Raw genomic sequence first — 54561 nt, 5'->3', positions numbered from 1 at the left:
GGGCGTTTCGCTGTGCGCCCGGGCGGACACGCACGACAAGGACGAAGGTCTGTCGCATCCATGCCGTAGGCCTCCTGAGACGGGCGGGCGGCGCTGCTGTGCTGGGGGCGTCGACGACTTCGCCGTCAAGCTGCGCATCGTCCGCTTCCTGCGCACCCCGGAGTACGACCAGCTCTTCTCCGGCGACCCCACCTGGGTCACCGAGTCGATCGGCGGCATCGGCGAGGACGGCCGCCCGCTGGTGACCCGCACCAGCTTCCGTTACCTCCAGACACCGCCGCCCCCCGTCGGCAGGCAGATGCAGTTCTTCGGCGCCCGCGTCAACCTGGCCAAGGCCCTGCTGTACGCGATCACGGCGGCCGTGACGAGCTCACCGGCGAACAGGTCGGTCCCGCCTGCCCGCCGCTGACCGGCGAGTACCTGGACCACGAGCAGGGCAAGCGCACCATGTGCCGGCGCGCAGCCTCAACACCCGGTGGTGAGGTGGCGATCGCCCACCGCGCGTTCACGCCTCCTGGCGGGGCTTGGGGGAGGGGTGCAGGATGCGGTCGAGGCGGGCGGCGGCGTAGCCGAGCGTGGAAAGCGCCAGGACGATCAGTAGGTCGCCCGGGGCCAGCGGTTCGGTGCCGAGAAGCTCGCGCAGCGGCGGCAGGTAGAGCCCGGCCAGTTGCAGGACGAGTGCGCCGGCCACGGCGAGCAGCAGCATCGGGTTGGCCAGGGTACGCGGCCGGGTTCGGGTGCCGAGTGCCACGCCGAGTTGGGTGGCGCCGAGGGCGAAGAAGGCCATGCTCTGCCAGGGCCGTCCGGTCAGCGACGCCCAGACCGCGACGCCCAGGGTGACGGCCGTGAGGATGACGGCGATGCGGAGGACCCGCTGCCACAGTCCCGCGCCCATGATGCTCTGGCCGGGTGGCCGCGGCGGTTGCGACATCGTTCCCGGTACGGTCGGCTCGCCGCCCAGTGCCACGCCGGGCAGGCCGTGGGTGAGCAGGTTGATCCACAGGATCTGGGCGGGCAGCAGGGGGAGCGGAAGCCCGACGAACGGGCCCAGGACCATCACGGCGATCTCGGCCGCGCCGCCTGACAGGCCGTAGACGAGGAACCGGCGGATGTTGGCGTAGACCCGGCGGCCCTCCTCGACGGCTGCGACGACGGTGTCCAGGTTGTCGTCGGCGAGCACGAGGTCGGCGGCCTGACGGGCGACCTCTGTGCCGCGCCTGCCCATGGCCACGCCGATGTCGGAGCGGCGCAGCGCGGGGCCGTCGTTGACGCCGTCGCCGGTCATGGCGAGGACTTCGCCCTGGTCGCGCAGGCTCTGGATGATGTCGAGCTTCTGCTCGGGGGTGGCTCGCGCGTACACGGCGGCCGGGGCGGCGTCGAACGCGCCGGGCTCGCGGCAGTCGACGACCCGGTCTCCGGCGTCGATGATGCCGAGGTCGGCGGCGACGGCGCGGGCGGTGCCCGGATGGTCGCCGGTGATGAGGACGGGCCTGATACCGGCCTTCTTGCAGTCGGCCACGGCCGCGGCGGCGGCCTCACGTGGCGGGTCCAGGATCGCGATCAGGCCGAGCAGCGACAACCCGCCCTCCCGTACGGGGTCGGGCACGGCATCGAGGTCGGCGTTCGCGACCGCCAGGACGCGGTAACCGTCCCGGGCGTACCGGTCGGCGCGTTGGGCGGCACGGGTCAGGAGGGCCGGGTCGTCGGTGAGCACGTCCGGGTGGAGCAGTGCCTCCGGAGCACCCTTGCAGATCACGCGGACGCCTCCGCCGGGCAGGAGATGCACGGTGCTCATTCGCTTGCGGTCGCTGTCGAAGGGCAGCTCCGCGACTCTGGGGAAGTCCGCGTGGAGGTCCGTACGGTCGAGGCCGAGCTTGCCTGCGGCGGCGAGCAAGGCCGCCTCGGTCGGGTCGCCGAGCTCCGTCCACTCCTCGTCCGGAGCCCGGGGCGGGCACAGCCGGGCGTCGTTGCAGAGCAGCGCGGCGGTCAGCAGCGCGTCCAGCTCGTGCGGATCCTGGGCGCCGATGATCTCGCCGTCGGGAGCGTAGCCCGAACCGGTGGCCGTGGCCTCGCCCGCCGGGGTCCACAGGTGGCGGGCGACCATGCGGCCCTCGGTGAGGGTGCCCGTCTTGTCGGTGGCGAGCACGGTGACCGAGCCCAGCGTCTCGACGGCGGGCAGGTTGCGTACGAGGGCGTCGCGGGCGGCCATCCGGCGAGCGCCGAGGGCCAGGCTCAACGTCACGACCGCGGGCAGCGACTCGGGCACGGCGGCCACCACCAGGCTGATCGCGGTCACGACCATGAGTTCGACCGGCTGGCCGCGTACCAGGCCCAGCGCCAGCACCAGCGCGGACAGCAGCACCGCGACACCGGCCAGCAGCCGTCCGACCCCGACCAGGCGGCGCTGCAGCGGCGTGAGCCCGGCGCCCTTGACCATGAGGGAGGCGATGCGGCCGCTCGCGCTCGCCGCGCCGGTCGCGGTCACGGCCGCCCGGCCCCTGCCGCGCACCACGACGGTGCCGGAGGAGATCGGCGCGCCGGAACCCTTGTCCACGGGCACCGACTCGCCCGTCAGCGCCGATTCGTCGACCAGCAGCGCGGCCGACTCCACCACCTCGGCGTCGGCCGGGACGATGTCCCCTTCGGCGAGGATCAGCAGATCCCCGGCCACGACGTCGCCCGCCGGGATCTGCCGCTGGTGGCCGTCGCGTACGACACGGGTCTCGGGAGTGGCGAGCTCGCTCAGGGCCGTGATGGCACGGTCGGCGCGCACCTCCTGCGCCACGCCGACCGCCGTGTTGACCACGATCACCAGCGCGATCACGGCGGCGTCCGTCCAGTCGCCGGTGGTGATCGTCAGTACCGCCGCGACGAGCAGGACGATCATGAGCGGGTCGCGGAGCTGCGCGGCCACCCGCCGCCACAAGGGGGTCGGTGGCTTGCGCGGGAGCAGGTTGGGCCCGTCGCGTTCCAGGCGCAGGGCCGCCTCCGCCGACGACAGGCCGGAAGGCGAGGGCGTCACGTCGGTGTCCTTCCTGCCTTCTCGATGTTCGTCCGTCATGTCTAGTGTCGGCGCACGTCGGGGGCGTAAACCCGGTGTTCACGGCGGTCAGCGGGATGGCAGGTGCGTCAGCCGGTCCAGGTACTCCTCCGTCGAGATCTCCCCGCGCGCGTAACGTTCGGCGAGCAGGTCGCGGGCCCGGTCGACACGGACGGGGACCAGGCGCGCGGGGGACGCGGCGCGGATGACGAGCCAGCAGGCCGACGCGAGAAGGGCGACCCACAGGAGCAGCACCACGCCTCCGCCCAGCCAGCCGACGCCGCCTCCCATGTGGGGCATCAGGTCCATGTTCATGCGAACCTCCTTGCCTCCAGCGTCCAGCGGCCCGGCCGTACGAGGTCAGGGGCGAAAGTCACACCTGACGGGCCTTTCGGCCATGCGCCCGCACCCATGGCGGCGCGAGCCTGAGAGGGAGACCAGAAGGGAGGAACGGGCGATGAGGCTGACATGGATAGACGCGGCGGCGACGGTGACGACGGGCGTGATCACCGCCGTCTACGTCGCGTTCCTGCAGCAGGCCGACATCCTCGTTCTCGGCAGCGTGCGCGGAGACATCACCGTGATCCTGGTGCTCGGCGCGGTGCCGGCGGTTGCGCCTTGAGCAGGAGCGACCTGTACGACGGGTCGGGGACCACGGTCAAGAAGGTCTTCGTGACGGTCGCGACCACGCTCGGTGTCGCGGCGCTCGCGGCGGCGGTCGCCCTGGTCGGGGACAGCGGGGCCGCGCTGGGCGTGTTCTTCTTCGCTACAGCCGCGTTGTGGCTGATCGCGACGCTGAGGCACGCGTTCACGGTGGCGCCAGAGCCGGTGCCTGACCGCGACACGCATGAAGTGATCAGGTAGGCCCGGACGCGCCTCCTTCCGCCGGCCTCAATCGGCGGAAGGAGGCGTTTGGGCAGCGAGTGCCCGCGCCACCCGCCGTGGTCGTGGTGCCCCGGGCCGCCTACCTCGTGGCGGCGCGCTGAACGTTCTCCAGCCCTCGGGCGAGCGCGAGGCCGGCGGCCGTCAAGGTGCGTACCTGCTCCTCCAGCTCGTCGACCCGCTTCTTCAGCGCCAGGAGTTCCACCTCCAGCGCCGGCGACTCCATGAGCGTCCGTCCACCGATCATGGTGACTCACCTTCTCTTCCGTCCTTCCGGTGAACGCTCATGGTGGGCGTCCGGGCGGGTCCGGCACACCGGCGGAACGTCATGGGATTCCGGGACAAAGGCACACGTCCCGGATGGACCTTCTCCTCTGTGACCGGTCGCTTGGGCGGAGTGTGCTGGCGGTCCAGGAACCCGCGAAGGAGGCAGAGAGATGATCGTCGTTGGAGTCGATGGTTCGGCGTCGGCGTGCGCCGCACTGGAATGGGCGGCCGATGACGCCGTACGGCGTGGGCTGGAGCTGCCTCTCGTCCACGTTCGCGAACCATGGGCGGCCGAGCATCCGCTCACCGCCGCCACCGATCAGCAGACGCTGACAGAACGAGGCGCCGAGCTGCTGAAGGCGGCGGCGCGGCGGGCCCGGGAACGACGGCCGGGCCTGCACGTGACCACCGCGCTGAGCACGGGCGCGGTGGCGGAGCGGCTCAGGCACGAGGCTCTGGACGCCGACGCGCTGGTGCTGGGAAGCCGCGGGCTCGGCACGTTCGCCTCCGCCGTGCTCGGCTCGGTGAGCCACGGCATCCTGCACCACGCCCGCTGCCCGGTGGCCGTCGTACGGGCGGGAGGCGGGTCATGACCGTCGTCCTCGCGCCGCCGCACCTGACCCAGCAGGCCCGCCATGACTGGGACCTGCTGCAGGCCGGGACGCCCGCCCCGCGCCCGTTCGATCCCGCCGAGGCGGATCTGCTGCCCGAGCCCGCCCGGCGCTGGGTCCTGCACGCCATCGAGGCCGGGACGCCGTTGCTGTGCTCGGCGGTGCTGCGCATGCGCGGCGACATCCGGCTCGGCCGCTGGCGGCGCTTCGAGGCCCTGCAGGTGCTGGCGCCGATGGAGGGATTCGTCTGGACGGCCAGAGCCTGGATGGGGGCGCTGCCGGTGAGCGGCTTCGACCGTTACCGGGCGGGTGTGGGGGAGATGCGCTGGCGGCTGCTGGACGCCGTTCCGGTGATGTCGGGCACCGGTCCGGACATCACCAGGAGCGCGGCGGGCCGGTTGGCCTGCGAGTTCGTCATGGCGCCCGCTGCGGCGCTCGACCCGCGCCTGCGATGGAAGCCCCTCGACGACGATCGGGTGATCGCCGTCGTGCCGGTGGGCGGCGAGGACTTCGACGTGACGCTGACCGTCGCCCCCACCGGCATGCTCACCGCCGTCACCGTCGAACGCTGGGGCAATCCGGACAAAGGGCCGTTCCGTAGCCACCTGTTCGGGGTGGTGTGCGGGGACGAGGCCACCTTCGACGGGTTCACCGTCCCGGCCCGGCTGCGGGGCGGCTGGTGGCCGGGGACCGGGCGATGGGCTGACGGCGAGTTCATCCGCTTCAAGGTCGAGGACGCGCTGTTCCGCTAGCGGCCGGGCAGGGCCCTTCGGCCCTCGTCCGTACGACCTCCGGCCCTGCAAGGGACAGAGGCGGACGAGGTCCCATGAGAGGTGACCAAGGAGGACATCATGATCGTTGTGGGAGTCGACGGTTCCGTCACCGCACGGGCCGCCGTCGAGTGGGCCGCGAACGACGCCTTCCGCATGCGGGTGCCGCTGCGGATCGTGCACGCCGTGGACCGTACGCCGTACCAGATCCACAAGTTCCCCACCCCCTGGCTGTCCGACGCGCTGGCCGGCGAGGGGCAGCGGATTCTGCGCGAGGCGGCGGCCCTGGCCCGCGAGCGACAGCCCTCGATCGAGGTGACGACGCAGGACGTCGAGGGACTGCCCGCCGCCGTCCTGCGCGAGCAGGACAAGGAGGCCACCGAGATCGTGGTCGGCTGCCGCGGCCGCGGCGGGTTCGCGGGCGCGCTGCTGGGATCGGTCAGCGTGCACGTCGCCGGTCAGGCCCGCTGCCCCGTCGTCGTGGTACGCGGCGACCACCGTCCGGTACGCGGCGAGGTCGTGGTCGGCGTGGACGACTCGCCCGAGTGCGAACCGGCCCTCGCCTACGCCTTCGAACAGGCCCGGCTGCGCGGAGCCACACTTCGCGTGCTGCACGCCTGGCAGCTTCCTGTGCACGCGTTCGCCCCCGAGGCCGCTTACGACCTGGACGAGGTCCGCGAGGCGCAGCACCGGCTCGTGAGCGACCGGGTGCGGGTCTTCGCCTCGGACTACCCGGAGGTGAAGGTCGTGGAGGAGGCCCCGTCCGCGCACCCGGTGGACGCGCTCACCACGGCCTCCGGCCAGGCCGACCTGCTGGTGGTGGGCTCGCACGGGCGCGGCGGCCTCGGCTCGGCGCTGCTCGGCTCGGTCAGCCGCGGGGTCCTCCACCACGCCCGCTGCCCCGTGGCGGTGGTCCGTGCCGAATTTTGAATCGGGAACGGCCGGCGGGAGTTCGCTCCCGCCGGCCGTTCGCGTTCAGCTTCGGGACAGGACCGCCTTGAGCGCTCCGGTCGACTTCGGGTCACCGAGGGTGTCGTACGCGGCGGCCATGTCGTCCAGGGCGAAGCGGTGGGTGATGAAGCCGGTGGGGTCCACCCGCCCAGAGGCGACCATGTCCAGCGGACGCCGACGTTGGCGACGTGGCCGCCCGGGCGTACGAGCCTGGTGCACGGTTCGAACGTCTCCGGGACGCCGACGGCCTCGATCGTGACGTCGGCGCCGAGCCCGCCGGTCAGCTCGGCGACGGCGGTGGCCGGGTCCTCACCGGCTCCGACGACGTCCGCGCCGACCCGTTCGGCGGCCTCCAGCCGGGCGGGGGCGAAGTCGATCGCGACGATGTGGCTGGGCGTGAAGAGTTGCGCGGTGGTGATCGCGGCCAGCCCGATCGGTCCTGCGCCGACGACCACGACGGTGTCGCCCGGCCGGACACGGCCGTTGAGCACGCCCACCTCGTACGCGGTCGGCAGGATGTCGGCCAGCATGAGCGCCGCCTCGTCGGAGACGCCCTCGGGCAGCAGGTGCGTGGAGGTGTCGGCGAACGGGACGCGCATGAGTGCCTTCATCACGCCTCCTCGTCGGTTCCTCCCTCGACGCTCGCCGGTGCCGACCTGGCAGAGCCAGGGACGAAGATCCCATGGCCGAGGGTGTCCGGCCTTACTGGTGGCCTGGAGGACGCGTCGTCAGCCGGCGTCGTCAGTCGTGTTTCTCGGCGCGCAGGCGGGCGGAGAGGGCGGCGGCCTGGGTGCGGCGTTGCATGTCGAGCTTGGACAGCAGGTTGGAGACGTAGTTCTTGACCGTCTTCTCGGCCAGGAACATGCGTTCGCCGATCTGGCGGTTGGTGAGGCCCTCGCCGATCAGGTCGAGGATGTGGCGTTCCTGTTCGGTCAGGGCCGCGAGCGGGTCCTTCCTCGCGGCCTGGTCGCGCAGGCGTTGGAGCATGGCGGCGGTGGTCTGCGGGTCGAGGAGGGACTGGCCTGAGGCGACCGTGCGGACCGCGCCGACCAGGTCGGAGCCGTGGATCTGCTTGAGCACGTAGCCCGACGCGCCGGCCATGACCGCGTCGAACAGGGCGTCGTCGTCGGCGAACGAGGTCAGCATCAGGCAGGCCAGCCCAGGCAGCCGGGAACGCACCTCGCGGCACACGTCGACGCCGTTGCCGTCGGGCAGGCGTACGTCGAGGACGGCCACGTCGGGCCGGAGCGCGGGGATGCGGGCGATGGCGGACTCGGCTGTTCCCGCCTCGCCGATGACCTCGATGTCGTCCTCGGAGCCCAGCAGGGCGGCCACCCCGCGCCGCACGACCTCATGGTCGTCAAGAAGGAACACACGAATCATGTCCCCAACGCTATCCGGGCCGCTCGCGATCCCGAAGAGGCCCAAAGGCCCTCTTCGAGAAGGCCGTTCGACCGTGGAGACGGAAACCCCTCCCGGCATGTCCTTGGTGAGACACAGGGAGGAAGCATGATTCTCGTCGGAGTGGACGGCTCGCAGGCCGGGCTGGCGGCCGTCGCCTGGGCCGCGCGTGAGGCGGCCTTGCGTGATGTGCCCCTGTTGGTGGCGCACGCCATGCCGCGGTGGGCGTACGAGACCGGGTGCGGCCCGTACGCCGAGGTCGGCGCGTGGCTGCGCGAGGGCGGCAGGAGCGTGCTGGAGGCGGCCGAGGAACGGGCGGGGCGGGAACAGCCGAAGATCGCCGTGGACACGACGTTCCTGCCCGACGATCCCCGTACTGCGCTCATCGCCGCCGCGGACGCGGCCGAGCTGCTGGTCGTCGGCAACCACGGGGTCGGCGGCTTCCGGGGGATGCTCCTGGGGTCGGTCGCGTACGGCGTGGCGGGGCACGCGCCCTGCGACGTCGTGGTGGTCCGGGAGCCGCCCTTGCCGCAGCCGGAGGAGATCGTGGCCGGTGTCGACGGTTCGCCCGCTTCGTACGGGGTGCTGGAGTTCGCCTTCAAGGAGGCGCGGCTGCGAGCGGCGCGGTTGCGCGTCGTCCACGCCAGGCTCACGCATCCTGGGCCGTCCGGACCCGAGGAGACGCCCCGGCACACCGGACCCGTCGCCGAACGCTATCCGGACGTCGCCCTCGTCGAGGAATCGGTGCACGGCCACCCCGTCGACGTGCTCCTCCAGGCGGCGAGCCGCGCCGCCCTGCTGGTGGCCGGCTCGCACGGACACCGCGCGTTCGCCGGAATGGTCCTCGGCTCGGTCACCCACGAACTGCTCCACCGGGCACCCTGCCCGCTGGCCGTGGTCAGGAGCGTCCGGTGAACGCTGACGCGCCCCCGCACGACCACCTGAGCGACTACCTGTCGCGGATCTGCGACGTCGTCCTGCTGACCGCCGAAGAGGAAGTCGAACTCGCCAGACGCATGGAGGCGGGGACGTACGCCGCCCACCTGATCGAGCAGGGCGCCGCGGCGCCGGAACTGGAGATGGTCGCCGCGTTCGATCCGGCGTCCCGTCCACGGCCGTGGACGGACCTCGCCGTGCTCGCGGCGTGGACGCTGGCCGGAACCGCGGTTCTCGGCCTGAGAGGGAGGATCAGGAGAAGGGACTTTGGTCCCTGGTCCCGGCGGCGTTCGCTCACCAGGCTGTGACGATGACGTGCGACACGGCGGGGGCCATGGACGATCGGGTTCTCAAGGAGCTGACCACGGCCGAGGCCCTCCGGCGGCTGGCTGGTGCGCCGCTCGGCCGTGTCGTGTTCACCCGGCATGCTCTCCCGGCCATCCGGCCCGTGAACCACGTGGTGGCCGACGGTCAGATCATCATCCGGTCCAGCACGGGGACCATCCTGAGCGCGGCGCTGGCGGCGCGCCAGGCCGTGGTGGCCTACGAAGCCGACGAACTGGACCCAGAGGAGCGCCTCGGCTGGAGCGTGGTCGTCACCGGCGTCGCCCGCCTCGTCGAGGACGCCGAGGAGAAGGCCTGTTTCCAGGCCGTTCTTCAGCCTTGGGTGGCGGGGAGGATGGACCAGGTGATCCGCATCCGACCGGAGATCGTCACCGGATTCGAACTGGTGGTCGCCGCCATCGCGGGGACGCGCTCAGGGGCGGTCCCAGGGTAGGGGCAGTCCCAGGACGTCGTCCTGTTTCCCGTCGAGAGCCTCCCGCAACCCGACGACCCCGTCGGTCCGCTCGGCGGCGTGGACGGCGGCCGCCGCTTCGCTTCGCCTGTCCAGGTGTCCGGACAGCGTGACGATGCCGTCGTGGACCTCGACCATGATCCCGCTGCGGTAGTCCCACCTGGATCGCGGCTGGATCCCGTCTACGACGCGGCGTCTGATCTCGTCGTCGTCGCGCAGGTACATCCTCAGCAGGTCGCGCCTGCTGACGATGCCCTCCAGGCGGCCTTCGGCGTCGGTCACGACCAGCCGTTTGACGCCGTTCTCGTCCATGATCCGGGCGGCCCTGACCGTGGAGGCGGTCGCGGGGACGGTCACGGCGGGACTCGTCATCAGGTCGGCGGCGGTGTGTCCGCCGGACTTCTTGCCGCCTTCCTCACCCTGCCCGGTGACGCGTCGGCGCAGCCGCGCGCGCAGTGGTGGGTGGTAGCTCTCGCCGCAGTACTGCTCGCGGAACTCCTCCTTACGCATGAGGTCCCCTTCGGAGACCACGCCGATGACGCGATCGTCCTCGTCCAGCACCGGGACGGCGCTGATCCCGTTCGTCACGAGCACGTCGGCGACGTCCTTGAACGGGGTGCCGGCTCCGACCGCCGTGACCTGGGCGGTCATGACGTCTCTCACGATGGTTCGCATGGTGGTCCTCCTGTCAGTTCTCCCTTCCATGTCATCGCCTCGCCCGGCGGCGGCGTAGGGGCGGAAGGCCCTGGCCAGGTGGACTTTGGGAAGCGGCCCGAGCAGCGGGGTTTGCGGCGTTCCGCCAGGATGCGACACTGATCGACATGGAGAGCGAGCACCGTCCGTTGATGCCGCAGATGCGCCTCGATGAGCTGCTGGCCGAGCTGCAGGTGCGGCTGAACGCCGTGCTGGCCACGCGGGATCGGGTGCACGCGCTGCTGGAAGCCGTGGTGTCGGTCGGCAGCGACCTCGACCTGGAGACGGTGCTGCGCCGGATCGTGGAGACCGCCACCAAGCTCGTCGACGCCAGTTACGGCGCGCTCGGCGTGGTGGGTGAGGAGCAGACACTCCTGCAGTTCATCCCGGTGGGGCTGACCGAGGAGGAGATCGCCAGGATCGAGCACTGGCCGCACGGTCTGGGCCTGCTCGGACTGCTGATCAAGGACGCCCGGCCGCTGCGGCTGGGCCGGATCTCCGACCATCCCGAGTCGTACGGCTTCCCGCCCGGCCACCCGCCGATGGGTACCTTCCTCGGCGTCCCGGTACGCGTACGTGACGAGGTGTTCGGCAACCTCTACCTGACCGAGAAGCGCGGCGGCGGCGAGTTCGACGAGGAGGACGAGGCCATCGTCATCGCCCTCGCCACCGCGGCCGGCGTCGCCGTCGAGAACGCCCGCCTGTACGAGGAGTCGCGGCGGCGCGAGACGTGGCTGCACGCCTCCTCGGAGGTGACCACGAGCCTGCTGTCCGGCGCGGACCCGCGCCAAGTGCTGGCGGTGGTGGCCGCCCGCGCCCGCCAGATGAGCGACGCCGACCTGGTCCAGGTGTTGCTGCCGGACCCGTCGAAGGAGTCGCTGATCGCGGAGGCGGTGGACGGCGAGGGCGGCGAAGAGCTTCTGGAGACCGTCTTCGGGGTGTCGGCCACGCTGGCGGGTGAGGTGTTCACGCGGGGCGAGCCGCTGTCGGAGGCGGACCTGCAGAGCGCCCCGTACCCCGATTCGCCGTTGCGGCGGCTGGGGTACGGGCCGGGGCTGATGGTGCCGCTGGGCGGGGCGCCGGCGGTGCGCGGGGTGTTGGTGCTGGCCAGGCGGAGCGGGCGGTTGCCGTTCAGCGGGGCGGACGGGCAGATGTTGCACGCGTTCGCCGGCCAGGCGGCGATCGCGCTGGAGCTGGCCGAGACCCGCCGCGACGCCGAGCGGCTGGGCCTGCTGGAGGACCGCGACCGCATCGCCAAGGACCTGCACGACGTGGTGATCCAGCGGCTGTTCGCCACGGCGATGACGCTGATGAGCACGGTACGCCTGGTCGAACGCCCGGAGGCGGGCAAACGCCTGCAGCACGCCATCGACGAGCTGGACGAGACGATCCGGCAGATCCGCTCGTCCATCTTCGCGCTGCAGGGCCCGCTGGACGACGTCGCGCCCGGCCTGCGGAGCCGGATCGTCGACCTGGTGGAGGGCGCGGGCGGCCATCTTGGGTTCATGCCGGGCCTGCGGATGGAGGGCCAGATCGACACGCTGGTCGCCGAGCCCGTCGCCGAGCACCTGACGGCGGTGCTGCGGGAGGCCCTGTCGAACGTGGTGCGTCATTCGCGCGCCACGCGCGCCGAGGTGTCGGTCGAGGTGGCCTCCGGCGGCCTCACCCTCGTGGTCTCCGACGACGGCGTCGGCCTGGACGCGCCCACCCGGCGCAGCGGCCTGCGCAACATCGAGGAACGCGCGGCCGGCCTCGGCGGCACCTCCGAGCTGACGAGCCCTGAGGGCGGAGGCACCCGCCTACGCTGGCACGTCCCCCTGTGAGGAGGGAACCGTCCGGCCTCCGAGGTCGGGACCAAGGTCCCTAGGAGGCGGCGCCGTCGCGGGAAACCATCGTCATCATGACGACGATCGAGCACATCGACGCCTATTGGCGTGCGGCGAACTACCTGTCCGTCGGGCAGATCTACCTGCTGGACAACCCGCTGCTCACCGAGCCGCTGCGGCCCGAGCACGTCAAGCCGCGCCTGCTCGGCCACTGGGGCACCACGCCGGGCCTCAACTTCTGCTTCGCCCACCTCAACCGGATCATCGCCGAACGCGGCCAGGACATGATCTACATCGCGGGCCCCGGACACGGCGGCCCCGCGGCGGTGGCCCACGCCTGGCTGGAGGGCTCGTACTCGGAGAAGTACCCCGAGGTCTCGCAGGACGCCGACGGCATGCGGCGGCTGTTCCGCCAGTTCTCCTTCCCCGGCGGCATCCCCAGCCACGTCGCGCCCGAGACCCCCGGCTCGATCCACGAGGGCGGCGAGCTCGGCTACTCCCTCGCGCACGCGTTCGGTGCCGCGTTCGACAACCCGCGTCTCGTGGTGGCCTGCGTCGTCGGCGACGGCGAGGCCGAGACCGGCCCCCTTGCCGCGAGCTGGCACTCCAACAAGCTGCTCGACCCCTACCGCGACGGCGTCGTCCTGCCGATCCTGCACCTGAACGGCTACAAGATCGCCAACCCGACCGTGCTCGCCCGCATCCCCGAGCAGGAGCTGCTCAAGCTCATGGAGGGGTACGGCTACCGCCCGCACGTCGTCGGCCCGGACCACGAGGAGATGGCGCGCACGCTGGACACCGTCTTCGACCAGATCGCCGCCTACAAGGAGGGCCGCCTGGAACGCCTGCCGATGATCGTCCTGCGGACGCCGAAGGGGTGGACAGGCCCGCGCGAGGTGGACGGCAAGCCGGTCGAGGGCACGTGGCGGGCCCATCAGGTGCCGCTGTCCGGCGTCCGCGACAACCCGGAGCACCTGGCCCAGCTTGAGGCGTGGATGCGCTCGTACCGGCCGGAAGAGCTGTTCGACGCGGACGGCCGCCCGGTGCCCGCCCTGTGGGGCGAGATCCCGGAGGGGCCGCTGCGGATGAGCGCGAGCCCGCACGCCAACGGCGGCGAACTGCTGCGCCCGCTCGCGTTGCCCGACTTCCGCGACTACGCCGTCGAGGTCAAGTCACCCGCGACGCAGTCGACCGAGCCCACGCGCGTCCTGGGCACGTTCCTGCGCGACGTGATCACCGCCAACCCGCACACCTTCCGGCTCATGGGGCCCGACGAGACGGCCTCCAACCGGCTGCAGGCCGTCTTCGAGACGACCACGCGTGCCTGGAACGCCGAGATCGAGCCGACCGACGAGAACCTGGCGGCGGGCGGCAGGGTCATGGAGGTGCTGAGCGAGCACCTGTGCCAGGGCTGGCTGGAGGGCTACCTGCTGACCGGCCGCCACGGGCTGTTCAACTGCTACGAGGCGTTCATCCACATCATCGACGCCATGTTCAACCAGCACGCCAAATGGCTGGAGTCGTCCAAGAAGATCCCGTGGCGGCGGCCCGTCGCCTCGCTCAACTACCTGCTCTCCTCGCACGTCTGGCGCCAGGACCACAACGGCTTCAGCCACCAGGACCCCGGCTTCCTCGACATGGTCGTCAACAAGAAGGCCGAGGTCGTACGCGTCTACCTGCCGCCGGACGCCAACACCCTGCTGTCCGTCGGCGACCACTGCCTCCGCTCGCGCGACTACGTCAACGTGATCGTCGCGGGCAAGCAGCCGGTGCTCGACCTGTTCACCATGGAGGAGGCCGTCGCCCACTGCACCCGCGGCCTCGGCGTCCTGCCCTGGGCCTCCACCGACGAGGGCGCCGACCCGGACGCGGTGCTGGCCTGCGCCGGAGACGTGCCCACCCTGGAGACGCTGGCCGCCGCGGCCATCCTGCGCGAGCACCTGCCCGAGCTGAAGGTACGCGTCATCAACGTCGTGGACCTGATGCGGTTGCAGCCGCCGTCGGAGCACCCGCACGGCATGCCCGACGCCGAGTTCGACACCCTGTTCACCACGGACAAGCCGATCGTCTTCAACTTCCACGGCTACCCCTGGCTCATCCACCGCCTCACCTACCGCCGCCACGGCCACCCCAACCTCCACGTACGCGGCTACAAGGAGGAAGGCACCACGACCACGCCGTTCGACATGGCCATGCTCAACGACATCGACCGCTACCACCTGGTCATGGACGTCATCGACCGCGTCCCGGGGCTCGGCTCCACCCAGGCGCACCTGCGGCAGCGGATGGCCGACGCCCGGCTCGCGGCCCGTGCGTACACACGGGAGCACGGCGAGGACGCCCCCGAGACCCGCGACTGGACCTGGCCGGCCGACCGTCCCCAGCGCTGACCGCGTGATCCTCGTGAACCACCGCAGGACGGGCTCTTCCACCACGTGCTCGCCGACGGCATCGGCGGCCTGGCCGCGCTGGCCTCCCTCGTCGACGGGACGCCCGTCCGGGCGCCGAGGACGTTCCCCGAACCGGCCCCTCCTCTCCGCCGGATCGTCGCCGACGCGTGGCGGGCCCGGCTGCGTACGCTCGCCGGTCTGCCGCACGCCTGGCCGCTCATCGAACGCGCGGCCGCAGAACTGGGAACGCCCCGGCGGCTGCCGCGCTGCTCGCTGAACGCCCCTGCCGGCGCCCGCCAGCGGCTGACGACCGCGACCGCACGGTCAGCGCGTCCAGCCAGGGGAGCGTGGCCGACAGCCGGACATCGGTGGAGATCATCGGGCTCGCGTCCGCGTTCATGACCACCACGGTCCAATCGCCCGCCTCCGGGGTCCACGTCAGGCTGCCCGATCCCGTCGCGGCCCAGAACGGCTGCGCGGCCGGAGGCGTCGCCGGCTCACCGCCCGGATGCCGCGTGCAGGCGGTGCCGTCCGAGGCATGCGCGTGGGCGGGCACCGCCGACAGGGAGCCGGTGGCCGCCGTGCCGACAGCGCCGAACGCGAGCAGCGCGCCCGCGAGGATCGCCACGATCGACGCGGCTCCATGCCGTACGGGCGCGTGACGCGGCACCGGCGGCGGCTCCATGCGCGGCAGCTCGTGACCGCCCTGTTCGAGCCGGAACGGCGGGTAGGCGTCGGTCATGAGCGTCGCGTACGCGGCCACCCTGAGCGCCCACCGGTTCATCCCGAGCACGAGGTCGTACGGACCGAGCGGGTAGTGGCCGGTGAACAGCAGGCTTGAACAGGATCGCGAAATGCGCGATGACGGTGAGGACGCCGAAGGCGATCCACAAGAAGCGCGGCCGCCTGTCGGCCACGAGGACCCTCTTGGAGGCCCTCTCCTGTGTGTTCATCCGGTGTCCGTCGCCTGATTCAGCTACTCGGCGCCAAGGCTCCGGCTGAGCGTCCGGTCCGGGGCGATGGTGATCGTGGCCTGATAGTGGTGGGACGGTTCGTCGATGGGATGGCCGCCGGCCTCGATCCAGGCATGCGCCCCGAACGGTTGGACCCGCACGCCCGCGCACCACGTGGGCCAGCATCCGCGCAACCGGCACAACAGGGCGGCGGCGATGGAGCGGGGCAGACAACCTTCCCCAGCGCACGACAGGCTGACCGCGATCACCGCGTCCCGTGCCGCTTTGGCCTGCTCGGCGGTGGCGGGAGCGGCACGCCGGCGGGCCACCATGAGCACCGCGCGGATGCGGGCCGGCGGCAGCCGGGCGATCACATGTGCGGCGGCCACGGCGGCCAGCGCGGCCGGGCGTCGGCGCCAGGGCAGGCCGGGCCGGTCGGCGGGCACCATGGACACGCTCATCGCGGGCGCTTCCGGTCGGCGGCCCGATCGTCGGTCAGGTCGACGAGCAAGTTCGCGGCGCGCAACTGCGCGACGAGCGCGGCGACGTCAGCGTCGGCGGTGGGCGCCGCGCCCGGACAGGTCCGGACGAGGTCGGCGGCGGCCCCGTCCTGGCTCTGTCCCGCCAGCAGGCTGCGCAGCACGAGGGCGCCGGTGGCGTTGAGCTGGCGGTAGCGGCCGGTGCGCTCGTCCAGGAGCACGGCGACCTCGTCGATCAGGGTGAGAGTGACGCCGGGGCGAAGGTTCACGCGCACGACTCCTCCTGGGCTGGGTAGGTGAGCAGGGTTCGCAGCCAGTTCTCGGCGGCGATGAAGACATCGAGCGAGAGCACACCCGGCCCGCCCTCGGCCGGAGTGTGCACACAGGCCCGGCGCAACGCGACGGGGTCGGCCAGACCCCGCTCCACCAGCAGCGAACCGTCGAGCAGGGCCAGGAGTTGGTCGCGGTGGCGCCGCAGCCCCTGGTAGATGTCGGCGGAGAACTCGCCCTTCGTGGTCCGTTCCAGGCATGCGGCCGGCATGACCGGACCCATCGCGGCCCGGGTGAGCGGTTTGTACACGCCGGGCACCGTCCGCTGGTCCAGCCGCACGGCCAGGCAGGCGGTGACCACGTGGTCGTCCAGGTAAGGGGCGTGCACGGCGGCGCCCACGCGGCCTGTCAGGGTCCGCAGCCCATCGACGGAAGCGGCGATGGAACGTACGGCCGACAGGCTCTGATGCTGGGCCCGCAGAGGGGAGTACGGCTCGGCCGCGCACGCGACCAGCCGCCGGCGGACCGCGTCCGTGGCCGCCTCGGTCGTCCAGTCAGGCATGCGCAGCGGTGGCTCCCAGCCGAAGTCCGGCCGGAAGCTGGACAGCGGCGCCCTGAGCGTCTTCGCCTGGTCCGCCAGCCAGGCGGGATAGGGACGCCGGTCGGCCAGTGCGCGGGCACACGCCGACAGCGGCCACCGGGCCTTGGACCGCTGCTCACGCAGGTGGGGCCAGAGCGCCGCCGGGTGGCGACGGGCCAGGTCGTGCAGGTAGCAGCCGGGCGGCAGGGTGACCTCGTCACCGCCGTGCCCGGTCAGGCGCACGCCCGCGCCCCGCCGGGCCAGCAGCGCCGAAGTCGCCAGCTCGCGGGCCAGAGCGCGCAGCCACCGCGTCGGCTCGTCCAGCCCGGCAACGGCCTCGGCCGCGCCGGCGAACCACATGGGCACATCACCGGGCCCGGCCACCTGGTGCTCGCCTGGTAGGTGCGCCCGCGCCCGAGCCGCCCACACCGGGTCGTCGTGCTCGGGATCATCGATGGCCTGCACATACGTGATCAGCTTCGCCGACCGTTCACCGGCCGCTGCGGCGGCGAGGAAGCTGACCGGCGTCGAATCCAGCCCGCCGGACAGGTCGCTGGCCACCACCGCGCCCTCACCGATCCGGGCGGCCACCGCCTCCTCAAGGGCCGCCCTCACCGCGGCGGCGCCCTCCCGCAGTGGTACCTCCGGCTCCGGTGCCCGCCACCAGGCGCGGAGCCGTACCCCGCCCGCGTCGAGGTGGACCGCCTCGCCGGGCGGCACCATGGAAACCCCTTCCCACAGCGGCTCGGCCAGCGCCGGCGGAACGATCATCAGCAGCCGCACCGCCAGAGTCCGCGCGTCCACCGCCGCCCGCGTCAGCGCGGCCGGCACCACCGCCTGCCCGGACACGACCACCGTCCCGCCGGCCCGCGCGTAGTACACCCGCCGCGTGCCCGAAGCGGTGCCCTGCACCCGTACCTGCCCGCCCACGACGGCGACGAGATGGTAACTGCCGGGCAGCGCCTCGGCCACCGCATCGGCGTCCGCCAGGCAACTGAGCCGCGCCGCCATCTGCCGCAAGTGGCCGGCGGTGACCGGGCATGTGCCGATCACCGCCAGCCGCGCCTGGCCGGCCTCCGCCCAGACGAGCTCGCCGGGCGAGGCGGCCAGGAGGCACGGGCGGCCGGACGCGTACCTCAGCACCGTCGCGCCACCGCGCTGTGCCTCGGCGAGGGCTTGACCGGCGGCGCTGTCAGGCACCACCGCGAACTCCTCACCGCTCAGTTCACGCACCGAATCGCTCGTCTCAGTAGAGGTGGGTCGAGTCCATCGCGATGGCCCGGCGATGCCGGGCACGAGGGCGTCACCACAGCTTGAAGTAGTAGGCGTGGTCCATGTTGAGCATGCCGTAGCCGCGGGTCAGCTGCCCGAACTCGCCGATGTCGAGCAGCTGCGGGGGCTCGTACGGCAGGTCGCGCTCGTTGTCGATCATGACAGGTCCCTTCGTCGGTGCGGCGGATCGCCGCGTCACCGTCAGTGAAGACCCCTTCTCACGCCGTACGCCAGAGCTTGGGACGCCCTCGGACACGTTCGGACGCGCCGGGACAGGACGAGCCGCCCGGAAGCACACCCATGGGCCGGCTGCGGGACCGGCCCGCACGCAGCAGCCGAACAGAGATCCTGACGTCGGCGACGCGGGCACACCGGCGCCGGAGGAGTGAGGCGCCGCTGGCGTTCGAGGGCTGAGCGCTGGAGAAGTCCCGGGCCGAGGGCGCGGGTCAGCCGAGTTCCGCGGGCAGGTCGCGTGAGTCGATCTTCGCGACGATCAGGGCGGGCGCGTTGGACGCCTTCGCCGTGGCGAGCGCCTCGTCGAGGGCCGCCGCCGTGGTGACGGACTGGGCGCTCTGCACGCCGAGCCCGTTGGCGAACTTGACGAAGTCCCAGCGGTTGAGGACGACGTACGGCTTGGGCCGGGTGGCGGGGTCGCTGAAGTAGTCGGCGTCGAGCAGGAACTGCTCGAAGGCGTAGATGCCGTTGTCGATCACGACCACGACCGGGTTGCGTTCGTAACGGACCATGGTGGACAGCGCCTGGGCGGTCATGTGGAAGCCGCCGTCGCCGCAGATGACCAGCGGGCGGCGGGCCGAGCCGAACGACGCCCCGACCGCCGCGGCGACCGAGTGCCCGATCGAGGCCCACACGGCTCCGCACAGGAAGCCGTCCCGGCCCTTGATGGGCAGGTGGGCGGCCGAGTGGATGCCGAGGAAGGTGTCGGGGATCACCAGCCAGGACGGGTCCAGCGCGGCGCCGATGCGCTCGAACACGCGGCGATAGGTCAGCGGGCTCGCGGCCGTGGGGGTGACCGGGTCGACGCCGGCCGGCACCGGTCGCGGCGCTTCCGTCGCGGCCTCGGCGGCGAGGGCGGTGACCAGGGCGCCGAGCTGCGCGTTCTGCTTGGCGCCGTTCTTGATCTTCACCTTGCCGTCGTAGGCGGTGATGATGCGGTTCGTGCCGGTACGAAGCAGCGTGGCGTAGCTGCTCGGGAACACGCAGCCGAGCATCACGAGCAGGTCGGCCTGCGCGACGGCGTTCACGGCGGGCTGCGAGTGCGGCGGGGCGTAGACGCCGACCCAGCCCGCGCCCTGCTCGGGCAGCACCCCCTTGGCCGGCAACTGGACCGACCAGCGCACACCGAGCTTGGCGATCAGGTCGGCGACCTTGTCGGCGAGCCCGTAGCGCTGGACCTCGATGCCGACCAGGACCAGCGGCTTCGTCGCGGCGCGCACCAGGCCGGCGATCGTGCCGGCGAGTTGCTCCTCGGTGCCGGCCGGCGGCTCGGTGACCGGCAGGGACCCGGACGGGGCCGGGCAGGACGCCGTCCAGATGTCCCTGTTGATCTCGATGTAGACCGGCCGCTTACGCTTGACGGCGGTGGAGATCGCGGCGTCGACCACGCCGGGCACCGCGGCGGCCGTTCCGGCGCGCGCCGCGCTCGCGGTGACCAGCCGGTACGTGCTCAGGTCGTGGTCGGGCTGCCCGGTCGAGTGCGAGAACAGGACGTCGAAGTCCTTGAGGTTGGCGAGGTTCGTCGCGTTGGGGCCGCCGTTGACGACGACGACCGGGCTGCGCTCGACGAAGGCACCGGCGATGGCGTTGACCATGCTGAGCGTGCCGACGCCGTTGGCGACCGCGACCACACCGAGCCCCTTGGCCCGCGCGTAGCCGTCGGCCGCGTAGCCGGCCTCGAGGTCGCTCGCGGTGACGATCGACGTGACGCCGTTGCGGCCGGCCGCGTCGAACAGGCCCGCGCCGTAGGCGGCGGGCACGCCGAACAGCGTGTCGACGCGCTGCTGGGTCAGCCTCTTGAGCACGTAGTCGGCGACGGTGAAAGCCACGATGGCGCTCCAGTGCAGGCCCGCCGGGGCGGGGGATCGGTCAGTCGGAGACAGAGAGCCTGGGGTCGACCAGCCGCCTGTTGCCGGGGTGGTCGATGTGGTTCATGGGCATCGGCACGGGCGCCGCTCGGCCGAATGCGGCGGCGATGATGTTCACCAGCTCCTTGCACTCGGCCGGGTTGAGGTCCTCGTCCTCCTTGTCCCAGTCGGGCGTGCCGCCCATGACGACGTGGTCGGAGCGCGGGAACATGTAGCCGTTACGGCTGTAGAGGTATTCGAGGTCCGGCTGCGCCGGCAACATCGCGAGGTAGCCTCTGACGCCGACCATCTTCGTGTCGTTCCACAGCTTCTTCGCGCCCATCCCGGTGCAGTTGATGATGATCTTCTGCGGCGCTGTCGCGAAGATGTCGGCCTTGCTGGTGAACCTCTTGTCCACGAACGTGACGTCGCGCGCCCGCAGGTCGCGCTCCAGCCGCGGGAGGAAGATGGGCGGCTCGACCAGCAGCGTCTGATACAGGAATCCCGGCTGGGTGTGGTTCTGGAACGGCAGGCGGCTCAGTCTCTGCCGGGCCGGCAGCAGGCCGGGCAGGAGGTTCAGCACCATGTCCAGGCCCTCGGCCGGTTTGGGGCAGTAGTTGGGCCGCTCGGAGACGCCGAAACCCTTGCCGATGCTGTCCTTGAAGGTCGTGTAGGACGTTTTGATGATCGCCTTCAGGTCCTGCTGGTTCATGGCGGTCTCGACGACGGAGACGGCCCACTGGCCGCCGGCCTTGAACGACGTGGTCTCCACCGGCTTGCGATCCGTGTAGATCGTGACCTTGAGCCCCAGGTCGAGCAGCATCGTGGCGGCGGTCAGACCCATGACGCCCGCGCCGAGCACCGCGACCTCCGTCTGGGGCGAGCCGGCCAGGAACTGGCTGACCATGGCCTTCACCTTGGCCGCGCAACCCCAGCTCAACGAGATGCCGGCGCCGCCGTGGCCGTAGTTGTGCACGATGAACCGGCCGGAGGACTGCTCGGAGTCCAGCCGGAAGGTGCCCTTGCGATACGGCCGTACCCCGGTGACGCACGCCCCGGGCAGGCTCGGATCGTAGGTGAAGTCCGGTGTCGGCAGGTTGGTGAGCTCCCGCACGTCCATCGCGCCAGCCCCTGAGTGATCGTGTCTGCTTGCGATCGGGGGCCTGCCGGCTCTCCTACCCGGCGTCGGAGCCGCCCAGCCCGCCGCATCCAAGGCTTGACCCGGCCCAGAGCAGTTGTTTCTGCGGCTGCGCGAGGGGGAGGAGGGGAGCGTATGAGCATGGGGTGTTCAAGGTGTCACAGGTACTCCAGAACCTCTGCCAGGGCCTTCCTGTCAGGAGTGCCGATCTTCTCGTGGACGGCGTAGAGGGTGTTGGCGACCGTGCGTACGGACAGGACGAGGCGCGCGGCGATCTCGCGGTTGGAAAGGCCCTGGGCGGCGAGGGTGGCGATCTCCTGCTGGCGCGGCGTGAGGCCGGGCAGGGAGAGGCCGACCAGGGCGGGGGTGCGGGCGCCCTGGCAGCGCCGCATGAGCGTCCAGGCGCGGGTCTCGGCGCCGGTGGCCCTGCGCGGCTCACCGGACGTCACGAAACGGGCGGCGGCCTGGGCGGCCGCCTCGGCGGCGTAGAGGAGGAAACCGAGCCGGGCGAACGACTCCGCGACGGCAGCAGGTCGTCCTTCCACAGGGCGACGACGGCGTCGGGCGGCCGTTCGCCGCTGCGTACCGTGACCAAGAGCCGCACCGTCCGCTGCGCGGCGAGGAAGTGCACCAGCGCGGCGGAGACCGGGTCGAGCGCGTGTGCGTCGTCCACCACGAGCACGTCGGCGGCGATCGACTCCGACGCCCATCTCAGCAGGTTGGCCGAGGGCGACGCGGCGGGGAGCAGGTGCGCGAACGCGCCGAGCGGTAGCTCGGCCGCCGCCGTCGTGGCCCTGACCCAGGCGACGTCGCGCTGGTCGCGTACGGCCTCGGCGACCAGCTTGCTCTTGCCGACCGCTACCACCGCGCGGCCCGCCTGCTGGGGGAGCTGGCCGCCATGCGTCCGGAGCAGGGCCCCGACACGTCGTTGCGGACGTTCGTCACGACCGTCCCCCCGCGGCTGATGATCCCGGCGCTCCTGGACGTCAAGGTCTGGCGGCACCCGCTGATCGCCCCGTACGCCGACGAAAGACTCAAAGAGGACATCGCCTTCCTGGTGGGCCGGATCCACACGATCCTGCAAGCCCTGGAACGGCTCCCGCACACCGGCGTCCACGGCGACGCGAGCCCGCAGAACCTCCTCGTGCCGGCCGACGGCTCGGCCGAGTTCGTCGCCGTGGACTGGAGTTGGAACTCGCCGAGCGCCATCGGCTTCGACCTCGGCCAGCTCCTCATCGGACGGGTCCACGACGGCCTGCTGCCGGCCGCGGACCTGCCCGCCGTCCACGAGGCCGTCACCGACGGCTACGGCAGCGTGACGAAGCACGACGGGCTCGCCGGCGCGCTGGTCCTGCGCAGTCTGTGGACGGCGATCCCGGTTCACAGGCTCACCGACGAGCCGGACGACGAACTGCACGCGTACTTCGCCAACCGGGTGGCACTGGCCCGCTACCTGGCCGACCTCGGCCGATCCCTCGACCTCCGACGCTCAACACGCTCTCAACAGAACATCAACACGCTTCGTCGCACGCTTCCTTCACCACCTCGACGACGAGGGGGCATCCACACCATCACGAGGAAGAGGAAGCTCCGATGAACAAGAACCTCGCCGCCCTCACGGTCGCCGGCGCCGCGGTGCTCGTCTCGCTGCTCGGATCGTCGGCCGCGACCGCGTCAACGGCCGGTACTTCGAGTTCCCAGGCCGTAGCGGCCGCGATGCCGGGTGCGACGCGGCCCCCTTACGCGCGCGCCTCGCACAGCGTCGGTCTCACCACGCAGAGGATCACCGCCTACAACGGCTGCGACCAGACGGTCTGGTTCAAGGTCCGCATCGCGGGGCGACGGGACACCGGATGGATCAAGGTCAATCCGGACGGGTTCAAGACCTACGCGTGGGCACGGTGGAAGAAGTTGCAGAGAGTCGACTGGTACTGGAGGGGCTGCGATCACCTTTGAGCTCCACCGCCCGCCGACAGATTCATCCCGGAGCCCGCCGCGATGCCGGCGGGCTCCGCCATGCTCGTGGGCTACGCCCCGGGCGGCTCGGGAGCGGGCCCGGTCAGGAAACGCAGGCCCTCCAGCAGGTCCTCCGAGGACGGCGCGGCGTCCGGGTCCACCAGCCACTGCGACGCCAGGCCGGCCACCAGCGTCTGGACCACCGCCCCCACCCTCTCGGAGTCGGAGCCGAACAGCTCCGCCAGCCCCAGCCTGGCCTGCTCTCCCGCCTTCGCGAACGCCTCGCGCATCTCGGGCATGCGGGCCATGTGCGCGACCAGCTCGAACTGGATCACCCAGAGCGGCCTGGCCGTGGCGAAGGAGTCGATGACCTTGCCCCAGGTCGTTGCGAAGTCTCCCGGCTCGGCCAGCACGCGGCGCAGATCCTCGGCCCACTCCTGCATCGCCACCACCACGGCCTCGTTGAGCAGCGCGTCCTTGGTGCCGTAGTGGTAGCCGATCGCGGCCAGGCTCACGCCGGCCTCGGTGGCGATGTCACGTGCGGTGGTGCGGAAGTAGCCCTTGTCGTAGAGGCAACGCTTCGCGCCTTCCAGAAGATCCTCTCGGTTTCCCATGTCCGTATGTTACACATCCGTATTGCACAGCTGTCTTAGACATGCGTACTATGCGGGGCATGACAAGCATCCTCATCTCCGGCGCGGGCATCGCCGGCACCACCCTCGCCTACTGGCTGCGCCGGCACGGCTTCGCTCCCACCGTCGTCGAGCGCGCCACTGGCGTACGCGAAGGCGGCTACAAGGTCGACATCCGGGGCGCCGCCCTGGACGTCGTCGAGAGGATGGGACTGCTCGACGACATCCGCGCGCTCCGCACCGACGTGCGCACGGGCAGCGTCGTCGACGGCACCGGACGCCAGGTCGCGAGCATGGACGGCGACAGCTTCGGCGGGCGCGTCCACCAGGACGCCGAACTGCACCGCGGCGACCTCGCCCGGCTCCTGCACCAGGCGACCGACGGCGTCGAACACCTCTTCGGCGACTCCATCGCCGCCATCGACGGCACCCGGGTTACCTTCGCCGGCGGCCTCGTACGCCACTTCGACCTGATCGTCGGCGCCGACGGGCTGCACTCCGCCACCCGCGCGCTGGCCTTCGGCCCCGAGGAGCACTTCGTCCACGACATGGGCTACAACGTCGCGGTCTTCAGCGTCCCCAATCACCTCGGTCTCGACCGCGAGGAGCTCACCTACGTCGGCCCCGGCCGCACCGCGCTGGTCTACAGCACCCGGCAGGACACCGGCATGAAAGCCATGTTCCTGTGGCGGTCCGCGGACAAGGCCACCGGCCGCGACGCGCAGCAGCGCGCCCTGGCCGACGCCTACCGCGGATCAGGCTGGGAGGTGCCGCGCCTGCTGGAGGCCATGGCCGGCGCGCCCGACTTCTACTACGACTCCATGAGCCAGGTGCGCATGGACCGCTGGCACGCCGGCCCTGTCGCGCTGATCGGCGACGCCGCCCACTGCGCCTCTCCCGCCTCCGGCCAGGGCACCAGCCTGGCGCTGGTCGGCGCGTACGTGCTGGCCGGCGAGCTCAAGCGGGCCGGCGGCGACCACACGATCGCCTTCCCCGCCTACGAGGCCCGCATGCGCTCCTTCGCTGAGACCAACCAGGCGCTCGGCCCCGCCAACATCAAGCGCATGGTGCTCTCCAGCCGGTCCCAGGTGCGCATGTCGATGCTGATGCTGCGGCTGGCCGGCCTGCTGCCCGGCAAGGACCGCGTCATGGCCAAGGTCGTCGAGCCCATCCACCGCGCCGCCACCGCCATCGACCTGCCCGCCTGGTGACATCCCGCCGCCTGTACGGGCCTGCCGGGAACGACCCTCGGCCCCCGGACGGTCGCTAGGCTACGGCCGTACGATCCGGCAGTGGCCGCCCTGCCGGCGCGCCCCCGATCAGAGGGAGGTCCCGTGGGCGAGACGCAGTTCCTTTGGGGCGTGGTGCTGATCTTCCGGACGGACGTAGCGGGCGGTTACGCATCTCCACATTTCAGTGAGGACGTGCGGGTGGTGCGTGCCGATTCCGAGGACGCCGCCCGCGACGCGGCCATGGCACTGGGCCGGGCAGACGAGATCAGTTACCGCAACACCTCCGGCGAAGAGGTGACGTGGCGGTTCCTCGGGATAACGTCGCTGCAACTGCTTCAGGTCGACGAGCCCGAGGCAGGAGCCACTCTGCTGCATCGATCATTCGACCGCCTGGACCGCTACCGAGACCTCTTCGAAATCGACGACCTGCCGGAAGAACCTCACAGGCCCAGGTAGACGTCCGGCGAGAGCCATGCCGGACGTGGCAGACCGAAGTGCTCCTGGAGCATCAGTTCGGCCTGGGTGAGCGCACCGTAGACCCAGCCCTGTCCGGTCGACCACGCCGATCCGCAGATGTACACGTTGGCGCCGGGGATGGGGCGGCGCATGCGCGGCATGACCTCCCAGCTCTTCGCCCCCGACCTGCCAGAAGTGGTAGGCCGCGCCGTCTTCACCACCCGGGCCAAGGCAGGGCCGGCGGGCGTGGCTCATGACACGGTCCGGTTCCGCGCTTTCGCGGACAGGGCCGAAGGCCGCTTCCGGAGCGCGGGAAGCGGCCTTCGCGTCACCGACGTCCGGGCGTCCGGGGTCAGCTGCAGCTCCACCGAGCCCAGTACGTGTTCCGGTAGTCGTCCGTGACCCAAAGGGCGTGGACGATGTTGTTGTCGCCCAGGTAGATGTCGCCCGGCGCGGCGAGCGGGTCCGGATACGGGAAGATGACCGGCGCCCCGGAGGCTCCCCAGAACCCCGTGTCGTACCCGGTCGTGGTCGTGCGCTCGACCAGGCCGACGGTGTCGCCGGCGGTGTTCGCCGCCACCGGGTAGGCGCCCGCGCGGGTGTGCAGCACCGAGCCGTCGCTGTTCCACACGATGGCGACCCTGCCGCCCGACACGGCTGTGCCGGAGCCCACCGGCCGGCCGCTGTTGTCGCTCTCCGTGATGGTGAAGCTGCTCACTCCGGCCGGCGTCTGCAGGTCGTGCAGGGTGCCGTCCGGGTACAACATCTTCTTGGACGTGAGCAGGATGCGGCCGTCCTCATCGATGCTCACCGGGCGGCCCTGCCCGACGACGCGGTACGTCGAGTAGTTGGACGCCGGCCACACCACCACCGAGTATCCGGAGCCGACGCTGGCCAGGCCGACGACGTCCCCCTTGTCGTTGATCGCGACCTCTTCGGTGTAGGTGGAGCCGGACACCTCGGCCAGCTTCACCTTGGACCCCGAGCCGGGCCGCCAGACGTACGGCTCCGACGGCCCTCCCCACGGGGTGAGGCTGCCGATCACCGTGCCGCTGCTGTTGACGTCCTGCGGGGTGTCGCGTTTCTTGCCGTCCATGGTGGGCCACTTCGCCACGGTCTGGCCGTTGCGCCATAAGAAGCGGCCGTTGTCCTCGCTGGCGCCTACCGCGTACTCGCCGCTGGCGCTCGCGCCCGCGATCGAGGCGTAGTCGTCGCCGTTCTGGTCCGGGAGGTTGCCCAGGTAGGTGCAGGCCGTGGCGGCGGACGCGGGGCTCGCCGGCACCATGAGCCCGGCGGCGGCCAACGCGCTCGCCAGGATTGTGCGCACGTGCATACGCATGGAACTCCTCGCGGGTCGATCACCGGCTTTCAGGACGAGCTGCCGGATCGAGCGCAGCCTCCCAGCCGCCCATCAAGGGAACCTCGAATTGATATGGGGACGCCTCTCAAGCCGCCCGGCGGCCCATGACGAGATCTACGGGGATTCGTACCGGCAGGCACAAAGCTCGGGACCGGTCACCCCTTTCCCGTCGAGGAGGAATTCCGGCCAGGCCGGCACCACCTGCCGGGGGATCAGCGCCGGCAGCCGCGGGAACCGCGGATGCCAGAAACGCCCATCGAGCAACAGCCCTCTGACGCGCGTAACGCCCGGCACGAGGTGATGTGGTCGATGTTGTACTCGGTCTTCTGGGAGCTGATGAAGGCCACCACGTCTATCGGCCCATCGCCTCTTTGACCCACAAGACCACAGAACGCTTGAGCAGATCACGCTCGTCTTCCAGTTCGGCGCGTTCCTTCTCCCGCGCCGCCTTGACGATACGCAGCCCTCCGGCCCGGAACTCCGGATCAAAGCGCCGCCGCGTGACTGCTGCCACGACCGAACCTTTCCCGGTTCGGTCTCCACGCTACGGCGGGATGCACATCGTCGACCACTCCTCCAACTGAGGAGCACTCTCCTCCGCTTCAACGGCCCGTGGCAGGGCCGTTGAGAGGCGCGTCTCTCCTGGATCATGACTGCCGAATCCAAGAGACGGTTCCGCGCTGACGCCGAGGCTGTGCGGCGGTCAGTTCACGATCGCGCGGGTCAGCGATGGTGGCGAGTCGGCGCGATGCGTCGGGTGCGTTCGCCGGGCTTGCTACCCCACGGGGCGCGTCGTGGCCCGATGGAGACGGCGGGCCTGCTCGGCGACCCGGCGGCCCAGGTGCTCGGCCGTGCGCAGGTCGGAGTCGTGCATCAGGTCGGGGCCCTCGTCGATGTTCGAGGCGGCGGCCGCCCCCAGCCAGACGCCCAGCCGGTTGAGCGCGTCCTGGTCGGAGGTGCTGGAGTTCCAGCCGGACAGCAGCCCCAGGCTGACCCAGAGCATGCCGTGCTGGGCCGCCAGCAGCGCCATGTACTGCAGCGTGTGCAGCTTGTCGCCGCTCTTGGACCCCGAGTTCGTGAACCCGGCGGCCAGCTTGCCCGTCCAGGCCTGCTCCGTCCAGCGCTCGACCGAGTCCCTGGCGAAGGTGTGGAACTCGGGGCTGGCCGATCCCATGTACGTCGGCGACCCGAACACGATGGCGTCGGCCGCGTCCAGCAGCGACCACTCCTGCTCGGTGATGCCGTCCACCGAGACCAGCTCCACCTTGACGCCGTCCACGGACGCCGCTCCGGTGCGGACCGACTCGGCCATCCGCGCCGTGTGCCCGTACCCGCTGTGGTAGGCCACCACCAGCGTCGATTCGTTCCTCATCATGATTCCCTTCTTCAGGAGGTACGCCTCCAGCGTGGCCGCCACGCCCCGTCCGCGGACCACCCGTCCGGGTGGGCCCGCCCACCCGGACGAGCGGGCGGAGCGGGTGGGCGGGCTCACTACCATCGAGGCCATGGCTGAGTCGTGGTCGGCCGCCCTGACGGCGGCGCTGAGGGTGATGCACGCGCCGCTCGACGGTGTCCTGCCGGCGTTGTCGGCCGTGCTGTCCGATCTGGTGCCCCATGACGGGCTGGTGCTGTTCACCGGGGACTGCCTGCTGATGTCCCCGCTGCTCACCCACGGGTTGGAGGTGAGCGCCGACGAGGTGAACCGGCTGCTCCCGCTGGTGGCCGTCGACCGTCCCTGGTTCGGCCCGTTCACGCTGGCGGGGGCCGAACGGCAGGTGCTGGCCGTGGCCGTCAAGCCGCAGAGGAGTCCGGGCGGCATCCTCGCCGTCGCGACGACCCGGCCGCCCGCCCCGGAGGCCCGGCAGATCATCGCCGGGCTCGCCGAGCTGACGGTCGTGCAACTGGCCCACCGGGTGGCGCGCACCGAGCCGCACGCCCTGACGGATCCGCCCGTCACGGCCGTGGAGGACCTCGCCGACACCTACGCCACCACGCTGACCTCGCTGCTCGGCGTCCTAAAATCGCGGCGGCTCGACGACGCCGCCGCCCGGCGCGTGGCGATCGAACTGGCCGTGCCCGCGCTGCTCGAGACCAGGGCAGGCGGCGAGCGTGACCTGGGACAGGAGGAGGCGGGCCAGGCGTTCGACGCGCTCGCGGAGAAGCTGTCCCTGCTCACCCGCTACCACGATCTCACCCTCGAACTGGCCGGCCCGGACCGGCGCGACAGGCCGCTGCCCCACGAGGTGGCCAGGGCGGCCAGGGCCGTGGTGCGGGGCGCGGTGCTGGCGATGCTCCAGCAGGGCGGGCTGAGCAGGGTCAGGCTCGCCTGGGAGGTGGAGGATTCGCTGCTGCGGGTGAGCGTGCGCGACGACGGAGCCGGTTCGCTGGCGGCCGACGCCCTGCCGGTGCACCGGCTGCGTGACCGGGTGGCGGCGCTGGGCGGCACGCTCGGCGTGGACGCGGTCCCGGGCTGGGGCACGACCATCACCGCCGACCTGCCGTTCGGCCCGGTACGCCCCCGCCCCCATGGCCCGCTGGGCGCGCTCAATCCCCGCGAGCGCGACGTCCTCGAACACCTGGCGCTCGGCCACCGCAACCGCGCGATCGCCGCCCGGCTGAACATCAGTGAGAACACGGTCAAGTTCCACGTCGCCAACATCCTCGGCAAGCTCGGCGTGAGCTCGCGAGGGGAGGCCGCCGCGCTGGCCCACGGCCTGACGGGCGCGCGCGGGGCCTGACTCCTTCAGCTGTGATGATCGATGTGATGCCGCGGCCCAGCCGGGCCCGTCGGGTGTCTCCACCATCCGACGGGCACACCGAAAAGGATGGTCAGGCAGTGACTGTCGCCATGCCGATCGACTCAGCCGACGCAGGCACGGCGTGAGTCAACGAGCCTGATCAGGCAGGCAGAACCAATTCGGCCGGGTCTCGATCAATTCCCCGGAATCAACGAGAAGGCGGCATGCCGCGAGAATGTCTGCCCGACTGCCGCCTTCTCCGGAAACAGTTTCCCAATGCATGAAAATGCGCCAGGCGTCGAAGGTCTCGCGGCCCTTTTCATCGATATCAACATCGGCTTCCCGGCCTCGGGTGTCCGCCATCCAGCAGCCGATCCCGTGAACAGAATAGCGCGTCCCGTCCTCAAGCGTGCCATCGCGGGGAATGGCCCTGCGCTGCGCCATATGGACCACGTCTTCGACGCTGTCGGCATCAACGATCTGAGCGATGACCCGATCGCGAAGAGAACGCAGTGCGGCCTCGAAAGACCGCACCGCGTCGATCGCTGTCCGTTCAGTCACTAACGAAGCCTATCAAAGCCCACGACAAACCAGGCTTCCAAAACTTCTTCGATATCCCGGTAGCCCTTGAACGGGAGCTCCACCACCCTGTATGGCACGTCGATCCCGGCACGCTTCGCCGCCGCTATGCGATGGTGCCCGTCCACGACGAAAAGTTTGGCGTCGTGCTCCACTACAGAGATCGGGTCGCCTTGCCATCCATCAGTGCGCATGCTCTGCGTCAATGCCCGCACGTTCCGCGAGGATGCATTCCCTTGGATCGAGTGTGTCCTTTCGAATTCCCAAGGAGAGGCGGTTCCGCAGTTGTGAACGAGTACGGGAGCTGTCCCGGCCAGCACGTAGTACGCGTGGGTGTCGGCGACGGTCAGGTCATAGACGGCCGGGTGATTTCGCTGCACCGTGGTGCCGACGACCCGGGCCGTCGCGCCGCTGGGAGTGCGCAGACGATCGGCACCCGTCAGATGATCGGCGCGGACCCACTGGCGGTCCTTGGCGTCCCAGAACAGGTGGTGTTCGGTGGCCAGGATGACGCCGGTGTCATCGCCCTTCCTACCGTCGGTGTCGACCGTGATCTGGACGACGTTGAGGTAACCGGCACCTGAGAAGGCCGCAACGACCAGCTTCGGCGCGGACTTTCCGGTGATCGGGTCAGTGGAGAGGACCTTGTCGCCCGCCTTGATCTTCTCGATCACCTTGTACGTGCCGTCGGCGAGTTCGACCTTGGTGCCGGCGACGAAACTGTTGGGCTTGGGACAACCCCTGGGACCTGCCGAGGCCGCCTTGGGCTTGCCTCCCGAGACCTTGCTTCCGGCTTTGCGGGCTGCCGAGGCGCCCGCGGATTTGCCGCCTCCGGCCGCTGCGCCGCCGCCGCGGCCCAGGGCGTTCCTGGTTCTGCTGGCTGCCTTGCTCGCGGCTCCGGCGACGACCCTTCCGGTCGCCGTGGTGGCGAGCTTGCCGAGTGCCGCGCCCACGCCCCTGCCGACGGCACCGCCCGCCGCGCCGGTGATGGCGCCGACCGCGGCGGATTTCAACGCTCCCCCGGCGCTCCATTCGTCGCGCGGTGTCGAGACCAGGTAGCCCGCCAGGTTGCCCGCCGCTCCTCCCGCGGCGGCACAGCCGATGCTGCCGGCGCCCAACGTGGCCGCTTCGCAGCCGGCGGTGACGACGATGGCGACGGTGACGTTGACGATGGTGGCTTTGTGCTCGTGCCAGATCTTCTTCGCCTTGCAGCCGAAGCTCCACCGGCCGCAGTGCGGGGGGTTGCTCGGCGGGGGAGGTGACGAGTAGCCGCCACCTCCTCCGCCGCCACCGCCGCCACCGCCACCGCCGCCACCGCCCCGAGAGGGCGGGTTGCACGGGTTGGAGGCGATGATCCCGCACTGGGTGCCGCCGTCGTACATCAGGCCGGTGGGGTCGGAGCCGGTGACCGGGTTGTTGTCGGCGTAGGCGTAGCCGTTCCAGCTCTGCGGGTCCGAGGCGTCGAAGACGGGGTCGACGGAGATGAAGCGGCCCGTTTCTGCGTCGTACTCGCGGGCGCCGAGGTGGGTCAGGGCGGTGGCCTCGTCGATGACGCCGCCCACGAAGCCCTTCTGGCCGGGCCAGGACGGCGGTGCGACGCCACGTTGCTGCCCGAACGGGGTGAAGCGGCGGCGGGTCGTCGCCTGTGTGGAGGTGTCCTCGACGGAGGTGTCCGCGGTGCCGTGGTGGTCGGCGCCGAGCCAGGTCACGCCCTTGCCGGTACGAGCGGCGATGGTCTGCCCGGCGAAGTCGTAGTAGCGGGTCGCGCTCTTGGCACCGGTCTTGGGGTCGAGCCGGATCTCCATGCCGGCGACGTACAGGGTGGTGGAGGTGGGGTCGCGGCGGATGAGCCGTTCGCCGCTCGCGTCGTAGACGAAGGTGCTGACGCCGCTGGGGTCGGTCGATTTCGCGAGGTGGCCTTCGACGTCCCATTCCAGCAGGCGGCCTGAGCCGCGTTCGGTGGTGTTGCCGGACTTGTCGTAGGTGTAGGTGTCGATCTGGCCGTCGCGCGGGCCGCCGTCGTACGCGACGGAGCTCAGCGTGTGCGGTTGCGGTTTGCCGGGTCCGGCGTAGGTGTAGGTCTTGGTGACGTCCCCGGTCGCCTGGTGGTCGATCTCCTTGGTGCGGTTGCCGACGCTGTCGTAGGCGAAGGACTGCCAGTAGGGCGCGGGTCCTCCGATGATGCTCTGCGAGGGCGCGGTGGCGCAGTCGTCGGTGGAGGTCCAGGCGTCGGTGAGGCGTTGCAGCCAGTCCTGACGGAAGCACTGCACGTCGGGCGTCTGGCCGGAGGGCGTGTCGGCGATCTTGGTGATGTTGCCGGACGGGTCGTAGGTGTAGTTGGTGTCGGCCACCGAGATGGGGGCGGTCTCCCGCTCGAACACCGAACGGGTGAGCCGGTTGGTGCCCTCCTCGTAGAAGTTGGTCTCCTTGACCCGCTTCAGGCCGGTGCTCATCGTCATGTCGAGGACCTGGCCGAGCTTGCCGTAGGTCGTCGAGGTGACGTAGTTGGTCAGGCCCCGCATCGTGGTCGGGTTGCCGAGCTGGTCGTAGTCGTACAGGATCGTCTCGCCGAGCAGGCCGCCCGCGGCGGGCAGCACGGTGCGGTGGACGGTGCCGTCGGGGTTGTAGTCGGTCGTGGTCTTGTACGTGCCGGCCAACCCGCCCTCGGCGGCGGGGATGACGACCTGGGCGCCGGTGGGCCGGTAGGCATTGTCGAAGCCGGTGACGGCGCTGGTGTAGGCGTCCGTGGCACCGGTGGCCGCGTTCTTGACGTACCGGGTGGAGCCGGTGGGCTGGCCCTTGACCACGGTGCCGTCGGGCAGCTTGTCGAACGTCCACTCCGCGAGCTTGGTGCCCGCGGCGGAGGTGCCGGCGTATTCGGCGGTCCTGCGGCCGAGGGCGTCGTAGGTGAGGAACAGGCTGGAGCCGCGGGCGTCGGTGACCGTCGTGAGCAGGTCGCTCTTGTCGTCGTAGGTGAGCTTGGCGGTGCCCTTGTCAGGGTCGTCGACCTGGATCATCCGGCCGCGCAGGTCGTAGTGGTAGGTCCAGGTGTTGCCGGCGGTGTCGGTGATGGTGGCGAGCTGCCCGGCGCGGGTGTAGGTGTACGTGGTGGCGTCGTAGTCGCCGGTCGGGGCGTCGCCCTTGTACTGGCGGACCTCGACGGTCTCGCCCTGCCCGTTGACGATCGTGGTGGTCGGGGTGCTGCCCGGGGGCGGGTCTACGCTGATCCGATCGCCGCCGTACGTGGTGGTGGTGCGCCACTGCTCGGTGCCGCGCTTGCGGAAGATCTGCGCGGTCGGCCACTCCATGCCGTTGTAGACGGTGACGCTCTGGCCGGGCACGTCGTCGTCGCTGCCCGGGACCCACAGGGTGTTCCCGGGGCCGCCTTCGGTGTAGTAGTCGGCGTTGGTCTTGTGGACCAGGCCACGGGTGTCGTAGAGCGTGTCGTTGATCAACCGGCCGCCGCCCGGCGCGGGCTCCTGCTTCTGCCTGGGGCGCAGGAGCCCGTCGTAAAGGGCGTACCCGGTGGTGTAGGTGGCGCCGTCGGCGCGCAGCGTCGCGGTGGAGACGGTGGTGGGGCCGTCGGTGCGGATCTGGTAGCCGAACTTCATGTTCGGGGTCGAGGCGTAACCGGTCTTGGCGTGGCCGGGCAGCCAGACGCCGGTCAGCCGGCCGAGCGGGTCGTAGGCCAGGTCGGCGCGCTTGCCGTTGGCGTCGGTGGTCGCTGTGGCCAGGCCCCAGGCGGGCTCGATCTCGGTGGTGGTGACGTGGCCGAGGGCGTTGGTCTCCTGCTTGGCGGTGACCAGGCCGGTGGCCGGGGTGTAGGACGTCCTGGTGGTGGTCCCGTTGGGATCGGTGACCACCAGGGGGCGGCCGTAGACGTCGAAGGTGGTCGAGCCTGCGGTGACGTACTGGGGGCCGCCGTTCCAGGAGCCGAGCTTCTCGGTCTTGGTGACGTCGCCCTTGGACGGTGCCGCGCCGAATGCCTTGCCGTCGTAGTACTTGCGGACGTCGGAGGTCACGTCGGCGGGGCGGTCGGGGGTGGCGGTGCAGGCCTTGGTGACGGTCTCGACGCGGACCGCGTAGGAGAGCATCCAGCGGGTGGTGTCGCGGGCGTAGGTGGTGCGGACGCAGCTGTCGTCGTCGGCGGTGGCCTGGTCGCCGAGGTCGTTGACCTGGGTGGGCAGGCCGTCGCCGTTGTAGTCGGTGTCGGTCGAGTTGTACCGCCAGCCACCCGACGCCAGCGCGGTGCGGGTGCGCTCCTTGTCCTCGCGCACCATGCTCGCCTTGGTGGTCCCCCACGAACGCACCCGCTTGGCGGTCTGCTTCGTCCAGTAGCCGGTGATCGTGCCCGTCAGGGCGGGCCCGGAGGGGCCGTCGTAGTGGATCTCCTCGCGGACGCGGCCCTGCAGCGGCTCGGCGTCGGCCACGGCTGTTCCCGTGGAGTCGGTGACCTTGACGTCGCGGGTGCCGCCGCCGGACAGCTCGTCGCCGTCCATGCCGCGGAAGTAGGTGAACTCGGCCTTCGAACGCTGCTCGCCGGGGGCGCCGCGCAGCACCCGCACCTTGCCGTAGCCGCGCCACTGCGACCAGGTCTTGTACTTGTCCTTCGTCAGCCCGTCGTCGTCATCATGGTGCCAGGCGCCGCCGCCCACGTACTCGTACGTCTCCAGCACGTCGGGGGCGCCGCCGGTGCGGTCGATCTGCTGGACCTGGGTGACGACGTACTTGTGGAACCAGTCGGGCTTGGGCGAGGTGGCGCCCTCAGGGGACCAGTACTGGGGATAGCAGCGGCGGGTGTTGGAGTCCGGCTCGGGGGTGTGACCGGCGACGCAGTCCTCGTCGGAGTAGGTGACGGACAGGGCGCCGCCGGTCTCGTTGTCGATCGCCGAGATCCGCCACTTGGTCAGCGGCGGGCGTCCTTCGAGCGCGTCGACCCGGTTGGGCCGCTGCACGCCGGCGAACTTCACCGGCGGCAGGGACGCCGTTCCGCCGACCTTGCCGGTGTGCTGGATCCCGGCCAGCCACAGCGCCGCCGCCGTGCCGTCGCCGGGCGCGCGCATCTGCTGGTCGAGGGTCCAGGTGTCGACGTTCTTGTACGCGCTCCCGGACAGCACCTGCGTGGTGACGGATGCCAGCCGCTTGCGCGTCCAGAACGTGGGCGAGTACCGGTCGAGACACGTGTCGCCGGAGTCGCAGTTCTGGTCGAAGGGGACGTCCGGCCAGTACTTGGCGTTGCTCTTGGTGAACTTGCTCTCGGCGCAGTCGAAGCTCGACGTCGGGATGCACCGCTCCTTGGCGTCGAAGACGACCCGGGCCGGGGCCGAGGAGGAGAAGATCGCGTCCGAGCGCTGCCCGTAGTCGACGCGCTTGAGGTAGCCGCTCCGGTCGTAGACGGTGGGGGTGCCGTTCGGCACGCCGTCGGTCAGGGTGGTGACATCACGGCGGTAGTAGTTGGTCTCGCGGCCGTACCAGAAGGTGCTGACGGTGCCGTGCGGGTCGACGACGTAGTCGAGGTTCCACCGCCACGCCTGCTTGCACCAGGAGTCGGAGAAGGAGCTCTTGTGGCAGGGCTCGCCGGAGCCGTTGCCGAACACCGGGACGGTCCACGTGGACTGTGTCTCGGCCTTGCCGCTCGTCCAGCCCGGCAGGTGGTTGCGGCCGAAGTAGTACTGGGTGCCGTCGGGGGTGGTGACGCGCCAGTATTCGCCGTCGTTGTCGCCGTTGTCGGCGCCGGACAGTCTCTCGATCTTGGAGCCGTCGTCGTCCTTCGGCTGCCAGGTGCCGGACTCGTCGTCCAGGATCAGCTCGGTGGCCTGTCCGTTCAGTGACAGGGTGGCGTTGTAGGTGCCCCAGCACTGGTCGTTGCGCTTGGGGGTCACGCCGTCGTCGGCGCACGCCTTGTAGCGGCGCTCGATGAAACCGGGCCAGTAGTCGAAGCCCTCGCCGATCCAGGACGCCTGGTTGTTGGTGGCGACCGTACGGCCGTCGACGCTGCCCGAGGAGTAGGCGAAGCCGATGTTCGGGGTCGGGCCGCCCGGCGTCGGGGGCAGGCGCAGCGGATAGGACCAGGAGAACGCGCCGCTCTGGTTGCTCACGTTCCACGTCGCCGACGGCGACAGCGACGTTGCCTCGTACGTGCCCGCGGAGCCGGACGGCGCGGCCTCGGCGGCCAGCGTCATCGTCTCGGCGGTGGAGAAGGCGACGTCGGCGGACAGGCGGCCGGTTCTGACGTCGTTGCGTGTCGGCAGCGGCTTCCTGGTCTGGCATCGGGGCAGGTCGGGAGTGGTGGCGGCGCACGCCGGCAACTGGACCAGGCGCAGGCGGGAGGCCCAGTCGCCGCCGTAGGCGTACCGGAAGCCGGAATAGTCGATCTCGACCGGCAGCTGGGCCGGGCCGGCGGACGGGGTTCGCGGGGTGAGCTGGATGCCGAGCCCGGCGATGCGGGATCGGCCGGCGGCGGCCGCGTCCAGCGTGCGCACCTGGACTGTGGTGGCGCCGACCGGGGTCGTCGTTTTCTCGCCGGTCGCGGAAGGAGCGGACATCGCCGGGCCGAGCCAGATCGGCAGCCCGCCGGCCCGCACCTTGCCACTGCCCGCCGCCCTGCCCGCCGCCCTGCCCGCCGCCCTGCCCGCTGCGGTGCCCGCCGCGGTGCCCTCTGCCTCGCCGCTGCGCGCCGGCGTCCTGCCGCCGCCGGCAGCGGCGGGCACCGGGAGAGCCACCGCCGTCGTGCCCGGCGCCGGCCACGACACCGGCGGCGCGTCCTTGAGATCGTAGGCCGCTCCCGGATCGGTCAAAGGCGCACGGGCCTTGACGGCGTGCCCGGAAACCGGACGTTGCTCCTGTACTCGCTGCCAGGCCGGATCGTCGCCCGTGGCCTGGGCGGCGATCGGCGCGGCCAGGGTGGCCGGCAGCGCGACGGCCAGGATGGCGGCGATCTGGCTCCAGCCTCGTCTTGAACCGGGCACGGCTCTCCTCCGAAGGTTCGTGAGCATGACGGGTCAGCCGCCGATGGGGAGGTTCATGGCGAGGTTGATGACCTGGCGGTCGGTCAGGGTGCCGGTGTAGCCGCGGACGTCGTCGACGTCGCCGCCGAAGTAGTCCACGGCGGCGCCGTTGTACTTGGCGCGGCCGATCTGCAGCGCGCCCGCCGACCAGCCGCCGGTGACGGGGCGTTGGTCGTTGAGCTGGCCGTTGACGTAGAGGCGGATCTGTTTGGCCTGTTCGTCGTACACGCCGGTCAGGTGGGTCCAGGTGTTGAGCACCGAGCAGTCGACGGGCTCGGCCGAGGTGGCGTGCGTCAGAGTGCCGCTGGAGGCGCTGGGGCTCGTCGAGAACGACCAGTGCGGCACCGCGACGCCGTTCTCGGCGATGAGCCGGTAGCCGAGGTAGAAGGAGCTGTAGGTGGCTCCGTCCTGGGCGAGGACGGTCATCGCGCGGCTCGGCAGCGCGCAGGTGTCGTCGCCGGCCAGCCGCACCCAGGCCGCGACGGCGTAGCTGTGGTCGGTGCGCAGCGGCGCCGACGGCGTGGCGGCGTAGCCGGTGGTGCCGTTCAGGCTGAGGGCGCCGCCGCCGTCGAAGCCGTCGCCGATCCAGGTGGCGCCGCCGGCGAGGGTCGCCGGCCAGCGGCTGTCGGTCGTGTTGACCGCGGTGGTGCCGGTGGTCTCATCCAGCTTCCACCAGCCGCGCTGGATCGGCGGCTGCTTGGCCATGGCGGCGATCTCGTTGCCGAGGGAAGGATCGTTGACGGTGCGCGGGTCGTCCGACAGCTCCCGCTTCCAGATCTTCACGTCGTCGATGTCGCCGGCGAAGTTCTCGATGTATCTGCCGCGCGACAGCACCCGGCCGAGTTGCAGCGGGCCGGTCGCGTCCCAGGGCTTGTACGGGAAGGCGCCCGTCGTCGTCTGCGGGATGCCGTTGACGTACAGGCGCAGCTGCCGCTCCGGCGCGTCCCACACGCCCGTCAGGTGCGTCCAGATCCCCGTCGTGGGCTCGGTGTCGCTGAGCGCGCGGACGATGGTCTTGTCGTCGACGTCGGCGTCGAACTTGCTGAAGACCCAGCGTTTGGAGCCGGAGGAGTAGTAGAGCTGGAAGCCCGCGCCGCGCACGGCGTTCTGGCTGACCACCGTGGAGTTCTTGCTCTTGTCGTTCAGCAGCACCCAGGCCGAGACGCTCATGCTCCGGTCGGTGTGCACCACCGGGCCGTCCGTGCTGGCGTAGCCGGTGCCGCCGTCCAGGCGCAGGCCTCCGGCCACCCGCGCACCGACCCAGTTCGTGCCGCCGGCCAGCGTCGCGGGGTGCGTCGTCGCGCCGGAGTCGGCGGCCGTGGAGCCCGCGGTCTCGTCCAGCCGCCAGTGCCCCTCGGGGCCGAACCCGGCGTTGACGTAGAAGGTGTAGACGGCGGCGTTCTTGCCGACGTTGCCCGCCCGGTCGACCGGGAAGACGAACAGGGCGTTCAGCCAGTCGTGGCGGGGCGCGAGCCGCACGTTGACGGAGGTCTGCCCGGCGGGGATCGCGATCTGGGTGGCGGGGGTGGCCAGCGCCGGGTCGTCGAGCGCCCATCGGAAGGCCGTCACGTCGGTCTCACCGTCGCCGGGCGCCAGCGTGAAACCGCCCGCCCAGCCCACGCTGCCCTGCCAGGCGTCCGGCGTGTCGGCCGGGTAGTCGAGCGACGTCACTTTCGGCAGCGTGGTGGGATCGACGGTGTCCACGGTGAACTCACACCACTTGCTCCAGGCGCTGGAGTCGGTGCCGTCGTAGGCCTTGACCTTGTAGCTGTAGCTGTGACCGGTGACCAGACCGGACAGCTTGACCGAGTGGTCGGTGGCCGAGGTGGTGTACTTGTAGGCGGTCTTGCCGCCGCCTGGCATGGTCGAGGTGATGTCGTCCCACACGCCGGTCGCGGTGTTGTAGTGATGCAGCACGAACTCGGCCCGTACGCCGTCGTTGGCTTTGTCAGGGTCGTAGATCTTGGCCTTGAGCTGCAGCGGGCTGCCCGCGTCGCCGGCGTTGACGGCCGGGCGGGCCGCTCCGGTGACGCAGGGCGTGGCCGGGGAGGTGCCGATCCCCGCGGGCGCGGCCGGCGGGGTGTTGTAGTCGATGACCAGCTTGGGAGCGGCGCTGAACCCCTTCCATCCCCACGTGCCGCTGCTGGTGTCGTTGGAGTCCTTCAGCCCGAACGTCGTGTTCGACCAGCCGGCCTTGGCCGCCTTGACGATCGCGCTGGTCGCGTTGAACTCGATGCCCTTGTCCGGGCAGGACGAGCTGTAACCGGCGTCGGAGGCCACGCTGTCCAGATGCTCGCTCCAGGACGGCTGATGACTCCAGTTCGTCGAGCTGGAGATGCCGCCGGTACGCCAGAGCTGCACGGCCTGCGGGCTGGAGGTGCAGCCCCAGGACTTGACCTGCGTGATGCGGAACGTGGCCTTGAGGATGTGCTTGCCGTTGACGTTGTCGGAGTCCATCCGGAAGAACGATCGCTTCAGGCCGCTGCCGTAGTTGCCCGCCTCCGGCATGTGGCTGGAGTTCCAGTACTCCTGGGAGGGGTATGCCTTGTCCACGTACGTCCAGGCCAGCTTGGAGCCCGACCACTGCGGATCGATGTACACCGGGAAGGTGGTGTCGGGAGCGGTCAGCAGCTTCTTGTCCGGCATGAGCGCGATGCGGTCCTGCGCCACGTCGACGCCCATGACCGCCTGTCTGCCCTCGCGACGCGGCCCCGCCACCAGCGACGACGGCGCGGCCGCCGTCCCGGAGGAGTCCCACATGCGCGGCGGCGGCGCGTGGAAGATCTCCGATCCCGCCGGCGTCACGGCGCTCAGGCCGCCGGTCGCCGTCCTGCGTACCGTCAGCCCGGTCGCGCGCATGCCGAAGTCGAGCTTGTCCAGCGCGGGGTTGGCGGCGGCGTCCCGGTTCTTGACCACGAGCACCTCGGAGAAGCCGAGCACCGACGCGGTCACCTTCAGGTCGACGCCCGGAAGGACCTCGCCGTACGTCGCCGTGTCGCCGTCCAGCGTCGGCTTCGGCAGGCTTCCCGGCCACGTCATCGCCACCGAACGGCCGCCCTCGCCGATGGTGGCCAAAGCGGCCGTCCCGCCACCGGAGAAGGTGAGATCCAGCGGGGTCGCCGTGGTGTGGACGGTTCCGTCCGCCGCGAGGACCAGTGTCGTGTCGACGTCGGCCCAGCCGCCTCCCCGCCGTACCCGCTCCGGCAGTGCCGAGGTCTGTGAGGTGAAGGAGCCGTCGGGGTTGGCGAACACCTGACGGTTCTCCGTACGCAGCGACAGCACCTCCACCCGCTGCTCGCTGCTGCGTGCCTGGTCCAGGGCCTCCGCCTCGGTCCGTGGCGGCGTGTCCGCCGCCGCGGCCAGCGCGGCGGGCGCGGCGGGCAGGACGCCACCGGCGGCCAGGCCGCAGGACCATAACGACATGACCACGGCGAGGAGCGCGCGGGGGCTGCGACGCATGAAGTCTCCTGAGGGTCTGCGTCCGGTGATGATCTCGGCTCGCACCATCTAAGGAAATTTCGGATTTGAGAGCGTCAACCTGAGACCTGAGGATCGCTGAAACGTCCGCCGTACGGCCATGCCGCAAAGGTCAACCGGCTGCGGTACGGCGCCCGCTCGTCTACCGCCCAGGTTGTAGCGGCTGTCAGCCAGGCAATTGATGTGGAACCAGGTCGACGGCGGCTACCATGCGCTGATGCGCGCAAAGGTGGTGTCGTCCCTCAGACGGCTCGCCATCGCGAACCCCTTCCTCACCGATCTGATATTCAGCGTCATCGTGGCCGGCACCACTGTGGCGTTCGGGTTCAACCTGTCCGGGGACGCGGCCGAGCCGGGCTACGCGCGGCGCCCGCTGGACGGCGTCGGCGTCGGGTTGACGCTGGTGACCAACCTCGCGCTGGCGTGGCGACGGCGCACGCCTCTCACGGTGCTGGGGATCTGCTGCGCCATGGCGATCGTCCTGCACGCGGCCGGTTACGATTCCCGGCTGAACGAGGCGCCATCGCTGCTGGCGCTCTACACCGTGGCCAGCCGGACGCGCCCGCTCGTGTCGATCCCGTGCACGCTGCCCGTGGCCGTCTCCTGGTGGCACGCGGCGTTCCTCGCCCCGCCCGCGTTCACGGCGATGAACATCGCGCAGGCGAGCCTCCTCGTCGCCGTCGCCTGGACGTTCGGCAACAGCACCAGGATGCTGATCGAACGCAACAGGCGGCTCGGCTACCTCACCGAACGACTCCATCACGAGCAGGACGAGAAGGCGCGCCGCGCCGTCACCGAGGAACGGGTGCACATCGCCCGCGAGCTGCACGACGTGGTCGCCCACCACATGTCGGTCATCGTCATCCAGGCCGGGCTCGCCCGCTACGTCTTCGCCTCCGACCCCGCGACCGCGCGCGGCGCGCTCACCACCATCGCCGACACCAGCAGCGAGGTCATGGGCGAGATGAGACGGCTGCTGTCCGTCCTGCGCATCGAGCCCGACGACGAGGCCGACGGCTACGACCCGGCACCCGGCCTGCAACGGCTCGGACCTCTGGTCGAACGGATGCGCTCGGCCGGTGTGCCGGTCCAGGTCTCGATCACCGGCGACGTGCGCCCGCTGCCGTCCGGCATCGACCTGTGCGCGTACCGGGTCGTTCAGGAGTGCCTCACCAACGTGCTCAAACACGCGGGCCCCGCAACGGCGCGGGTCTCCCTGACGTACGGCGCCGAGCTGGAGTTACGCGTCACCGACGACGGGGGCGGGACGGCCGTCCCCGCCGAGGAGGGCGGTCACGGCTTGATCGGCATGCGCGAACGCGTCAAGCTCTACAAGGGAACGATCACAGCCGGAGCAAGACCGTCAGGCGGATTCGAGGTCGTGGTCACCCTGCCCCTGTCCTCCACGGAACCGGACACATGATCAAGGTAATGGTCGTCGACGATCAGATTCTCGTCCGTGCCGGACTGACGGCGCTGCTGCGTGCCGTGCCCGAACTCGACGTCGTCGGCGAGGCGGCCGGCGGCGAGGAAGCCATCTCCCTCGCGGCGGCCACCCACCCCGACGTGATCCTCATGGACATCAGGATGCCGGGCATGAACGGCGTCACGGCGACCGAGCGCATCCTGTCCGCGGACGGCGATCACCGGCCTCGGGTGCTCATCCTGACCACGTTCGACCTCGACAAGTACGTCTACAACGCCCTGCGCGTCGGCGCCTCGGGCTTCCTGCTCAAGGACACCCCGCCCGAACGGCTCATCGCCGCCATCCAGACCATCGCCTCCGGCGACATGCTCTTCTCGCCCAGCGTCACCCGCCGCCTCATCGAGGCCTACACCCATCGGACCGTCCCGGCCGCCGCCCCGCGCTCTCCCGCGCTGGACCTGCTCACCGCCCGCGAGAGCGAGGTGCTGCAACTGGTCGGGCACGCGCTGTCCAACGCCGAGATCGCCGCCCTCCTGAGCGTCAGCGAGGCCACCGTCAAGACGCACCTCAACCGCGCCATGGCCAAGCTCGGCCTCGGCAGCCGCGCCCAGGCCGTGGCCCTGGCCTACGAGTCCGGCCTCGTCGTCCCCGGCCAGGAGACGCCCTCCCCGAGGTGACTGAAGAACGGACTACGAGTGACGCTGATCCGAGGACCGTCCGAACGTGGACACCGCGGTCAGGAGGAGCTGACCAGGTCGTGCGCGGCCTCGGCGAAGGCGCGGGCCCGAGCGGTGGCGCCGTCGGCCCGCCACAGCAGGCCCCATCGCAGTGGCGGGGCGTCGCTGATGGGGACGTAGGCGACGTCGGGGCGTGCGTAGTAGCGCCTGGCCTGGGCGCCGACGGGGAAGGCGCCGTGGCCGGCGCCGATGAGGGTGAGCATCTCGTTGAACGTCGAGGCCGAGGGGCCGGGGTCGATCGGCCGTCCCGCAGGAGTGGCGCGCGGAGTGCGGTCCTCGCGCAGCGAGATCGGCAGCGTGTCCGGCAACTGGAGGAGCTTCACCCTGGCGAGATCGTCGAGCGAGACCGACGTACGGCGGGCGAACGGATGCTGGGACGGCACGGCGAGCATGCGCATCTCGGACACCAGCACCGGACCGGTGACGATGCCCGGCTCGTCGATGGGGAACGTGCCCAGCGCGAGGTCGACCTGGCCATCGCGCAGCCAGGGCATCAGGTCGACTATCTGCGCTTCGCGGAGCTGAACATCGCAGTCCGTCAGGCGACGGCGGAACAACTCGGCGGCCCCGGCGAGCAGCAGAACAACGGCACGCCGGTTCGGCGCTCCAGCTTGGCGATCGTCTGGCTGATCCGGGCGGTGGACACGCGCAGGCGCTCGGCGGTGCGGCCGAAGTGCAACTCCTCGGCCAGGGTCAAGAACGCCTCCAGCTCGTGGCGCTCCAGCATGTCACCCCCATGCTCCCTCTGGCCGACATGCAGGACAACGGAGTTGAGGTCAAAGGGGAACCGGCTACAGGGGGCCCGGTCCTGTAGGCCATCGCCATGGCCGCTGAGGCATCACCGACGCCGCGCGGTCGACCAGGCGGATGCCGTGCCGAACAGCAGGGGCGTGAGGGTAGTGGAGAACTGTCGCCGACGCTGGATACGGACTACTCCCTGATCTGACGCACCCGGGAGCCCCGCCGTACGGCGGGGCTCCTTCGCTCTGGCCGGCGATCAGCATCCCCGAAGCCGGGTGGACACCAGTGTCAGCTGAGGACTGTCGCCGAGCGTCCCTCGTCCACGGTGTACGCACCCGCGGTGATCGCTCCGAGACTTGCGGGCTTGAGGGTCAGTGAGACGACGCCGCCGGGCAGCACGCGCGACTTCTCGTCCACGGTGGTGAACGTCGCGGGTGTCGATCCGCCCGGGAACAGGTGCTTCCCCGTCCCGACGACGACTGGGTATTGGAGCAGCCGGTAGAGGTCGACAAGTCCGGCCTGATGCAGCGTCTGCACCAGCTTCCAGCTTCCGTGAACCTGGAGCTCCATACCGGGAAGCTCCTTGAGGCGGCGCACCTCGTCGACCAGTTCACCGCGCAGGACAGTCGTCGGGCTCCAGCCGGCTTCCTGGTCGGTCAGCGTCGAGCTGACGACATACTTTGGCAGCGTGTTGAGCTTGGTGGCGATCAGGTCGTCAGGCTCGGTGACCTTCGGCCAATACCCGCCGAGCAGATCGAAGCTCGTACGGCCGAAGAGGAAGGCGCCGGCCGCACGAAACCAGCTCTCGACGACCTCGTTGGTGTGCGCCGAGGCGTGCGGAACGAGCCAGCCGCCGCGGTCGAAGCCGTCGGAGCGGTCCTCGTCGGGGGCTCCGGGCCCTTGCATGACGCCGTCGAGGCTGATGAAGGTGTTGACGCTGAGCAGCACGATTCTCCCCCGGGTATTCGGGTCGCGGACTGCCGGTCAGGGCTGACCGGCAGGCAGACGCTAGCTGCCGGGCCCCGGGTGAGTCTTGTACAGGAACGACATCGCGGCATGGTCGCGGCGTTCGCGCGGTCGATCTGCATCACGGCGGTTCGCGACAGTCCAGTGATCGCACGGTATCGACGCTGGAGGGTACGCAGGGTCGGGCCGCCTCAGGATACCCGGCGACGTCCTCCTCGTCCCCGAGGCGCGGTCCTCACCGCCGATGATGACTCTGCCCGAGTCCGTCACTGGAACGGCACATACCCGTCGATGATCGAGGCTGCCACATGTGGCCGAAGAAACCGTACCGAGCGTGAATCGACCCCTGAGGAACTCGGTGGCGTACGGCGGGACCGGTGCGGTGGCCGCCCTCGTCTCCGGTCCGCGCAGGCTGGCGAGCAGGCGTCCTGCGTCCGCGAAAGGATCAGATGCAAGCAGGTGCGCGCTGTGGACATCATCGTGTCATCGGCGCCGCTGCTGCCGGGGACTGGGCCCGAGTTCGGCACAGACCTACCGCAGCCGGCTGCGGCACATGCGCGCCACGCTGGCCTGGCTGGAACGCGGCGGCCCCACCGAGGGCCTCCGTGTCCTGCTCCCGGAAACTCTCGGTGTGTTCTCATATGCAGGTGATAGATCATTACCGGGATGTCCTGCGTCGCGTCGCCTGGCTGGACGCCCTCTGCTGGATCGTTGTGCAGCCCCTCGGAGAGCATCTCGGCCTCGACGACGTCTTATGGCGCGTGAACGGCGGACGCGACCCCGAACAGCGTGTCATGGCCTACCCGCCCGAGGAGGCGCTGGAGGCGGACGAGCCCGTGCTCTTCGCCTTCGAAGGGGACGGCGCCTGGGGCCTGCTGGAGTTCACCCACGGATACGGGCTCTCGGACCAGGTTCTCGCCACGGTCAGTGAGGGTGCCCGTGTGTGGATGGCGTCCTGGCACTTCAAGGGCGGCCATACGGTCGTCTACGCGGCCGACGGGCGGATCAGGGCGCGGATGCGGGAGTTCGTCTTCGGCGACCGCCGGGAGGAGGATGGCGACCCGTCCGCTCTGGCCGGTCTGCGCGCCCTGCTCGACGGCCTGGCCCGCGACGACTTCGACGGCAAGTGCGCCGCCGTGTTCGCCTTCACCGAGCAGACCACCGGGGTAGGCTTCGACGCCGATCAACTGCTCGCGGAGAACGCGCCCGTCATCGTTCTCGACGTGCCGGCCCCCTGACTCCAGTTCACGCGCCCGGCGTATCGCACTCGAAAACGAACTCGACCAGCTCCAGCAAAATCACGCACGCCTGCGGGAGCAGAAGCACGTTCTGCAGCGCAGCCAGCCGGTGGCCGAGCAGACTGCCCGCACCGCCGCCGAACAAGCACCGCCCCAGACCGTACGGCCCACACCTACGACAACGCCTCACCCCTGACCGGCGTCGACCCCACGTGAGACTCCGACTGGGAGGCGCAACTGATGGTATTCGCACTCTTCGGTCAGCTCACCTGCCTGCAGCAGCTTGCCGCGGATTTGCTGGAGCCCGGCCAGGGTGTCCACCTCCCACGCCAGGTCCGCGAGCCCGGGACGCCGGCTCGCGCGGGCCGTCCCGCTGTGGTGATCTCGGCTCGGGGCGGCAGCTACAGCCCCGGTGCTCCCAGGCACGTCCTGGACTGCCCCCCACGAGACGGCGCTGGCCGCGCTGCTTCCGCTGCACGAGGCATCCATGGCCGGCGCCCACGACCGTGCTCGCGAACTCGCCGCGACGATCGCCGGCGGCACGACAGCAGCCGCCCAGAGCCCTGAACCGACACTGCGCACCTCGGGCACCCGCGGCAGGGTGGGGCGCAGACACATGGCCCGCAGTCCGCTGGACGTGCCGTTGGCCACGCTGCGCTCGGCGGCTGGCCCCAGAGGTCAGTCCTTCGGGGTCGATTCGCAGTCGCGGAGGTAGGTCTCCATGGCGGTGCGGAGATTGTCGGCGGCACGGATGATGAGGGCGAGCTGTTCCGTGGTGAACTCACCCAGCGCCTGACCGAGCTGCTGATGCAGCGGTTCGAAGAAGGCGTCGGCAGCGGCGTTGATCGTCGTGGTCGAGCGCAGGGTCACGACCCGCCGGTCGGAGCCCTCCCGTGCGCGCTCGACATGCCCTGCTTTCTCCAGGCGTCCGAGAAGGATCGAGGTCGCACCCGGCGAAAGGCCCACGCGTTCGGCGAGGCGCGCCGGCGTCAGCGGCCGGCCACGCTGTTCCGCCTCAATGATGAGCACGATGGCGTCGGCGTCGGTGGTGTGCAGGCGCGCACTGCGGGCGAAGGCCCGTGCCAGTTCCTTCTGCGTGGCGGTGAAGGCCGTGAGGCTGTCCAGCACCTGCTCGTACTGATCACCGGGCTCAGCCTCTGTCATGACCTACCTTTCGACGCCCCCGGTATCTTATGGCAACCCAAGATAGTTATGCTACATAATAGTTTTGCGACATAATTACTCCGAGGCTCACCCGAACCAGCAGCCGCCCGAAGCCCATCGAAGGAACTCAAGGAGCCATCACAGTGCAGCGATCGATCACCATCGCCGGAGCCGGACTGGCCGGACTCGCCCTCGCCCGCGTCCTGCACGTCCACGGCATCGCCTCGACCGTCTACGAGGCGGAGGCATCGCCCAGCGGACGCAGCCAGGGCGGCCAGCTCGACATCCACGATTTCAACGGCCAGGTCGCCCTCCAGCAGTGCCGGCTCATGGACGAGTTCCACTCGATCGTCAACATGGGCGCCGAGGCCATGCGATTCCTCGACCCCGACGGAGAGCTCGTCGGCGAGATCCCCGACGACGGGGAACTGAGCAACCCCGAAGTCCTGCGCGGCGAACTGCGCAGAATCCTGATCGAGTCACTGCCCCTTGGCACGATCCGGTGGGGCCACAAGATCGCCTCGGTCACCCCTGGAGACGGCCACCGACCGCACGTGATCAACTTCGCTGACGGCTCGTCGGTCTCAACCGAGGTGCTGATCGGCGCCGACGGGGCCTGGTCGCGGGTCCGGGCCTCCCTCAACGGCGCCATGCCCGAGTACCTGGGAACCCTGTGGGTCGAAACGTTCCTCCACGACGTCGAGAAGAACCACCCGCGCAGCGCCGCACTGGTCGGCAGCGGCGCGATGCTGGCGATGAAGCCGGGCAGGGGGATCTTCGGACACCGAGAGGCGAACGACGTGATCCACACCTACGTCGTACTGAAGAAGCCGCTCGAGTGGACGCAGTCGGTCGACTTCTCCGACCGCGAGCGCGCGCTGACGCTCGTCGCCGATCAGCTGGGTCAGGGCTGGGCGCCTGAGCTGCTCGAACTGGTCACCCGAGGGGAGACCACGCCGGTCGTACGCCCGATCTGGGGACTGCCGCTGGAACACACCTGGGACCGCGTCCCGGGCATCATGCTCATCGGCGACGCCGCCCACCTCACCCCGCCCGACGGCGACGGCGCGAACTGGGCCCTCTACGATGGCGCCCAGCTCGCACAGGCCATCGCCGCCACACCGGCCGACATCGACACGGCGTTCACCACCTTCGCCGAACAGATGCTGCCCCGCAGCGCCGCGTCCTCGATCGAGGGCTACCAATCCTTCGAGCAGACCTTCGGCTACAACGCACCCGCGAACCTGCGCGACATGATGAACCGCGCCAAGACCTACGGCCACCAACACCAGTGAGCACGCGACACCTGCGTACGGGCTCGTGAATCACCCACCTCCGCCGACTTCGGCGAGGGCGCTTCACTCCCAGACCTGCCCACGGATCGTCCAGCGGCATCCCAGCGGGCCACGAGAACCAACACCGCCACCGAGCCGCTCATTCGATCGAGATACCTCACCCCACAGTTCCTGAGCCGTCACGGGCGGTCGGTGGCGGCCGTCTCGGGGCCTCGGCAGGCGAGGCAGTAGCGGTAGAGGTCTACTCGGGTGAGCGTGCCGGCCGGGTTGTAACGGCGCTTGCAGTAGGCCCGCCAGTTGCCGGTGGCCTCCAGTATCGCGCCCGCCGTTTGGCACTTGAGGCACGCGTTGGGGTTGTTGTACGACGAGTCGTAGTAGTAGCCGCCGCTGTAGGGGCCGTCCCCGCAGGCGACCGCCAGGCTCGACCGGCTCATTGCGGCGCTCGTGCTCGCGCCGGCGCTCCCGCCGGGCAGGAGCGCGACGACCGTGCCGAGCGCGACGACCGTGCCGAGCGCGACGACCGGCCGCCCTGCCGATCGCCCTGCCGATCGGCCCGCCGAGCGTCGCGTCGATCTTGTGCTTGCCATGTCAGCCTCCTCCTGGTGGAACACCGATTCTCGGCGCGGACGAAGGAGGGGGACAGGGCGGCAAGCGGGCATCGACCGGACTTTTCGCGGTTCGCACGATGCGCCTGGCAGGCCGGGGCCCTAGTCTGCCGGGCATGCGCATGCTGCACCTCGGGCTGCGGGTCACCGACCTGGAACGCTCGCTCGCCTTCTACACCGCCGTCGGGTACGCCGAAGTCGGACGGGTCCCCGAGACGGAGTCCGGCAGCCTGACCATGCTGAAGCTGCCCGGCGACCCGTACGTCAGCCTCGAACTCGTCCACGATCCCGCCAGGCCGGTCGAGGACATCGGCGCCGTCGACCACCTCGTCATCCAGGTGGACGATCTCCACGCCACGATCGCCGCGCTCGCGGCCAAGGGCGTCACGGCCGAGCCGCCGTCGGAACTGGGGGAGCGGTTCTGGACGTCGTGGCTGACCGACCCCGACGGCTACCGGATCGAACTCGTCCAGTGGCCGCCCGGCCATCCCCCCGGCATGACGGCGGTGGACTTCGCGTGAGCGTCAGGCCGGCGCGTACGCGGGGGCCACGTCGACGAAGATGCGATAGTCCGAGATCAGGCCGTCGTCGCGGGTGGTCCAGATCGTCACGGCGACCACGCGGGCGTCCCGGCCGTCCAGCCGGCGGTAGGTGACCTCGGTCTCGGCGATGGTGTCGGCGCCGACCCGCCAATGCCTGACGATCCGGTGCCGCAGGCCCGCGATGGTGGCGAAGAACGCGCGCAGCCCGTCGGCGATGGCCTGGCGCCCCACCATCGGGTCGGCGTTGCCGAACACCATCGTGCCGTCCTCGGCCATCAACTTCGCGATGCCGTCCGGGTCGAACGCGTCGATGATCTGAAAAACGTGACGTGCCTCGTCGTCGGACATGCCCACCCTTCCCTGCCGGTGAAGATCGATGTCTCCACCTTGCGCGCCGAACCGCCGCCGGGCAAGCGGGAAGCGGCGGGGTGGGCGTTTTCATGATCTGTAGAGTGAGCGACTGCCCGCCCCGACCGGCTCACCGCGAAGGACTCCCGCCATGTTCATCCGCCGCGCGTCGATCGTCGCCGCCCTCACCCTCGTCACGTCCTGCCTCACGCTGCTTCCCGCGTACGCCTGGGCCCCCGCCGTCAGCTCGTCGGGCGTCCCCTTACCCGGAGGGATATATCCGGGCTCGGCCCGCTATCAGAGTGCGGGCTTCTACCAGTACGCGCCGTCCGTCGTGCAGACGTCCGACACCCAGCGGATCATCTACTACTGCGCCAACACCGTCGAGTACGACAGGAGCGGCGGCAACGCGCTCGCCGCCACCCACGACCACGTCCTGTTCAACGTCGGCACCCGCCGGCCGGACGGGTCGTACTGCTGGGGCTCCACCCAGGTGGCGCTGCGGCCTCGCCTTGAGCCGGGGGACGCCCAGTACCATCCGGCCACACCGAGCTGGGCGGCGTACCACATCTGCGACCCCGACGTGGTCAAGGGACGGTTCACCTACACGGCGCCGGGCGCCGGTGCGAAGACCTACACCTGGGCGATGTTCTTCACCGGCGCGGACGACGACGACCACGGCGCCGACGGCCGGTTCAACGTCATCGGCGTCGCCCTCGCCGCCTCCCCGCTCGGACCGTGGACCATCGTCGCGGAGCCCGTCGTCGACATCGACGAACCCGACTACAACGCCGCCGGCTACGGCGTGGGCCAGCCCGGCGTGACCAGCGTCGACCAGCAGGGGAACCTGCTGTTGTTCTACAGCGGCCTGGACTGCGCGGCCCTGGACGCACCCGACCCGTCCTGCGACGTCGCCGACCGCGGCACCGCCGTGCGCACGCTCGACCTCGGCGACGCCGGCGCGCCAGTGCTCGGCGAGAGGCGCTTCGTCACCACCGCCGGGCTGACGCCGGAGCCGTTCCTCCCCAATTCCGGACGCTTCCTGCACAACGCGTCGTGGGCCTACGACCCCAGCCGGGCCTCGTTCGTCGTCTCCCGCGACACCGGGCCGCTCGACGGCAAGGGCCAGGGGCGCGCGTACGCGACCTCACCGCACTCGTGGCCGTTACAGGAACCGGCGCCCGCCGCGAGTAACAGAGCACTTTGAAAGAAGGTCTCGTGTTCCGCCTGCTTCAAGCTTGAGGAGGCGCTCTGGCGGGTCACTTCTGTCTCGGCGCCGTCCTGTGAGCCGGTTCCGAAGGGAGAGGCACATGACGCAAGCACGCAGCAGCGGACGAGCACGGCCTGCGGTCGCGGGGGAAGCGCCCGACACCAGCGCCTCGTCCATGTTCGTGACCGGAGCGATCCCGCGCCGGCGCGGACTGATCGTTCTGCTCGCGAGCCTCATCGGGTTCGTGCTCACGACGGTGTGGTCGGCGGAGTTCGTGGACCAGACGATCGGCGGCAACGTCGCCGGCACGCTGCTCGGGCATGAGCCTACGGAGGCGCCGATCGCCGGCATGGCGGCCGGGATCGTGTTCGCGTTCGTCAGCGGGCTCGCGGGGTCATTCACCGCGTGCAATATCGCCTGCTTCGGGGCGGTGGCGCCGATGATGGGCGGGGTCGGCAGCCGGTGGGGGCGGTTGCGGCAGTCGTTACGGCCACTGCGGTGGCTGGCGGTGGGCATGGTCACGGTCTCGGCGGTCTACGGCGCGATCGTCGGTTTCGTCGGGACGAGCATGCCGCAGTTCTCCACCGCGCCGACCGTGCCGGGAACGTTGTCCGCGCGCAGCGTGCAGTCGATGGTGGTGTTCGGGCTGATCGGGCTATGCATGCTGTACATGGGGCTGGCCGCACTGCGCCTGGTGCCCGATCCGTTCGGCCGGATCGCACGGCGGTTCCCGAACGCGCCGATGGTGTTCATGGGCGGGCTCATCGGCGGCTTCCTCATCGGGCGGCCCTATCCACTGTTCCGGCAGATGTTCCGGGACGCCGCCGAGAGCGGTAACCCGCTGTACGGGGCAGCGGCGTTCGTGCTGCAGTCGGTGGGGAACATCGTGATCATGGCGGTGCTGTTCATCGTGCTGTCCGTCGTGGCCGGCGGCCGGGTACAGCAGTGGCTCACGGCCAAGCCTGGCCGGATCGCGGTTCTGACCGCCGGATCGCTGATCATCGCCGGTGCGTTCACCTTCTTGTACTGGGACGTCCGCCTGCTCGCCCGCCGCGAGATCATTCCCTGGTATCCGACCGCGCCCTGGTCATGACTGGCCGGCTTCGAGCGCCGGTTCACGGGCTCAGCACATCGGGACGGCTCTTCGCCATGGGGGAGTAGGTCATGATCGTGCCCATCACTCCGGACAGCTGGATGCGGGTCCGCCGTGCCCTCGACGCCACGGCGGATCGGTTCGCCGAGCTGCTCGTGGCAGCTCGTGCTGTGCCGGCGAGGGCGACGGTGCACTGGTCGGTGGGGGAGACGGCGGCCCATGTGGCGACCCTGAGCAAGCTCCTGGTCGCCATGACCGACCCCGGGGCCGGCCCGTTTCCGTTCCCGGGCGGCAAGGAACTCGTACGCGAGACCGTCGTCGACTCGGTTGCCCAGCTGAACGAGGTGCTGCTGGGTGAGTTCACCGAGCGGGATCCCGTGGTGCTGGCACGGTTGATCCGGGCCGACATCTCCAGAACCCTGGAGGCCACTGAGGCGGTCGATCCGGTCGCAGCCGTCCCCTGGCTGGGCGGAGCCCGGCTCCCGTATGCGGGTCTGCTCGCCCACATGGTGAACGAACTGCAGATTCACGGCTGGGACATCGCCAGAGGGGCACGGCTGCCTTGGACGGTGCCGCCGCAGGAGGCCGGCCTGTTCTTCGACCTCTTCCTGCTCGGGGTGATCCATCACGGCTATGGCCGGCTGCTGGAAGGGCATGGGCCCGTCCCGAAGGGCCGCATCACCGTGGAGTTCAGCTCTCCCTACACCGCCACCAGAGTCATGGCGCTGACCGGCGGTTCCGTCACGGTCGAGCCGCCCAATGGCAGGCCTGACGTGCGGCTGTCCTTCGACCCGGTCACGCTCAACCTGATGTTGTTCGGACGCATCAGCAAGTCCCGCGCGGCGCTGACGGGCAAGGTCGCCGTGCGGGGCGGGCGCCGCCCTTGGAGGCTCCCCGCGTTCATGCGGATCGTCCGCCTCCCTTCGTGATCACTTGGGCCCAGGGAGGTCCGAGCCCGCGGCAGGCGTATGGGATCAGCCGCGCGGATTACCTGCGTTCGCGACGCAATCTGTGCCCGGTCTCCGGTGAATGACCGGAGGCGTTTCTTCAAACGTGCTCAGATCGGCGCCGGCTTGAGATGAGCGGGTCAGGGTCTTGTCGTACGCCGCCCGCACGCATTATCAAGGATGGGTCCGGAACGCAGGGACGCGGCTCGGCATGAAAGCACCGGAAAATGATCGCCTACGAACAGTCATGGAAGCTGTCCACGGGTAATGGATTGAATGGTCAATCATTAAGTCGATCTTCGCTGCCGCGCTTGAGAATGTCGGCGAGGGTCCTTTTCTTCGAGTTCCGGCTCATCACTTATCAGTATTGACGATGTCCTTGTGGCGGGGAAACCGCCGGCTGTCATGCCGCCGAGTTCGGCCTGGCGCCTCTCGGGCCATCGCCATCTGAGGTGTGCCCCCGGCGTGGTGGCCCAGCTCTTCATGCCGCTTGACCAGGGTGAATGTCGTCTATTTCGGGCGAGGTGTCGGCTGTGCCGCGCGCCGCCCGTGCCCCTCGCCCGCTTCGGCCTGTCAGCGGTTCGGCGACGCCCGCCGTTCGACGGAGCTGGCACAAAAAGGACATGGTTCAACACTTGCAGCGGACGGTTGCATAAATTAAGAAAGAGGGGGCGCGCGGCAATTCACTGGGGGAGTGGAGCCGGCAAGCCGCCGATCACCCACGACTAGTAGTTACGGGGGTTGCTCTGTGGGCAGCAGCATCGAGGACTCGATTGTGTGCGTCATCGCAGCCATGCAGGAGAACCTTGGCGAACGATTCACAATCGATGACATGGCGCGCATCGCCATGTTCAGCAAGTTCCACTTCTGCCGAGCCTTTCGCGCCTCCACCGGAATGTCCCCGGCGAGGTTCCTGGCGGCGCTGCGGCTCCAGGAAGCCAAGCATCTGCTCGTTTCGACGTCGGACGGTATCGCGGAGATCAGTAACAAGGTCGGCTATACCAGCGTCAGCACCTTCACCACCCGGTTCAGCGCCTCAGTAGGGGTGACTCCTGGAGTCTTCCGCGCCCAGCGCGGCCGGACCTCGCATCCCCGCACCTGCGATGAGCGGACGCCGGCCAAGGGGAGCGGCGCGGTCATACAGGGCAAGGTCTCGGCGAGTGCTCCGTACGATGATTCGACCGTGTATCTCGGCCTCTTCCGCCACGTCGTGCCGGAGGGCACGCCCATCCGGAGCTTAGCCCTCGACAAACCAGGGGTCTTCGAGATGGGGCATGTACCGGACGGCACATGGCACCTGCTGGCGTACACCGCGACACCCCCTCGGGTGCCCGGCTCGGACGGCGTCCGGCTGAGCGTGCCGCGATCCGCGATCGCCGCCCAGGGACCGTTCCATGTCAGCCAGGGATCGGTGCTCAGCTGCGTGGACCTGCGTCTGCGGTCCGCGCGCGCGACCGATCCGCCCGTCCTGGTCGC

At 70.4% G+C, this 54561-nt stretch carries 54 protein-coding genes and 2 pseudogenes (1 of these 56 cut by a window edge); 26 read left to right on the top strand and 30 right to left on the bottom strand.

The genetic code is table 11. The features are described 5' to 3' along the window. Positions 1–10: 10 nt before the first annotated feature. A pseudogene (locus ACFFR3_RS50295) lies at positions 11–214 on the top strand (pyruvate formate lyase family protein); the annotation flags it as partial. 27 nt (positions 215–241) lie between these two features. Beyond that, positions 242–409 (top strand): hypothetical protein, encoded by a 168-nt coding sequence (locus ACFFR3_RS50290; protein WP_446686068.1) that lies wholly within the window; start codon positions 242–244, stop codon positions 407–409. 96 nt (positions 410–505) lie between these two features. Here the strand turns inward: ACFFR3_RS50290 and ACFFR3_RS44930 are convergent, their stop codons facing one another. Both ACFFR3_RS44930 and ACFFR3_RS44925 read right to left on the bottom strand, forming a co-directional pair. Beyond that, positions 506–3061, bottom strand: a complete 2556-nt coding sequence (locus ACFFR3_RS44930; RefSeq protein WP_345408406.1) for a cation-translocating P-type ATPase — start codon at positions 3059–3061, stop codon at positions 506–508. 48 nt (positions 3062–3109) lie between these two features. Next, positions 3110–3355, bottom strand: coding sequence for an SHOCT domain-containing protein (locus ACFFR3_RS44925; RefSeq protein ID WP_345408404.1), 246 nt, complete (start codon positions 3353–3355; stop codon positions 3110–3112). A gap of 142 nt (positions 3356–3497) precedes the next feature. Here ACFFR3_RS44925 and ACFFR3_RS44920 point away from each other — a divergent pair, with 142 nt between their 5' ends. Further along, on the top strand, positions 3498–3662 hold the full coding sequence (locus tag ACFFR3_RS44920; protein ID WP_345408402.1) for a hypothetical protein: 165 nt from the start codon (positions 3498–3500) through the stop codon (positions 3660–3662). Further along, positions 3659–3904, top strand: coding sequence for a hypothetical protein (locus ACFFR3_RS44915; protein WP_345408400.1), 246 nt, complete (start codon positions 3659–3661; stop codon positions 3902–3904). Before ACFFR3_RS44920 ends, ACFFR3_RS44915 begins: the two co-directional genes overlap by 4 nt. Positions 3905–4004: 100 nt before the next feature. Here ACFFR3_RS44915 and ACFFR3_RS44910 read toward each other — a convergent pair whose 3' ends face one another. Further along, positions 4005–4169, bottom strand: a complete 165-nt coding sequence (locus tag ACFFR3_RS44910; RefSeq protein WP_345408398.1) for a hypothetical protein — start codon at positions 4167–4169, stop codon at positions 4005–4007. Between the two features lie 190 nt (positions 4170–4359). On the opposite strand from ACFFR3_RS44910, the gene ACFFR3_RS44905 reads away from it, so the two are divergent. The 3 genes from ACFFR3_RS44905 (at position 4360) to ACFFR3_RS44895 (ending at position 6500) form a co-directional block, all read left to right on the top strand. Further along, positions 4360–4782: a universal stress protein gene (locus ACFFR3_RS44905; protein ID WP_345408396.1), complete on the top strand. Its 423-nt coding sequence runs from the start codon at positions 4360–4362 to the stop codon at positions 4780–4782. After that, on the top strand, positions 4779–5552 hold the full coding sequence (locus ACFFR3_RS44900) for a DUF6544 family protein (protein WP_379485147.1): 774 nt from the start codon (positions 4779–4781) through the stop codon (positions 5550–5552). Before ACFFR3_RS44905 ends, ACFFR3_RS44900 begins: the two co-directional genes overlap by 4 nt. Before the next feature lie 99 nt (positions 5553–5651). Further along, positions 5652–6500 carry a universal stress protein gene (locus ACFFR3_RS44895; protein ID WP_345408392.1) on the top strand — a complete coding sequence of 283 codons (849 nt, stop codon included), beginning with the start codon at positions 5652–5654 and terminating at the stop codon, positions 6498–6500. Between the two features lie 251 nt (positions 6501–6751). Here ACFFR3_RS44895 and ACFFR3_RS44890 read toward each other — a convergent pair. Both ACFFR3_RS44890 and ACFFR3_RS44885 read right to left on the bottom strand, forming a co-directional pair. Then, positions 6752–7051 (bottom strand): annotated as a pseudogene (locus ACFFR3_RS44890) (zinc-binding dehydrogenase); the annotation flags it as partial. 211 nt (positions 7052–7262) lie between these two features. Next, positions 7263–7904, bottom strand: coding sequence for a response regulator transcription factor (locus ACFFR3_RS44885; RefSeq protein ID WP_345408390.1), 642 nt, complete (start codon positions 7902–7904; stop codon positions 7263–7265). Positions 7905–8030: 126 nt separating this feature from the next. Between ACFFR3_RS44885 and ACFFR3_RS44880 the strand changes: the two genes are divergently transcribed. Genes ACFFR3_RS44880 through ACFFR3_RS44870 form a run of 3 tightly spaced genes read left to right on the top strand, consistent with a single transcriptional unit; the run spans position 8031 to position 9636 of the window. After that, entirely contained in the window at positions 8031–8837 is an 807-nt protein-coding gene (locus ACFFR3_RS44880; RefSeq protein ID WP_345408388.1) for a universal stress protein, read from the top strand. Continuing rightward, positions 8834–9166, top strand: coding sequence for a sigma-70 factor domain-containing protein (locus ACFFR3_RS44875; protein WP_364382487.1), 333 nt, complete (start codon positions 8834–8836; stop codon positions 9164–9166). The genes ACFFR3_RS44880 and ACFFR3_RS44875 overlap by 4 nt, the downstream gene beginning before the upstream one ends. A gap of 2 nt (positions 9167–9168) precedes the next feature. Continuing rightward, complete coding sequence (locus ACFFR3_RS44870) at positions 9169–9636, top strand: pyridoxamine 5'-phosphate oxidase family protein (protein WP_379485146.1); 468 nt, start codon at positions 9169–9171, stop codon at positions 9634–9636. Here the strand turns inward: ACFFR3_RS44870 and ACFFR3_RS44865 are convergent. Beyond that, the gene (locus tag ACFFR3_RS44865) at positions 9616–10329 is read right to left on the bottom strand and encodes a CBS domain-containing protein (RefSeq protein ID WP_379485145.1); all 714 of its coding nucleotides are present in this window, start codon (positions 10327–10329) and stop codon (positions 9616–9618) included. The genes ACFFR3_RS44870 and ACFFR3_RS44865 overlap by 21 nt on opposite strands. Positions 10330–10475: 146 nt before the next feature. Between ACFFR3_RS44865 and ACFFR3_RS44860 the strand changes: the two genes are divergently transcribed. Continuing rightward, a complete protein-coding gene (locus tag ACFFR3_RS44860) occupies positions 10476–12170 on the top strand; it encodes a sensor histidine kinase (protein WP_364382493.1) in 1695 nt (564 codons plus the stop codon). Positions 12171–12247: 77 nt separating this feature from the next. After that, a complete protein-coding gene (locus ACFFR3_RS44855) occupies positions 12248–14563 on the top strand; it encodes a phosphoketolase family protein (protein WP_345408380.1) in 2316 nt (771 codons plus the stop codon). A 217-nt stretch (positions 14564–14780) separates the two neighbouring features. Here the strand turns inward: ACFFR3_RS44855 and ACFFR3_RS44850 are convergent, their stop codons facing one another. The 9 genes from ACFFR3_RS44850 to ACFFR3_RS44810 all read right to left on the bottom strand — a co-directional run bounded on the left by ACFFR3_RS44850 (position 14781) and on the right by ACFFR3_RS44810 (position 22201). Further along, positions 14781–15347, bottom strand: coding sequence for a hypothetical protein (locus ACFFR3_RS44850; RefSeq protein WP_345408378.1), 567 nt, complete (start codon positions 15345–15347; stop codon positions 14781–14783). A 192-nt stretch (positions 15348–15539) separates the two neighbouring features. Beyond that, positions 15540–15977: a lasso peptide biosynthesis B2 protein gene (locus tag ACFFR3_RS44845; protein ID WP_345408376.1), complete on the bottom strand. Its 438-nt coding sequence runs from the start codon at positions 15975–15977 to the stop codon at positions 15540–15542. After that, positions 15974–16264 carry a lasso peptide biosynthesis PqqD family chaperone gene (locus tag ACFFR3_RS44840; protein WP_379485144.1) on the bottom strand — a complete coding sequence of 97 codons (291 nt, stop codon included), beginning with the start codon at positions 16262–16264 and terminating at the stop codon, positions 15974–15976. Before ACFFR3_RS44840 ends, ACFFR3_RS44845 begins: the two co-directional genes overlap by 4 nt. Beyond that, positions 16261–18078 (bottom strand): asparagine synthase-related protein, encoded by a 1818-nt coding sequence (locus ACFFR3_RS44835; RefSeq protein WP_345408372.1) that lies wholly within the window; start codon positions 18076–18078, stop codon positions 16261–16263. Before ACFFR3_RS44835 ends, ACFFR3_RS44840 begins: the two co-directional genes overlap by 4 nt. Positions 18079–18148: 70 nt before the next feature. Further along, positions 18149–18277 carry a lasso RiPP family leader peptide-containing protein gene (locus ACFFR3_RS44830; RefSeq protein WP_345408370.1) on the bottom strand — a complete coding sequence of 43 codons (129 nt, stop codon included), beginning with the start codon at positions 18275–18277 and terminating at the stop codon, positions 18149–18151. A 286-nt stretch (positions 18278–18563) separates the two neighbouring features. After that, positions 18564–20180, bottom strand: a complete 1617-nt coding sequence (locus tag ACFFR3_RS44825) for a thiamine pyrophosphate-dependent enzyme (protein WP_379485143.1) — start codon at positions 20178–20180, stop codon at positions 18564–18566. Between the two features lie 40 nt (positions 20181–20220). Then, complete coding sequence (locus ACFFR3_RS44820) at positions 20221–21318, bottom strand: FAD-dependent oxidoreductase (protein WP_345408366.1); 1098 nt, start codon at positions 21316–21318, stop codon at positions 20221–20223. 176 nt (positions 21319–21494) lie between these two features. After that, on the bottom strand, positions 21495–21785 hold the full coding sequence (locus ACFFR3_RS44815) for a response regulator transcription factor (protein ID WP_345408364.1): 291 nt from the start codon (positions 21783–21785) through the stop codon (positions 21495–21497). After that, positions 21782–22201: a hypothetical protein gene (locus ACFFR3_RS44810; protein ID WP_345408362.1), complete on the bottom strand. Its 420-nt coding sequence runs from the start codon at positions 22199–22201 to the stop codon at positions 21782–21784. The genes ACFFR3_RS44815 and ACFFR3_RS44810 overlap by 4 nt, the downstream gene beginning before the upstream one ends. A gap of 33 nt (positions 22202–22234) precedes the next feature. On the opposite strand from ACFFR3_RS44810, the gene ACFFR3_RS44805 reads away from it, so the two are divergent. Beyond that, on the top strand, positions 22235–22933 hold the full coding sequence (locus tag ACFFR3_RS44805; protein ID WP_379485142.1) for a hypothetical protein: 699 nt from the start codon (positions 22235–22237) through the stop codon (positions 22931–22933). Further along, positions 22930–23292: a hypothetical protein gene (locus ACFFR3_RS44800; protein ID WP_345408358.1), complete on the top strand. Its 363-nt coding sequence runs from the start codon at positions 22930–22932 to the stop codon at positions 23290–23292. Before ACFFR3_RS44805 ends, ACFFR3_RS44800 begins: the two co-directional genes overlap by 4 nt. Positions 23293–23363: 71 nt before the next feature. Here ACFFR3_RS44800 and ACFFR3_RS44795 read toward each other — a convergent pair whose 3' ends face one another. Next, positions 23364–23906 carry a TetR/AcrR family transcriptional regulator gene (locus ACFFR3_RS44795; protein ID WP_364382525.1) on the bottom strand — a complete coding sequence of 181 codons (543 nt, stop codon included), beginning with the start codon at positions 23904–23906 and terminating at the stop codon, positions 23364–23366. 59 nt (positions 23907–23965) lie between these two features. Here ACFFR3_RS44795 and ACFFR3_RS44790 point away from each other — a divergent pair, with 59 nt between their 5' ends. Both ACFFR3_RS44790 and ACFFR3_RS44785 read left to right on the top strand, forming a co-directional pair. Continuing rightward, the gene (locus ACFFR3_RS44790) at positions 23966–25135 is read left to right on the top strand and encodes an FAD-dependent monooxygenase (protein WP_345408354.1); all 1170 of its coding nucleotides are present in this window, start codon (positions 23966–23968) and stop codon (positions 25133–25135) included. A gap of 123 nt (positions 25136–25258) precedes the next feature. Continuing rightward, on the top strand, positions 25259–25612 hold the full coding sequence (locus tag ACFFR3_RS44785) for a DUF4288 domain-containing protein (RefSeq protein WP_345408352.1): 354 nt from the start codon (positions 25259–25261) through the stop codon (positions 25610–25612). On the opposite strand, the gene ACFFR3_RS44780 is transcribed toward ACFFR3_RS44785, so the two are convergent. From ACFFR3_RS44780 to ACFFR3_RS44765, 4 genes are all read right to left on the bottom strand, one after another. Further along, on the bottom strand, positions 25597–25773 hold the full coding sequence (locus tag ACFFR3_RS44780) for a hypothetical protein (RefSeq protein ID WP_379485141.1): 177 nt from the start codon (positions 25771–25773) through the stop codon (positions 25597–25599). The genes ACFFR3_RS44785 and ACFFR3_RS44780 overlap by 16 nt on opposite strands. A 191-nt stretch (positions 25774–25964) precedes the next feature. Continuing rightward, a complete protein-coding gene (locus ACFFR3_RS44775) occupies positions 25965–26945 on the bottom strand; it encodes a hypothetical protein (RefSeq protein WP_379485140.1) in 981 nt (326 codons plus the stop codon). A 379-nt stretch (positions 26946–27324) separates the two neighbouring features. Then, positions 27325–27486 (bottom strand): hypothetical protein, encoded by a 162-nt coding sequence (locus tag ACFFR3_RS44770; protein WP_345408344.1) that lies wholly within the window; start codon positions 27484–27486, stop codon positions 27325–27327. A 261-nt stretch (positions 27487–27747) separates the two neighbouring features. Continuing rightward, positions 27748–28347, bottom strand: a complete 600-nt coding sequence (locus tag ACFFR3_RS44765; RefSeq protein ID WP_379485139.1) for a flavodoxin family protein — start codon at positions 28345–28347, stop codon at positions 27748–27750. A gap of 130 nt (positions 28348–28477) precedes the next feature. Between ACFFR3_RS44765 and ACFFR3_RS44760 the strand changes: the two genes are divergently transcribed. Next, entirely contained in the window at positions 28478–29710 is a 1233-nt protein-coding gene (locus ACFFR3_RS44760; RefSeq protein WP_379485138.1) for a helix-turn-helix transcriptional regulator, read from the top strand. Between the two features lie 147 nt (positions 29711–29857). Here the strand turns inward: ACFFR3_RS44760 and ACFFR3_RS44755 are convergent, their stop codons facing one another. Genes ACFFR3_RS44755 through ACFFR3_RS44745 form a run of 3 tightly spaced genes read right to left on the bottom strand, consistent with a single transcriptional unit; the run spans position 29858 to position 40755 of the window. After that, positions 29858–30271: a DUF6896 domain-containing protein gene (locus ACFFR3_RS44755; protein ID WP_379485137.1), complete on the bottom strand. Its 414-nt coding sequence runs from the start codon at positions 30269–30271 to the stop codon at positions 29858–29860. Beyond that, entirely contained in the window at positions 30271–37257 is a 6987-nt protein-coding gene (locus tag ACFFR3_RS44750) for a polymorphic toxin-type HINT domain-containing protein (RefSeq protein ID WP_379485136.1), read from the bottom strand. The genes ACFFR3_RS44755 and ACFFR3_RS44750 overlap by 1 nt, the downstream gene beginning before the upstream one ends. 33 nt (positions 37258–37290) lie before the next feature. After that, entirely contained in the window at positions 37291–40755 is a 3465-nt protein-coding gene (locus ACFFR3_RS44745; RefSeq protein ID WP_379485135.1) for a LamG-like jellyroll fold domain-containing protein, read from the bottom strand. Between the two features lie 235 nt (positions 40756–40990). Between ACFFR3_RS44745 and ACFFR3_RS44740 the strand changes: the two genes are divergently transcribed. Both ACFFR3_RS44740 and ACFFR3_RS44735 read left to right on the top strand, forming a co-directional pair. Continuing rightward, entirely contained in the window at positions 40991–42196 is a 1206-nt protein-coding gene (locus ACFFR3_RS44740) for a sensor histidine kinase (RefSeq protein ID WP_379485134.1), read from the top strand. An 8-nt stretch (positions 42197–42204) separates the two neighbouring features. After that, a complete protein-coding gene (locus ACFFR3_RS44735; RefSeq protein WP_345408324.1) occupies positions 42205–42876 on the top strand; it encodes a response regulator in 672 nt (223 codons plus the stop codon). A 59-nt stretch (positions 42877–42935) separates the two neighbouring features. Here the strand turns inward: ACFFR3_RS44735 and ACFFR3_RS44730 are convergent, their stop codons facing one another. From ACFFR3_RS44730 to ACFFR3_RS44720, 3 genes are all read right to left on the bottom strand, one after another. Further along, the gene (locus ACFFR3_RS44730) at positions 42936–43493 is read right to left on the bottom strand and encodes a LysR family substrate-binding domain-containing protein (protein WP_345408322.1); all 558 of its coding nucleotides are present in this window, start codon (positions 43491–43493) and stop codon (positions 42936–42938) included. Further along, positions 43475–43663: a helix-turn-helix domain-containing protein gene (locus tag ACFFR3_RS44725; RefSeq protein ID WP_345408320.1), complete on the bottom strand. Its 189-nt coding sequence runs from the start codon at positions 43661–43663 to the stop codon at positions 43475–43477. Before ACFFR3_RS44725 ends, ACFFR3_RS44730 begins: the two co-directional genes overlap by 19 nt. A gap of 302 nt (positions 43664–43965) precedes the next feature. Then, positions 43966–44625 (bottom strand): dihydrofolate reductase family protein, encoded by a 660-nt coding sequence (locus ACFFR3_RS44720; protein ID WP_379485133.1) that lies wholly within the window; start codon positions 44623–44625, stop codon positions 43966–43968. Between the two features lie 779 nt (positions 44626–45404). Between ACFFR3_RS44720 and ACFFR3_RS44715 the strand changes: the two genes are divergently transcribed. After that, complete coding sequence (locus ACFFR3_RS44715; protein WP_345408316.1) at positions 45405–45881, top strand: hypothetical protein; 477 nt, start codon at positions 45405–45407, stop codon at positions 45879–45881. Positions 45882–45888: 7 nt separating this feature from the next. Here ACFFR3_RS44715 and ACFFR3_RS44710 read toward each other — a convergent pair whose 3' ends face one another. Together ACFFR3_RS44710 and ACFFR3_RS44705 are read right to left on the bottom strand one after the other, a co-directional pair. Next, positions 45889–46026, bottom strand: coding sequence for a hypothetical protein (locus ACFFR3_RS44710; protein WP_379485132.1), 138 nt, complete (start codon positions 46024–46026; stop codon positions 45889–45891). A gap of 533 nt (positions 46027–46559) precedes the next feature. Further along, positions 46560–47045, bottom strand: coding sequence for a MarR family winged helix-turn-helix transcriptional regulator (locus tag ACFFR3_RS44705; protein ID WP_345408314.1), 486 nt, complete (start codon positions 47043–47045; stop codon positions 46560–46562). A 143-nt stretch (positions 47046–47188) separates the two neighbouring features. Between ACFFR3_RS44705 and ACFFR3_RS44700 the strand changes: the two genes are divergently transcribed. After that, complete coding sequence (locus tag ACFFR3_RS44700) at positions 47189–48340, top strand: FAD-dependent oxidoreductase (protein WP_345408312.1); 1152 nt, start codon at positions 47189–47191, stop codon at positions 48338–48340. A 179-nt stretch (positions 48341–48519) separates the two neighbouring features. On the opposite strand, the gene ACFFR3_RS44695 is transcribed toward ACFFR3_RS44700, so the two are convergent. Next, on the bottom strand, positions 48520–48927 hold the full coding sequence (locus ACFFR3_RS44695) for a hypothetical protein (protein ID WP_345408310.1): 408 nt from the start codon (positions 48925–48927) through the stop codon (positions 48520–48522). A 134-nt stretch (positions 48928–49061) separates the two neighbouring features. Between ACFFR3_RS44695 and ACFFR3_RS44690 the strand changes: the two genes are divergently transcribed. Next, positions 49062–49466, top strand: coding sequence for a VOC family protein (locus ACFFR3_RS44690; RefSeq protein WP_379485131.1), 405 nt, complete (start codon positions 49062–49064; stop codon positions 49464–49466). Positions 49467–49469: 3 nt separating this feature from the next. On the opposite strand, the gene ACFFR3_RS44685 is transcribed toward ACFFR3_RS44690, so the two are convergent. Beyond that, a complete protein-coding gene (locus ACFFR3_RS44685) occupies positions 49470–49835 on the bottom strand; it encodes a nuclear transport factor 2 family protein (RefSeq protein WP_364382558.1) in 366 nt (121 codons plus the stop codon). A gap of 151 nt (positions 49836–49986) precedes the next feature. Between ACFFR3_RS44685 and ACFFR3_RS44680 the strand changes: the two genes are divergently transcribed. The 4 genes from ACFFR3_RS44680 to ACFFR3_RS44665 form a co-directional block, all read left to right on the top strand. After that, positions 49987–51042 (top strand): hypothetical protein, encoded by a 1056-nt coding sequence (locus ACFFR3_RS44680; protein ID WP_379485130.1) that lies wholly within the window; start codon positions 49987–49989, stop codon positions 51040–51042. 103 nt (positions 51043–51145) lie between these two features. Next, positions 51146–52138, top strand: a complete 993-nt coding sequence (locus ACFFR3_RS44675; protein ID WP_379485129.1) for a hypothetical protein — start codon at positions 51146–51148, stop codon at positions 52136–52138. A gap of 71 nt (positions 52139–52209) precedes the next feature. Then, the gene (locus tag ACFFR3_RS44670; protein WP_345408300.1) at positions 52210–53067 is read left to right on the top strand and encodes a maleylpyruvate isomerase N-terminal domain-containing protein; all 858 of its coding nucleotides are present in this window, start codon (positions 52210–52212) and stop codon (positions 53065–53067) included. A gap of 766 nt (positions 53068–53833) precedes the next feature. Further along, positions 53834–54561, top strand: the 5' portion of a protein-coding gene (locus ACFFR3_RS44665) for a helix-turn-helix domain-containing protein (protein WP_345408298.1). It continues 46 nt past the right edge of the window; the window shows 728 of its 774 coding nt (coding positions 1–728); it begins with the start codon at positions 53834–53836; its stop codon lies beyond the right edge, outside the window.

It is taken from the genome of Nonomuraea salmonea (genome assembly GCF_042428605.1).
GTDB lineage: Bacteria > Actinomycetota > Actinomycetes > Streptosporangiales > Streptosporangiaceae > Nonomuraea > Nonomuraea salmonea.
The sequence above is the reverse complement of the archived record's forward strand: the minus strand, read 5'-3'. Positions and strand labels throughout refer to the sequence as shown.

Excerpts from the sequence above, each read along its gene's own strand:
- ACFFR3_RS44760 (WP_379485138.1), top strand. The coding sequence starts at position 28,478 with ATGGCTGAGTCGTGGTCGGCCGCCCTGACGGCGGCGCTGAGGGTGATG.
- ACFFR3_RS44775 (WP_379485140.1), bottom strand. The coding sequence starts at position 26,945 with ATGCACGTGCGCACAATCCTGGCGAGCGCGTTGGCCGCCGCCGGGCTC.
- ACFFR3_RS44670 (WP_345408300.1), top strand. The coding sequence starts at position 52,210 with ATGATCGTGCCCATCACTCCGGACAGCTGGATGCGGGTCCGCCGTGCC.
- ACFFR3_RS44880 (WP_345408388.1), top strand. The coding sequence starts at position 8,031 with ATGATTCTCGTCGGAGTGGACGGCTCGCAGGCCGGGCTGGCGGCCGTC.
- ACFFR3_RS44850 (WP_345408378.1), bottom strand. The coding sequence starts at position 15,347 with ATGAACCGGTGGGCGCTCAGGGTGGCCGCGTACGCGACGCTCATGACC.
- ACFFR3_RS44865 (WP_379485145.1), bottom strand. The coding sequence starts at position 10,329 with ATGCGAACCATCGTGAGAGACGTCATGACCGCCCAGGTCACGGCGGTC.
- ACFFR3_RS44790 (WP_345408354.1), top strand. The coding sequence starts at position 23,966 with ATGACAAGCATCCTCATCTCCGGCGCGGGCATCGCCGGCACCACCCTC.
- ACFFR3_RS44765 (WP_379485139.1), bottom strand. The coding sequence starts at position 28,347 with ATGATGAGGAACGAATCGACGCTGGTGGTGGCCTACCACAGCGGGTAC.
- ACFFR3_RS44680 (WP_379485130.1), top strand. The coding sequence starts at position 49,987 with ATGTTCATCCGCCGCGCGTCGATCGTCGCCGCCCTCACCCTCGTCACG.
- ACFFR3_RS44745 (WP_379485135.1), bottom strand. The coding sequence starts at position 40,755 with ATGCGTCGCAGCCCCCGCGCGCTCCTCGCCGTGGTCATGTCGTTATGG.
- ACFFR3_RS44725 (WP_345408320.1), bottom strand. The coding sequence starts at position 43,663 with ATGCTGGAGCGCCACGAGCTGGAGGCGTTCTTGACCCTGGCCGAGGAG.
- ACFFR3_RS44780 (WP_379485141.1), bottom strand. The coding sequence starts at position 25,773 with ATGCCGCGCATGCGCCGCCCCATCCCCGGCGCCAACGTGTACATCTGC.
- ACFFR3_RS44690 (WP_379485131.1), top strand. The coding sequence starts at position 49,062 with ATGCGCATGCTGCACCTCGGGCTGCGGGTCACCGACCTGGAACGCTCG.
- ACFFR3_RS44800 (WP_345408358.1), top strand. The coding sequence starts at position 22,930 with ATGAACAAGAACCTCGCCGCCCTCACGGTCGCCGGCGCCGCGGTGCTC.
- ACFFR3_RS44905 (WP_345408396.1), top strand. The coding sequence starts at position 4,360 with ATGATCGTCGTTGGAGTCGATGGTTCGGCGTCGGCGTGCGCCGCACTG.
- ACFFR3_RS44820 (WP_345408366.1), bottom strand. The coding sequence starts at position 21,318 with ATGGACGTGCGGGAGCTCACCAACCTGCCGACACCGGACTTCACCTAC.
- ACFFR3_RS44795 (WP_364382525.1), bottom strand. The coding sequence starts at position 23,906 with ATGGGAAACCGAGAGGATCTTCTGGAAGGCGCGAAGCGTTGCCTCTAC.
- ACFFR3_RS44695 (WP_345408310.1), bottom strand. The coding sequence starts at position 48,927 with ATGGCAAGCACAAGATCGACGCGACGCTCGGCGGGCCGATCGGCAGGG.
- ACFFR3_RS44900 (WP_379485147.1), top strand. The coding sequence starts at position 4,779 with ATGACCGTCGTCCTCGCGCCGCCGCACCTGACCCAGCAGGCCCGCCAT.
- ACFFR3_RS44735 (WP_345408324.1), top strand. The coding sequence starts at position 42,205 with ATGGTCGTCGACGATCAGATTCTCGTCCGTGCCGGACTGACGGCGCTG.
- ACFFR3_RS44910 (WP_345408398.1), bottom strand. The coding sequence starts at position 4,169 with ATGATCGGTGGACGGACGCTCATGGAGTCGCCGGCGCTGGAGGTGGAA.
- ACFFR3_RS44685 (WP_364382558.1), bottom strand. The coding sequence starts at position 49,835 with ATGTCCGACGACGAGGCACGTCACGTTTTTCAGATCATCGACGCGTTC.
- ACFFR3_RS44870 (WP_379485146.1), top strand. The coding sequence starts at position 9,169 with ATGACGTGCGACACGGCGGGGGCCATGGACGATCGGGTTCTCAAGGAG.
- ACFFR3_RS44805 (WP_379485142.1), top strand. The coding sequence starts at position 22,235 with ATGCGTCCGGAGCAGGGCCCCGACACGTCGTTGCGGACGTTCGTCACG.
- ACFFR3_RS44740 (WP_379485134.1), top strand. The coding sequence starts at position 40,991 with ATGCGCGCAAAGGTGGTGTCGTCCCTCAGACGGCTCGCCATCGCGAAC.
- ACFFR3_RS44920 (WP_345408402.1), top strand. The coding sequence starts at position 3,498 with ATGAGGCTGACATGGATAGACGCGGCGGCGACGGTGACGACGGGCGTG.
- ACFFR3_RS44855 (WP_345408380.1), top strand. The coding sequence starts at position 12,248 with ATGACGACGATCGAGCACATCGACGCCTATTGGCGTGCGGCGAACTAC.
- ACFFR3_RS44860 (WP_364382493.1), top strand. The coding sequence starts at position 10,476 with ATGGAGAGCGAGCACCGTCCGTTGATGCCGCAGATGCGCCTCGATGAG.
- ACFFR3_RS44925 (WP_345408404.1), bottom strand. The coding sequence starts at position 3,355 with ATGAACATGGACCTGATGCCCCACATGGGAGGCGGCGTCGGCTGGCTG.
- ACFFR3_RS44830 (WP_345408370.1), bottom strand. The coding sequence starts at position 18,277 with ATGATCGACAACGAGCGCGACCTGCCGTACGAGCCCCCGCAGCTGCTC.
- ACFFR3_RS44895 (WP_345408392.1), top strand. The coding sequence starts at position 5,652 with ATGATCGTTGTGGGAGTCGACGGTTCCGTCACCGCACGGGCCGCCGTC.
- ACFFR3_RS44705 (WP_345408314.1), bottom strand. The coding sequence starts at position 47,045 with ATGACAGAGGCTGAGCCCGGTGATCAGTACGAGCAGGTGCTGGACAGC.
- ACFFR3_RS44930 (WP_345408406.1), bottom strand. The coding sequence starts at position 3,061 with ATGACGGACGAACATCGAGAAGGCAGGAAGGACACCGACGTGACGCCC.
- ACFFR3_RS44845 (WP_345408376.1), bottom strand. The coding sequence starts at position 15,977 with ATGAGCGTGTCCATGGTGCCCGCCGACCGGCCCGGCCTGCCCTGGCGC.
- ACFFR3_RS44885 (WP_345408390.1), bottom strand. The coding sequence starts at position 7,904 with ATGATTCGTGTGTTCCTTCTTGACGACCATGAGGTCGTGCGGCGCGGG.
- ACFFR3_RS44675 (WP_379485129.1), top strand. The coding sequence starts at position 51,146 with ATGACGCAAGCACGCAGCAGCGGACGAGCACGGCCTGCGGTCGCGGGG.